This is a genomic window from Polaribacter sp. SA4-12 (assembly GCF_002163675.1).
GTDB lineage: Bacteria > Bacteroidota > Bacteroidia > Flavobacteriales > Flavobacteriaceae > Polaribacter.
Genome location: NZ_CP019334.1, coordinates 1740145 through 1797815, shown reverse-complemented (window position 1 = coordinate 1797815; position 57671 = coordinate 1740145). Strand labels below are relative to the sequence as shown.

Annotated in this window: 54 protein-coding genes and 2 tRNA genes (2 of these 56 only partly in view); 29 read left to right on the top strand and 27 right to left on the bottom strand. The window is 30.4% G+C overall.

Annotated elements, in window-relative coordinates; translation table 11 throughout:
- The 4 genes in view from BTO07_RS07760 to BTO07_RS07745 are tightly spaced (at most 24 nt apart) and all read right to left on the bottom strand, a layout consistent with a single transcriptional unit that may run on beyond the window.
- On the bottom strand, window positions 1-44 hold the beginning of the coding sequence (locus BTO07_RS07760) for an acyl-CoA dehydrogenase family protein (RefSeq protein WP_087520693.1). 1753 nt of this gene lie to the left of the window's left edge; the window shows 44 of its 1797 coding nt (coding positions 1-44); its start codon is at window positions 42-44; its stop codon lies off the left edge, out of view.
- 24 nt (window positions 45-68) lie between these two features.
- The gene (locus BTO07_RS07755; protein WP_087520692.1) at window positions 69-1262 is read right to left on the bottom strand and encodes an acetyl-CoA C-acyltransferase; all 1194 of its coding nucleotides are present in this window, start codon (window positions 1260-1262) and stop codon (window positions 69-71) included.
- Between the two features lie 4 nt (window positions 1263-1266).
- A complete protein-coding gene (locus BTO07_RS07750) occupies window positions 1267-3669 on the bottom strand; it encodes a 3-hydroxyacyl-CoA dehydrogenase/enoyl-CoA hydratase family protein (RefSeq protein ID WP_087520691.1) in 2403 nt (800 codons plus the stop codon).
- Between the two features lie 14 nt (window positions 3670-3683).
- The gene (locus BTO07_RS07745) at window positions 3684-4142 is read right to left on the bottom strand and encodes a MarR family winged helix-turn-helix transcriptional regulator (RefSeq protein WP_087520690.1); all 459 of its coding nucleotides are present in this window, start codon (window positions 4140-4142) and stop codon (window positions 3684-3686) included.
- A gap of 176 nt (window positions 4143-4318) precedes the next feature.
- Between BTO07_RS07745 and BTO07_RS07740 the strand changes: the two genes are divergently transcribed.
- From BTO07_RS07740 to BTO07_RS07710, 7 genes are all read left to right on the top strand, one after another.
- Window positions 4319-5248: an ABC transporter ATP-binding protein gene (locus BTO07_RS07740; protein ID WP_087520689.1), complete on the top strand. Its 930-nt coding sequence runs from the start codon at window positions 4319-4321 to the stop codon at window positions 5246-5248.
- 4 nt (window positions 5249-5252) lie between these two features.
- Window positions 5253-6578 (top strand): ABC transporter permease, encoded by a 1326-nt coding sequence (locus BTO07_RS07735; protein WP_087520688.1) that lies wholly within the window; start codon window positions 5253-5255, stop codon window positions 6576-6578.
- The gene (locus BTO07_RS07730; protein WP_087520687.1) at window positions 6579-7436 is read left to right on the top strand and encodes a mechanosensitive ion channel family protein; all 858 of its coding nucleotides are present in this window, start codon (window positions 6579-6581) and stop codon (window positions 7434-7436) included.
- A gap of 8 nt (window positions 7437-7444) precedes the next feature.
- Window positions 7445-8608, top strand: a complete 1164-nt coding sequence (locus BTO07_RS07725; RefSeq protein WP_087520686.1) for a sigma-54-dependent transcriptional regulator — start codon at window positions 7445-7447, stop codon at window positions 8606-8608.
- A gap of 152 nt (window positions 8609-8760) precedes the next feature.
- The gene (locus tag BTO07_RS07720) at window positions 8761-9402 is read left to right on the top strand and encodes a peroxiredoxin (RefSeq protein ID WP_087520685.1); all 642 of its coding nucleotides are present in this window, start codon (window positions 8761-8763) and stop codon (window positions 9400-9402) included.
- An 81-nt stretch (window positions 9403-9483) separates the two neighbouring features.
- Window positions 9484-9792, top strand: coding sequence for a thioredoxin family protein (locus BTO07_RS07715; RefSeq protein WP_087520684.1), 309 nt, complete (start codon window positions 9484-9486; stop codon window positions 9790-9792).
- 2 nt (window positions 9793-9794) lie between these two features.
- On the top strand, window positions 9795-10052 hold the full coding sequence (locus BTO07_RS07710; protein WP_087520683.1) for a DUF6952 family protein: 258 nt from the start codon (window positions 9795-9797) through the stop codon (window positions 10050-10052).
- A 50-nt stretch (window positions 10053-10102) separates the two neighbouring features.
- Here the strand turns inward: BTO07_RS07710 and BTO07_RS07705 are convergent, their stop codons facing one another.
- The 8 genes from BTO07_RS07705 to BTO07_RS07675 form a co-directional block, all read right to left on the bottom strand.
- A complete protein-coding gene (locus BTO07_RS07705) occupies window positions 10103-11164 on the bottom strand; it encodes a flavin monoamine oxidase family protein (protein ID WP_087520682.1) in 1062 nt (353 codons plus the stop codon).
- Between the two features lie 18 nt (window positions 11165-11182).
- Window positions 11183-11950 (bottom strand): SGNH/GDSL hydrolase family protein, encoded by a 768-nt coding sequence (locus BTO07_RS07700; RefSeq protein WP_087520681.1) that lies wholly within the window; start codon window positions 11948-11950, stop codon window positions 11183-11185.
- Window positions 11947-12111: a hypothetical protein gene (locus BTO07_RS17420; protein ID WP_198342524.1), complete on the bottom strand. Its 165-nt coding sequence runs from the start codon at window positions 12109-12111 to the stop codon at window positions 11947-11949. Before BTO07_RS17420 ends, BTO07_RS07700 begins: the two co-directional genes overlap by 4 nt.
- Window positions 12112-12132: 21 nt before the next feature.
- Entirely contained in the window at window positions 12133-12819 is a 687-nt protein-coding gene (locus BTO07_RS07695; protein ID WP_087520680.1) for a GNAT family N-acetyltransferase, read from the bottom strand.
- A 68-nt stretch (window positions 12820-12887) separates the two neighbouring features.
- Window positions 12888-14477 carry a pyruvate dehydrogenase complex dihydrolipoamide acetyltransferase gene (locus tag BTO07_RS07690; protein ID WP_087520679.1) on the bottom strand — a complete coding sequence of 530 codons (1590 nt, stop codon included), beginning with the start codon at window positions 14475-14477 and terminating at the stop codon, window positions 12888-12890.
- A gap of 3 nt (window positions 14478-14480) precedes the next feature.
- Window positions 14481-15470: a pyruvate dehydrogenase (acetyl-transferring) E1 component subunit alpha gene (gene pdhA, locus BTO07_RS07685; protein WP_087520678.1), complete on the bottom strand. Its 990-nt coding sequence runs from the start codon at window positions 15468-15470 to the stop codon at window positions 14481-14483.
- A gap of 130 nt (window positions 15471-15600) precedes the next feature.
- On the bottom strand, window positions 15601-16272 hold the full coding sequence (locus tag BTO07_RS07680; protein WP_157663308.1) for a hypothetical protein: 672 nt from the start codon (window positions 16270-16272) through the stop codon (window positions 15601-15603).
- A gap of 83 nt (window positions 16273-16355) precedes the next feature.
- Window positions 16356-17024 carry a M15 family metallopeptidase gene (locus BTO07_RS07675; protein ID WP_087520677.1) on the bottom strand — a complete coding sequence of 223 codons (669 nt, stop codon included), beginning with the start codon at window positions 17022-17024 and terminating at the stop codon, window positions 16356-16358.
- 123 nt (window positions 17025-17147) lie between these two features.
- Between BTO07_RS07675 and ctlX the strand changes: the two genes are divergently transcribed.
- Together ctlX and BTO07_RS07665 are read left to right on the top strand one after the other, a co-directional pair.
- Window positions 17148-18083, top strand: coding sequence for a citrulline utilization hydrolase CtlX (ctlX, locus tag BTO07_RS07670; protein WP_087520676.1), 936 nt, complete (start codon window positions 17148-17150; stop codon window positions 18081-18083).
- Between the two features lie 4 nt (window positions 18084-18087).
- Complete coding sequence (locus tag BTO07_RS07665) at window positions 18088-18762, top strand: PrsW family intramembrane metalloprotease (RefSeq protein WP_087520675.1); 675 nt, start codon at window positions 18088-18090, stop codon at window positions 18760-18762.
- On the opposite strand, the gene pafA is transcribed toward BTO07_RS07665, so the two are convergent.
- Entirely contained in the window at window positions 18763-20406 is a 1644-nt protein-coding gene (gene pafA / locus BTO07_RS07660) for an alkaline phosphatase PafA (protein ID WP_087520674.1), read from the bottom strand. It abuts the gene before it with no gap.
- Window positions 20407-20514: 108 nt separating this feature from the next.
- Here pafA and BTO07_RS07655 point away from each other — a divergent pair, with 108 nt between their 5' ends.
- The 5 genes from BTO07_RS07655 (at window position 20515) to BTO07_RS07635 (ending at window position 24046) form a co-directional block, all read left to right on the top strand.
- The gene (locus BTO07_RS07655; protein WP_087520673.1) at window positions 20515-21255 is read left to right on the top strand and encodes an MlaE family ABC transporter permease; all 741 of its coding nucleotides are present in this window, start codon (window positions 20515-20517) and stop codon (window positions 21253-21255) included.
- 3 nt (window positions 21256-21258) lie between these two features.
- Window positions 21259-22026 carry an ABC transporter ATP-binding protein gene (locus BTO07_RS07650; RefSeq protein WP_087520672.1) on the top strand — a complete coding sequence of 256 codons (768 nt, stop codon included), beginning with the start codon at window positions 21259-21261 and terminating at the stop codon, window positions 22024-22026.
- A gap of 59 nt (window positions 22027-22085) precedes the next feature.
- Window positions 22086-22158, top strand: a tRNA-Lys gene (locus tag BTO07_RS07645).
- Between the two features lie 217 nt (window positions 22159-22375).
- Window positions 22376-22448, top strand: a tRNA-Lys gene (locus tag BTO07_RS07640).
- 116 nt (window positions 22449-22564) lie between these two features.
- Entirely contained in the window at window positions 22565-24046 is a 1482-nt protein-coding gene (locus BTO07_RS07635; RefSeq protein ID WP_087520671.1) for a DUF389 domain-containing protein, read from the top strand.
- A gap of 42 nt (window positions 24047-24088) precedes the next feature.
- On the opposite strand, the gene BTO07_RS07630 is transcribed toward BTO07_RS07635, so the two are convergent.
- Together BTO07_RS07630 and BTO07_RS07625 are read right to left on the bottom strand one after the other, a co-directional pair.
- Window positions 24089-24682 carry a SprT-like domain-containing protein gene (locus BTO07_RS07630; protein WP_087520670.1) on the bottom strand — a complete coding sequence of 198 codons (594 nt, stop codon included), beginning with the start codon at window positions 24680-24682 and terminating at the stop codon, window positions 24089-24091.
- Between the two features lie 11 nt (window positions 24683-24693).
- Window positions 24694-25374, bottom strand: a complete 681-nt coding sequence (locus BTO07_RS07625) for an SDR family NAD(P)-dependent oxidoreductase (RefSeq protein WP_087520669.1) — start codon at window positions 25372-25374, stop codon at window positions 24694-24696.
- A gap of 64 nt (window positions 25375-25438) precedes the next feature.
- On the opposite strand from BTO07_RS07625, the gene BTO07_RS07620 reads away from it, so the two are divergent.
- The gene (locus BTO07_RS07620) at window positions 25439-26719 is read left to right on the top strand and encodes a metal-dependent hydrolase family protein (RefSeq protein ID WP_087520668.1); all 1281 of its coding nucleotides are present in this window, start codon (window positions 25439-25441) and stop codon (window positions 26717-26719) included.
- Between the two features lie 71 nt (window positions 26720-26790).
- On the opposite strand, the gene BTO07_RS07615 is transcribed toward BTO07_RS07620, so the two are convergent.
- Window positions 26791-28311: a hypothetical protein gene (locus BTO07_RS07615; RefSeq protein WP_087520667.1), complete on the bottom strand. Its 1521-nt coding sequence runs from the start codon at window positions 28309-28311 to the stop codon at window positions 26791-26793.
- Between the two features lie 114 nt (window positions 28312-28425).
- The gene (locus BTO07_RS07610) at window positions 28426-29469 is read right to left on the bottom strand and encodes a glutaminyl-peptide cyclotransferase (protein WP_087520666.1); all 1044 of its coding nucleotides are present in this window, start codon (window positions 29467-29469) and stop codon (window positions 28426-28428) included.
- A 262-nt stretch (window positions 29470-29731) separates the two neighbouring features.
- Here BTO07_RS07610 and BTO07_RS07605 point away from each other — a divergent pair, with 262 nt between their 5' ends.
- Both BTO07_RS07605 and BTO07_RS07600 read left to right on the top strand, forming a co-directional pair.
- Window positions 29732-29986 carry a type B 50S ribosomal protein L31 gene (locus BTO07_RS07605; RefSeq protein WP_087520665.1) on the top strand — a complete coding sequence of 85 codons (255 nt, stop codon included), beginning with the start codon at window positions 29732-29734 and terminating at the stop codon, window positions 29984-29986.
- Window positions 29987-30321: 335 nt separating this feature from the next.
- Window positions 30322-31827, top strand: coding sequence for an FMN-binding glutamate synthase family protein (locus tag BTO07_RS07600; RefSeq protein WP_087520664.1), 1506 nt, complete (start codon window positions 30322-30324; stop codon window positions 31825-31827).
- 142 nt (window positions 31828-31969) lie between these two features.
- Here BTO07_RS07600 and BTO07_RS07595 read toward each other — a convergent pair whose 3' ends face one another.
- The 5 genes from BTO07_RS07595 to gcvP all read right to left on the bottom strand — a co-directional run bounded on the left by BTO07_RS07595 (window position 31970) and on the right by gcvP (window position 38362).
- Window positions 31970-32479: a hypothetical protein gene (locus BTO07_RS07595; RefSeq protein ID WP_087520663.1), complete on the bottom strand. Its 510-nt coding sequence runs from the start codon at window positions 32477-32479 to the stop codon at window positions 31970-31972.
- Between the two features lie 245 nt (window positions 32480-32724).
- Window positions 32725-33525 (bottom strand): type 1 glutamine amidotransferase domain-containing protein, encoded by an 801-nt coding sequence (locus tag BTO07_RS07590; RefSeq protein ID WP_087520662.1) that lies wholly within the window; start codon window positions 33523-33525, stop codon window positions 32725-32727.
- Between the two features lie 288 nt (window positions 33526-33813).
- Window positions 33814-34383, bottom strand: coding sequence for an acetate uptake transporter (locus BTO07_RS07585; RefSeq protein ID WP_087520661.1), 570 nt, complete (start codon window positions 34381-34383; stop codon window positions 33814-33816).
- Between the two features lie 298 nt (window positions 34384-34681).
- Window positions 34682-35299, bottom strand: a complete 618-nt coding sequence (locus BTO07_RS07580) for an outer membrane beta-barrel protein (protein WP_087520660.1) — start codon at window positions 35297-35299, stop codon at window positions 34682-34684.
- Between the two features lie 177 nt (window positions 35300-35476).
- On the bottom strand, window positions 35477-38362 hold the full coding sequence (gene gcvP / locus BTO07_RS07575; protein ID WP_087520659.1) for an aminomethyl-transferring glycine dehydrogenase: 2886 nt from the start codon (window positions 38360-38362) through the stop codon (window positions 35477-35479).
- Between the two features lie 188 nt (window positions 38363-38550).
- Between gcvP and BTO07_RS07570 the strand changes: the two genes are divergently transcribed.
- The gene (locus BTO07_RS07570) at window positions 38551-39372 is read left to right on the top strand and encodes a hypothetical protein (protein WP_087520658.1); all 822 of its coding nucleotides are present in this window, start codon (window positions 38551-38553) and stop codon (window positions 39370-39372) included.
- 141 nt (window positions 39373-39513) lie between these two features.
- A complete protein-coding gene (gene serA, locus BTO07_RS07565; protein ID WP_087520657.1) occupies window positions 39514-41406 on the top strand; it encodes a phosphoglycerate dehydrogenase in 1893 nt (630 codons plus the stop codon).
- 321 nt (window positions 41407-41727) lie between these two features.
- Here serA and BTO07_RS07560 read toward each other — a convergent pair whose 3' ends face one another.
- Window positions 41728-42288, bottom strand: coding sequence for a hypothetical protein (locus BTO07_RS07560; protein WP_087520656.1), 561 nt, complete (start codon window positions 42286-42288; stop codon window positions 41728-41730).
- A 177-nt stretch (window positions 42289-42465) separates the two neighbouring features.
- Window positions 42466-43653 carry a C40 family peptidase gene (locus BTO07_RS07555; RefSeq protein WP_087520655.1) on the bottom strand — a complete coding sequence of 396 codons (1188 nt, stop codon included), beginning with the start codon at window positions 43651-43653 and terminating at the stop codon, window positions 42466-42468.
- 100 nt (window positions 43654-43753) lie between these two features.
- Between BTO07_RS07555 and kynU the strand changes: the two genes are divergently transcribed.
- From kynU to BTO07_RS07505, 10 genes are all read left to right on the top strand, one after another.
- Window positions 43754-45016, top strand: a complete 1263-nt coding sequence (gene kynU, locus BTO07_RS07550; RefSeq protein WP_087520654.1) for a kynureninase — start codon at window positions 43754-43756, stop codon at window positions 45014-45016.
- A 9-nt stretch (window positions 45017-45025) separates the two neighbouring features.
- Window positions 45026-45673, top strand: coding sequence for a hypothetical protein (locus BTO07_RS07545; RefSeq protein WP_157663307.1), 648 nt, complete (start codon window positions 45026-45028; stop codon window positions 45671-45673).
- Between the two features lie 7 nt (window positions 45674-45680).
- A complete protein-coding gene (locus BTO07_RS07540; protein ID WP_087520652.1) occupies window positions 45681-47090 on the top strand; it encodes an FAD-dependent oxidoreductase in 1410 nt (469 codons plus the stop codon).
- Between the two features lie 144 nt (window positions 47091-47234).
- Window positions 47235-47762 carry a DUF1697 domain-containing protein gene (locus BTO07_RS07535; RefSeq protein WP_087520651.1) on the top strand — a complete coding sequence of 176 codons (528 nt, stop codon included), beginning with the start codon at window positions 47235-47237 and terminating at the stop codon, window positions 47760-47762.
- Between the two features lie 137 nt (window positions 47763-47899).
- The gene (locus BTO07_RS07530; RefSeq protein WP_087520650.1) at window positions 47900-48292 is read left to right on the top strand and encodes a RidA family protein; all 393 of its coding nucleotides are present in this window, start codon (window positions 47900-47902) and stop codon (window positions 48290-48292) included.
- Between the two features lie 86 nt (window positions 48293-48378).
- Window positions 48379-49827: an aldehyde dehydrogenase gene (locus BTO07_RS07525; protein ID WP_087520649.1), complete on the top strand. Its 1449-nt coding sequence runs from the start codon at window positions 48379-48381 to the stop codon at window positions 49825-49827.
- Window positions 49828-49946: 119 nt separating this feature from the next.
- A complete protein-coding gene (locus tag BTO07_RS07520) occupies window positions 49947-50174 on the top strand; it encodes a DUF6500 family protein (protein ID WP_087520648.1) in 228 nt (75 codons plus the stop codon).
- Window positions 50175-50292: 118 nt separating this feature from the next.
- A complete protein-coding gene (locus BTO07_RS07515; RefSeq protein ID WP_087520647.1) occupies window positions 50293-51069 on the top strand; it encodes an SDR family oxidoreductase in 777 nt (258 codons plus the stop codon).
- A 181-nt stretch (window positions 51070-51250) separates the two neighbouring features.
- Window positions 51251-51781 (top strand): 3-hydroxyanthranilate 3,4-dioxygenase, encoded by a 531-nt coding sequence (locus BTO07_RS07510; protein WP_087520646.1) that lies wholly within the window; start codon window positions 51251-51253, stop codon window positions 51779-51781.
- Window positions 51782-51844: 63 nt separating this feature from the next.
- Window positions 51845-52975, top strand: coding sequence for an amidohydrolase family protein (locus BTO07_RS07505; RefSeq protein ID WP_087520645.1), 1131 nt, complete (start codon window positions 51845-51847; stop codon window positions 52973-52975).
- Window positions 52976-53163: 188 nt separating this feature from the next.
- Here BTO07_RS07505 and BTO07_RS07500 read toward each other — a convergent pair whose 3' ends face one another.
- The 3 genes in view from BTO07_RS07500 to BTO07_RS07490 are tightly spaced (at most 11 nt apart) and all read right to left on the bottom strand, a layout consistent with a single transcriptional unit that may run on beyond the window.
- Window positions 53164-54435 (bottom strand): YaiO family outer membrane beta-barrel protein, encoded by a 1272-nt coding sequence (locus tag BTO07_RS07500; RefSeq protein ID WP_087520644.1) that lies wholly within the window; start codon window positions 54433-54435, stop codon window positions 53164-53166.
- Window positions 54435-56864, bottom strand: coding sequence for an LTA synthase family protein (locus tag BTO07_RS07495; RefSeq protein ID WP_087520643.1), 2430 nt, complete (start codon window positions 56862-56864; stop codon window positions 54435-54437). The genes BTO07_RS07500 and BTO07_RS07495 overlap by 1 nt, the downstream gene beginning before the upstream one ends.
- 11 nt (window positions 56865-56875) lie before the next feature.
- Window positions 56876-57671, bottom strand: partial view of a glycosyltransferase family 2 protein gene (locus BTO07_RS07490; protein ID WP_087520642.1) — the 3' portion only. The gene runs 638 nt beyond the window's last position; only the last 796 of its 1434 coding nucleotides appear in the window; its start codon lies off the right edge, out of view; the stop codon is at window positions 56876-56878.

The window sequence follows — 57671 nt, the reverse complement described above, 5'->3', positions numbered from 1 at the left end:
GTTTCTTTTACAAGGAATTGTCCACCTCTTAATAAATCTGCCATTTTTTTGATTTTTTAATTTTGTTATTAACTTAAGAATTCGAAAACACCTGCAGCACCTTGTCCTGTACCTACACACATTGTTACCATTCCGTATTTGTTTTTCATGTCACGTTTACGCATTTCATCAAATAATTGTACAGATAATTTTGCTCCTGTACAACCTAAAGGATGTCCTAATGCAATGGCACCTCCATTTACATTTACAATTTCTTGATTTAAATCTAACTCACGCATTACTGCTAAAGATTGAGAAGCAAAAGCTTCATTCAATTCAATTAAATCGATATCACTTTGTTGTAATCCTGCTTGTTTTAAAACCTTTGGTATTGCAGCAACAGGACCAATTCCCATAATTCTTGGCTCTACACCAGCTGCAGCATAATTTACGACTCTTGCAATTGGCTCTAGATTTAATTCTTTCACCATCTCTTCGCTCATTACCATTACAAAAGCTGCTCCATCACTCATTTGAGATGAATTACCCGCAGTAACACTTCCTCCTGCAGCAAATACTGCACGTAATTTATTTAAAGCTTCAATTGAAGTTCCTTTTCTAGGACCTTCATCTTTAGTTACTGTATATTTTCTTGTTGCTTTCTTTCCATTTTCATCTAGATAAGTTTGTTCCACTTCAATAGGAACAATTTGATCTTGAAAACGATTTTCTGCTTGTGCTTTTAAAGCTTTCATATGAGAGTTAAAGGCAAATTCATCTTGGTCTTTTCTAGAAACGTTGAATTGATTAGCAACTGCTTCTGCAGTATTTCCCATTCCCCAATAATAATTTGCATGACCATCTTTAATTGTGTCATAATTCAATTCTGGTTTAAAACCAGTCATTGGTACAGAACTCATACTTTCTGCTCCACCTGCAATAATACAACTAGCCATTCCTGCTTGAATTTTAGCTGCTGCCATTGCAATTGTTTCTAAACCTGAAGAACAAAAACGATTTACGGTAACTCCTGGAACATCCACAGAATTTAATCCTATTAAAGAAATAAAACGTGCCATGTTTAATCCTTGAGAACCTTCTGGCATTGCGTTACCTACAATTACATCATCTATACGCTTTACGTCTAAATTTGGTAATTCTTTCATCATGTGTTGAATGGTTTCTGCACCCAACTCATCTGCACGTTTAAAACGAAAAACACCTTTTGGAGCTTTTGCAACTGCTGTTCTATATGCTTTTACTATATATGCTTGTTTGCTCATAATTTTAGTTTCTTAAAGGTTTACCAGTTTTTAACATGTGTTGAATTCTTTCTAACGTTTTATGTTCTGTACAAAGTGATAAAAACGCTTCTCTTTCTAAGTCTAATAGATATTGTTCTGTAACCATTGTTGGTTCAGATAAATCTCCACCAGCCATTACATAAGCTAATTTATTCGCGATTTTCATATCGTGTTCACTAATGTATTTAGAGTCTTTCATAGAATCTGTTCCTACTAAAAACATTCCTAAAGCTTGTTTACCTAAAACCTTAACATCGTTACGTTTTGCAGGTTGTGTATAACCACTTTCTGCCATTAATTTAGCGTGTGCTTTTGCAGTAGCTATTTGTCTGTCTTTATTGACAACAACAATATCTTTTCCTTTTTGAAGTAAGCCTAAATCGAATGCTTCATGTGCAGAAGTAGATACTTTTGCCATACCAATAGTTAAAAAGTTTTCTTGTAAAATGTTTAGCTCAACATCTCCTTTTCTAAAAGAATCTGATGCTCTTAAGGCCATTTCTTTAGAACCACCACCACCTGGAATTACACCAACTCCAAATTCTACTAATCCCATATAAGTTTCTGCTGCTGCAACAACTTTATCTGCGTGTAAAGAAATTTCACAACCACCACCTAAAGCCATTCCATGAGGAGCAGAAATTGTTGGTATTGATGAATAACGCATGCGCATCATTGTATCTTGGAAATATTTAATAGCATAATTTAATTCATCATATTCTTGCTCTACAGCCATCATAAAAATCATACCAATATTTGCTCCAACAGAAAAGTTTGCTGCTTGATTACCAATAACCAAACCTTGAAAATCTTTTTGAGCTAAATCAATTGCTTTGTTAACTCCTGATAAAACATCGCCACCAATTGTATTCATTTTAGATTGGAATTCTAAATTTAAAATTCCATCTCCAATATCTTCAATTACAACACCAGAGTTTTTCCAAACTTCGTTTGATTTTCTAATGTTATCTAAAATAATAAATGATTCTTGACCAGGTTTCTTCGTTTGAGATTTAGAAGGAATGTCATAAAAATGAGTTGCTCCTTCTTTTACTGAATAGAAAGAAGTTACACCAGAAGCTAACATTTCTGTTACCCAAGTTGCAGGTTCCTTACCTTCAGCTTTCATTAATTCGATTCCTTTTTCTATACCAACTGCATCCCAGATTTCGAAAGGACCATTTTCCCAACCAAAACCAGCTTTCATTGCATCATCTATCTTATAAAGCTCATCAGAAATTTCTGGAATTCTATTTTGAACATAAGCAAACATTGCTGCAAAGTTTTTTCTATAGAATTCACCTGCTTTATCTTTTCCGCCAACTAAAATTTTAAATCTGTCAATTGGCTTATCAATCGTTTTCGTAAGTTCTAAAGTTGCAAATTTGGCACGTTTTTTAGAACGATACTCTAAAGTTTCTAAATCTAATGTTAAGATTTCTTTTTTGCCATCAACAACAGTCTTTTTGTAAAAACCTTGTCCGGTTTTACTTCCTAACCATTTGTTTTCCATCATTGTGTTGATGAAACCTGGTAACTTGAAAAGTTCGTGAGCTTCATCATCAGGGCAGTTTTCATAAATACCATTAGCAACATGTACTAGAGTATCTAAACCAACAACATCTACAGTTCTAAAAGTTGCTGATTTTGGACGACCAATAACTGGTCCTGTTAATTTATCAACTTCTTCTACTGTTAAACCTAATTCTTTTACTTGATGAAATAAAGATTGAATTCCGAAAATTCCAATTCTATTTCCTATAAATGCAGGAGTATCTTTAGCTAAAACAGAAGTTTTACCTAAGAATTTTTCACCATACATCATTAAGAAGTCTGTAACTTCTTGTTTACAACCTGGACCAGGAACAACTTCAAAAAGTTTTAAATATCTTGGTGGATTAAAAAAGTGAGTTACTGCAAAATGCTTCTGAAAATCTTCACTTCTTCCTTCATTCATAAACTGAATAGGAATACCAGAAGTATTAGAAGAAATAATCGTTCCAGGAGTTCTGTATTTTTCTAGCTTTTCAAAAACGATTTTTTTAATATCTAATCGTTCTACAACAACTTCCATAATCCAATCTACATCAGCAACCTTTGCAATATCATCATCTAAATTACCAGTGGTAATTCTACTTGCAAATTTCTGATTATAAATAGGAGAAGGTTTGGATTTAAGAGAAGCTGATAATGCATCATTTACTAAACGATTTCTTACAACTTTGTCTTCGAGTGTTAATCCTTTCGCTTTTTCCTTGTCGTTTAATTCTCTTGGTACAATGTCCAATAATAGAACTTCAACTCCAATGTTTGCAAAATGACAAGCTATTCCGCTTCCCATAATTCCAGAGCCAACTATTGCTACTTTTTTAATTCTTCTAGTCATTAGTCTTATTTGTTTTATACTGCTTTATTGTTGACATTTTCATAAATATCTCTGTCGGCAATAAGTTTATTAATTGTTGCTGTTACTTTAAAGAAACCTTCTAAGTCTTTTTCAGAAACGTTTTTTCTTACTGTATCATTAAATTGTATTACATGACCTTTAGATACTTTGCGCATTTCTTTGCCATATTCAGTTAATTTTATGATTACACTTCTACCATCATCAGGATTTTTTTCTCTAGAAATAGCACCTTTATCTTCCATCGTTTTTAAAATTCTAGAAAGACTTGTTGGTTCCATTCCCATTAAAGGACCTAAAGCTGTAGAAGGAGTTCCTTTTTGCTTATCAATATTTAATAAAACAAAAGCGGTGGCCATTGTACTATCGTGCTTTGCAGCTCTTTCATTATAAACTTTTGCAACAGCTTGCCATGTTGCTCTAAGTTCATGATCTATTGATTTTAATTTTTCCATTCCGTCAAATATATAAAAATTTATTATGCACGCATAGTAAATTGCGAAAAAGTTATGCATGCATAGTAAATTTTAACATAAATTAAAGTGTAACGTTTTTACAAGTTTAGATACTAATACATAGAAAATATGTAGTTTTGTAAGCAATGCTATTTGAAAAAAATTAACTTTTATCAATGAAAAATTTACTAGAAATAAACAATATTGTAAAGAATTACGGCAATTTTACTGCTTTAAATGACGTATCCATTCATATTCCTAAAGGTTGTGTTTATGGTTTGTTAGGTCCAAATGGAGCTGGAAAAACATCTTTAATTAGAATAATCAATCAAATTACAATGCCAGATAGTGGTTCTATCATTTTAGATGGAGAACCTTTGTCTCCACATCATACAGCACAAATTGGATATTTACCAGAAGAACGTGGTTTGTATAAATCGATGAAAGTTGGTGAACAGGCTTTGTATTTGGCACAATTAAAAGGTTTGAGTAAAGCTGAAGCTAAAAAACGTTTAAAATATTGGTTCGAAAAATTTGATATTTCTGCTTGGTGGAATAAGAAGATTGAAGAACTTTCTAAAGGAATGGCGCAAAAAGTACAATTTATTGTTACTGTAATGCATAATCCTAAATTATTAATTTTTGATGAACCTTTTTCTGGGTTTGATCCAATTAATGCACAATTAATTGCAAAAGAAATTTTACAACTTAGAGACGAAGGAGCAACCATTATTTTCTCTACACATAGAATGGAATCTGTAGAAGAAATGTGTGATGAAATTGCTTTGATTGATAAATCTAACAAAATTTTAGACGGAAAGTTAGCTGATATTAAACGTGAGTTTAGAACACATACTTTTCAAGTAGGGTTAAATACTGATAATCCTAAAGAAGTAGAAAAGACATTAAAAGAAAGTTTTGAGGTTTTTCCATCGAACTTTAAATTACTGAATGATAGTTTAACATTAAATGTGAAATTAACAGAAGGAAATTCTTCAAATGATTTGTTATCTTTTTTAACAAGTAGGGGAGAAGTGCAACATTTTGTTGAATTAATACCAAGTGCAAACGATATCTTTATTCAGGCAGTAAATAAAAACAGTTAAGAAAATGAGCAAGTTAAAACTAATTATACAGAGAGAGTTTATTGCGAAGGTTCGTAATAAATCATTTATAATGATGACTTTTTTAAGTCCGTTATTAATGGTAGGAATGGGAGCTTTGGTTTATTTTCTGATGCAAAAAAATGACGAAAAAGTTAAAAAAATCGTTTATGTAGATAATTCAGGAATGTTTTCTAAAGAAGATTTTAAAGATTCTAAAACGATTCATTATACAGATTACACAGCTTTAGGAACAGAAGAAACAAAGAAAAAAGTTGAAGAAGGAAATTACTATGGAGCGTTAATTATACCTAAACAAGATAGTTTAGAGTTGTTAGCAAAATCAATAGAGTTTTATTCTAAAGATTCTCCAGGAATGTCTGTAATGAATTCTATGGAAAACAAAATAGAATCAAAAATTAGAAATCAAAAATTAAATAATTTTGGTATTGATTTAGAAAAAATTAAAGCTTCTAAAATTAATACAGACATTAAAATGTTTAACTTTTCTGGCGAAGAATCATCTAAATTAATAAATGGATTAAAAATTGGTATTGGTGCTTTTGCAGGTTATATGTTAATGATGTTTGTTATGATTTATGGAACTTCTGTAATGAGAAGTGTTATCGAAGAAAAAACAAGTAGAATTATAGAAATCATTGTTTCCTCTGTAAAACCTTTCCAACTAATGTTGGGTAAAATTTTAGGAAATGCATCTGCAGGTTTATTACAATTCTTTATTTGGGGAATTATACTTTTTATTATTTCGATAGTAGCTTCCTCTGTTTTTGGAGTAGATGTGGTAGAAATGCAAACGGCTAGAGTTCCTGCAGAACAAATGGAGGCTGTAAAAGCTGCCGCAGGAGGAGATAAAATGCAATTAGTTATTCAAGAAATTTTAAAATTACCTTTACTAAAAATGTTCGTTTTATTCATTTTTTACTTCTTAGGAGGCTTTATGTTATATAGTTCTTTATTTGCAGCAGTTGGTGCGGCAGTAGATAACGAAACAGACACACAACAATTTATGATGCCAATAATGTTACCTTTAATTTTAGGGGTTTATGTTGGTTTTGCAACGGTTATTAATGATCCTCATGGATCAATTGCTGTGCTATTTTCACACATTCCATTTACATCTCCAATTGTGATGTTGATGAGAGTTCCATTTGGTGTTTCTTGGTATGAATTAGCAATTTCTATAGCGTTATTATTGGTTACATTTGTATTTATGGTTTGGTTAGCAGCTAAAATTTACAGAGTAGGAATTTTAATGTATGGTAAAAAACCAACTTATAAAGATTTATATAAATGGTTAAAATATAAAGGATAAATGCAAGGCAAATTAGAGCAAGTTACAGACACTATTGTAGAGGAAGCTAATTCAATTTTAGATTATACATTTACATTTAGTAAAGAAATAAGTATTTCCCTTAAAGGGTTATTATTTGTTGCCGTTGCTCTAGTTGTTACAGCCTTTGTTTTAAAACTGTTAAGAAGGTTTATCACCAGAAAAATGCCGGAAAATGATAAAGTTAAATTCATAAGTGTTTTTAGCTACATAAGATGGGTGGTTTTTTTAGTGATATTTTTAATTGCTATGGATGCTTCTGGTGTAAACGTAACAGCAGTGTTTGCTGCATCTGCAGTACTTTTAATTGGTGTTGGTTTAGCTTTGCAAACTTTATTTCAAGATATTATATCTGGTATTTTTATTCTAGTAGATCAATCTGTTCATGTTGGTGATATTATTGAATTAGAAGGAAAAGTTGGCAGGGTTTTAGATATAAGACTAAGAACAACAAGAGCTGTAACTATAGATAATAAAGTTTTAGTAATACCTAATCATTTATATTTAACCAATATTTTATTTAACTGGACAGAAAATGGAACAGAAACAAGAGAGTCTGTAACTGTGGGTGTCGCTTATGGAAGTGATGTAGAGTTGGTAAAACAAGTTTTACTTGCTGCTACAAAAAAGAATGATAAAATTTTAAAAATTCCAGAACCAAAAGTATTATTTACAGATTTTGCAGATAGTTCATTAAACTTTAAACTTGTTTTTTCTTTAAATGATAGTTTTGAAACAAGGTTTGTACAAAGTGATTTACGATTTGAAATTGATAAAAAATTTAAAGAAAATAATATTACAATTCCATTTCCACAGAGAGATGTACACCTTATAAAATAAAAAAAAATATGCCAAAGATTTTAATAATAGAAGATGAAGCTGCCATTAGAAGGGTATTAACAAAAATCATTTCAGAAGAAAATGAATCTTATAATGTAGAAGAAGCAGAAGATGGTTTATTAGGAATCGAAATGATTAAGAATAATGATTACGATTTAGTTTTATGTGATATTAAAATGCCAAAAATGGATGGTGTTGAGGTATTAGAAAAAGCGAAGAAAATAAAACCAGAAATACCAATTGTAATGATTTCTGGTCATGGAGATTTAGATACAGCTGTTAATACAATGCGTTTAGGAGCTTTCGATTATATTTCTAAGCCACCAGATTTAAACAGACTTTTAAATACGGTAAGAAATGCTTTAGATACCAAAACCTTAATTGTAGAAAATAAAAGGTTAAAGAAAAAGGTAAGTAAAAGTTACCAAATGATAGGTGAAAGTGATGCTATTTCTCAAATAAAAGATATGATTGAGAAAGTAGCAGCAACAGATGCAAGAGTTTTAATTACTGGACCAAATGGAACAGGAAAAGAATTAGTTGCTCATTGGTTACACGAAAAATCAGACAGAGTTAAAGCCCCAATGATTGAGGTAAATTGTGCTGCAATTCCATCAGAATTAATAGAAAGCGAATTATTTGGACATGTAAAAGGTTCTTTTACAGGAGCAAATAAAGACAGAGCAGGTAAGTTTGAGGCTGCAAATGGAGGAACTATTTTCTTAGATGAAATTGGTGACATGAGTTTGTCTGCACAAGCTAAGGTGTTACGTGCTTTACAAGAAAATAAAATTCAAAGAGTAGGTTCTGATAGAGATATTAAAGTAGATGTTAGAATTGTCGCAGCAACTAACAAGGATTTAAAAAAAGAAATTGCTGAAGGTAGATTTAGAGAAGATCTGTATCATAGATTAGCAGTTATTTTAATTAACGTTCCTTCTTTAAATGATAGAAGAGATGATATTCCTTTATTAGTCGATTTTTTCACTGCAAAAATTTCAGAAGAACAAGGAACTCCTAAAAAAGGATTTTCTTCATCAGCAATTAAACTTTTACAAGAGTATGATTGGACAGGTAACATTCGTGAATTGCGTAATGTTGTAGAGCGTTTAATTATTCTTGGCGAAAAAGAAGTGTCTGCAAATGACATTAAGTTATTCGCAACGAAATAGGCTTAAGCTATTTAAAGACAAATTAACTATAAATAAAGTTGATGGAAATATAAAAAGTTCCCATCAACTTTTTTCATTTTAGGTTTGTTGTATTGCTATCTTTGTCCAAGAAATAAGAATAGAATATTAATTATATATAAAATTTAAAAAATATGGCAACAGCAGTTGGAAAAAAATTCCCAGATTTAAATGTAGACGCAATGAATGAAATGGGCGATACATTTAAAATAAATGTATTAGAAGAAGCAGTTAATAATAAAAAGAAAGTTTTATTATTCTGGTATCCAAAAGATTTTACATTTGTTTGTCCTACGGAATTACATGCTTTTCAAGCAGCTTTAGGTGAATTTGAAAAAAGAAATACAATTGTAATTGGTGCATCTTGTGATACTCCAGAGGTTCATTTTGCATGGTTAAGTCAAGCTAAAGATAATGGTGGAATTGAAGGTGTTACTTATCCAATTTTAGCTGACAGTAATAGAAACTTATCATCAATCTTAGGGATTTTAGATATCACTAATGAAACTTTTGATGAAGCTTCTCAAACAATTCAAGTTGAAGGAGATAATGTAACTTATAGAGCAACTTATATTATTGATGAAGATGGTGTTGTACAACACGAAAGTATCAATAACATGCCTTTAGGAAGAAATGTTGGTGAATATTTACGTTTGGTTGATGCTTTAACGCACGTACAAGAAAAAGGTGAAGTTTGTCCAGCAAACTGGGAAGAAGGTAAAGATGCAATGTCTCCTGATGCAAAAGGAACAGCTGCTTATTTAGCTTCTCACTAATTAAAAAATTAAAAAGGAAAAAGTTCGTGCAATATAATTGGGGGATTTGAGCACAAACTCCTTTTTTAAAATAATAAAATTATGGTACAAGAATTAAGTCAAGATAATTTAGCAGAAATAGTTTCTGATAACAAAACAGTCGTTGTACAATTTTCAGCAGGTTGGTGTGGAAACTGTAGAATTATGAAACCAAAATTCAAGAAACTTTCTACAGAAAAGGAAGAGATGGTTTTTGTAATTGTAGATTCAGAAAAATTTCCTGAAAGCAGAAAATTAGCAGATGTTAGTAATTTACCAACATTCGCAACTTTTGTAGATGGTAAATTTGTAAATCAAACGCAAACAAACAAGTTTGATGTATTGAAGGACTTGGTAAACGAAGTTATTTAATTATGAAACTACCTGTAATAAAACACTTAACTAATTTTATCGAAGAAAACGATCAAGATTACGTTTTAGAAACAATTGAAACATTAGAAGCTTTAACAGAAGTTCCATCTTTAAAAGATGAAGAATTAGATGTTATTGGCGAGTTGATATCCAACTTATATGGAGCGGTTGAAGTAGATAAAATGATTAAGGAAGGAACACCTAAAAAAGAAGCTTTAAACAGTTTTATGAAACGTGTTTTAGGCTCTATAGATAAATAGTTTTTATCTTAAAAAGTATATTTAAATCTCAAGTGAAAACTTGAGATTTTTTATTTACTGGAAATATTTTTTAATTGTTCTACAATTTGATTTCCTCTATATATAGCACCTTCCATATAACCACCATAGCTTGGTGAAGTTTCAGAACCTGCAATTATTAATTTACCATTTAAATATTTTTGTTGATAAATTTCATGTCCGTTATTAAAATGCGGACTTATAAAATGATCATTTTTAAAATTAACGAATTCATCTTCACTCCATACTTTTTCTTGATAAGAAAGATAGTTTTTACCATCTTCTCCGAAAAATTTATTGAGTTGTTCTTTGATCTTTTCTTCTCTAAATTCTTTAGTTTCATTAACTAAATGGCCATTTAAAAATCCCATTAAAGCAAAATGATTGTTTTCAAAGTCTGAATGATCGTAAATCTCTGTAAACGGACCAATATTACTAAAGCCAACTCCCGATAAACCATTTTCTTTCCAGAAAGGAGCTTTGTAAACGAGTGCAAATTTTATGGAATCTTTCATCCAAGTATGTGTGTTATTTGCAACTTGAATAAACTTTGAATCTAATTCTGAAGAAAATTCAACAGAGTTTACCAATAACTGAGGCGGAATTGTAGAAATAACAACATCAGCAATAAATTCTGAATCTTTAGTAATTACTTTTGTTGATGTGTTATCATCCTCAATTTTAATAACTTTTTGATTAAGTTGTAACTCATCATCAGAAAAATCTTGAGCTAATTTTTCTAAAATAGTTGCAGTTCCACCAACAATTCTATAACTAATCTCTTGATTTTTAGGAATGCTAAATCGTTGAGGTAAATTATCGTTTGTTGCTTCAAATAAAGCGTCACCATTCATGTTTTGTTCAAACAAAGAGATGTTTAGTTCTCTGCAAACATTTAATAATTCTTCATTATATCTCCAAAGCCAAGTTGCTCCTAATTCAATTTTTGTTTCACCAATTTTTTTAGTGAAGATTCTTCCTCCGATTATATTATTGGCTTCAAGTATTTTTATTGAAAAACCTGCGTTTTTCAATTTATAACCTAAATAGATTCCTGAAATTCCTCCTCCAAGAATGAGCATCTTCTTTTTCATTTAAAAGTATGAATTTTGTTATTTGATTCTCGTCTTAATAAAACCAGCCATTTCTTCTCCCCAAACGTGGTAGGTTAATTTAGAAGGATGAACACCATCGCTAAAATATATTTTAGAATTATTAGAAGGTAGAGAATGTCTTTTACTCCAATTCTTTAAAGTGATTATCTCATTATTATAATAAACATTTTCTTTGTTTATTATAGCATTGTTTAATTCTTGACCTAAGATTTCAACCAAATTACCAATTACAAATTTTATACTTTTTGTAAATGCCGGAAACTCTTTTATAGGAGGCATATTAGTGAAAAATATAGGTGTATTTGGATATTTATTTTGAAGTAAATCTATGAGATTGTAAATGTCAGAAGCCCATTTTTTTGGAGAATTTAATGTGAAAGCATCATTTCCACCCATTCCAACAACAATAATGTCTGTAGTGTTTTCTTCTATTTCAGGGATAATTTTTTTGTAAACCTGTTTTACAGTATATCCACTTTTAGCATAGACTCTCCAGTTTATATTGCTTTCTAATTCTTTTGAAAGTGTGTTTGCTAAAGCGCCTGTAAACCCATTTTTATGATAATCTACACCAACACCAGCAATTGTACTTTCTCCAATAGATAATATATTTAGAGTTTTATTAAAATTACCCGTTACAATACCTTTTGGTTCTTGTGCTTCAGGAAGTTTAGGTACTTTTTTTCTAATATTTTTTCCTTGAAAATATAATAAAGGTAAAAGAGGTAACGAAACAATACTGCCTAAAACATATCTTAAATTCATTGTTTTTCTTCAGATTTAGATTCGTTTACTTTCTTTATAAGAGCCTTTAAACGTTCTTTATTTAGTTGTTTTTCTAACTTTACTTTATTGATTTTTCGATTCATCAATTTAGTATGTTTAGCTTTATTAACGGTATTTTTTGCTTTTCCTTTTTTTGGCATTTTAATAAAAGTATTAAATAATTATTTTCTGCGGAATAACCACCAATTCATATCTCTAGTTAACCTGTATCCTAGTTTCTCATAAAGAGGAATTGCCGAATTACCTTTGTTTGTATGTAAAATGGGGAATTTATTTTCTTTGATGATTTCATTTGTTGTGTGGGCAACCAATTGTTTTGCAAAGCCTCTTCTTGTATACTTAGGATGAGTAACAACACCACTTACTTCAATAAAATCATTAGTTTGCATTCTTTGACCAGTTATAGCAACTAACTTATCATCTTTAAAGATTCCATAGTATTTACCCATGTTAAAACCTCCCTTTTGATAAAACCCAGGCATTACTAACCAAATTAAATCGTAAACTTCATCGATATGCTCTTCAGTTAATAAAACAATTTCTTCAGTTATTTCGGTGTCTATTTGTTTATCCAATATTAATTGGCAACCGTTAATTTTTTTTTCTAAAACAACATTGTTGTCATCAGTAATTGGTATTCCACCTTCTGATACTAAAAAGAATCTCTCAGCTATTTTAGAGTATTCATTTAAAGCTTTTGTTGTTTTTGTAGCATCATAAAAAGCCCCAAAAATGCAAATGTCTGGTTTGTAAAATTGAACTCCATCATATTCTATTAGAAACTTATTATGCGTTTCATTTAATGAATGCCAAACAGGATTTTTTAATTTTTCTTCTAAATCTTTCATCAAAAATAAATATATAAAAAAAGCTCGCAAATTTGCGAGCTTTTTTATGAAATATAGTTTTAAAAAACCTAAGCTAACATTGTAACAGGGTTTTCAATAAACGTTTTTAATGTTTGTAAGAATTGAGCACCAACAGCACCATCTACAGTTCTGTGATCGCAAGTTAATGTCAATTGCATCGTATTACCAACAACTATTTGTCCGTCTTTTACAACCGGTTTTTCTACAATTGCACCAACAGATAAAATTGCTGAGTTAGGTTGATTGATAATAGAGTTAAAGTTCTCGATACCAAACATACCTAAGTTAGAAACAGTAAAAGTACTTCCTTGCATATCTGTAGGAGCTATTTTCTTGTTTCTTGCTTTACCGGCTAAATCTCTAACACCTGCACCAATTTGAGTTAAACTTAATTGGTCTGTGTGCTTAATTACTGGTACTAATAAACCATCATCTACAGCAACAGCAACACCTACGTGAATATGGCTGTGATAAATAGTGTTTGCATCTGTCCAAGATGTGTTAACTTGAGGATGTTTTTTCAATGCCATTGCACATGCTTTAACAACCATATCATTAAATGATACTTTAACATCAGGAATTGCATTTATGGTTTTTCTAGAAGCCATTGCATTGTCCATGTTAACTTCAATATTTAAACTGAAATCTGGAGCAGAGAATTTAGAATTACCTAAAGACTTCGCAATTGCTTTACGCATTTGAGAGTTTTTAACTTCTTCTGAGTTTTCTACGCCAGCAGCTGGAGTAGAAGTAGCAACTTCAACTATTTGTAAAGCAGGAGTATAGTTCTCAACATCTTTTTTAATGATTCTTCCGTTTTCACCAGAACCTTTTACGTCTGCTAAATTAATTCCTTTATCAGAAGCAATTTTCTTTGCTAATGGAGAAACAAAAATACGTCCGTTAGATGTGTTATTTGTTGTTGCAACAGGTTTTGCTTCTTCAGTTTTTGCTGCAGGTTTCGTTGTTGTCTTTTCAGCAGTGGCAGCAGGCTCTTCTGTTGTAGTAACAGCACCACCATTAGCAACCAAAGCAGAAACATCTGTTCCAGCAGGGCCAATAATAGTTAACAAACTGTCTACAGGAGCAGTTTCTCCTTCTTGTACACCAATGTATAAAATTGTTCCTTCATAGAAACATTCAAACTCCATTGTTGCTTTATCTGTTTCAATTTCAGCAAGTATATCACCTTCAGAAACAACGTCTCCAACTTTCTTTAACCATGTTGCCACAGTTCCATCAGTCATCGTGTCACTTAAACGAGGCATTGCTATTATTTCAACTCCTTCAGGAATAGTAATAGTAGTACTTGCAGCAGGAGCTTCTTCCTTAACTTCTTCTGTAACTTCAACCTTTGCAGGTTCTGAACTTCCGTTTATAATTGCAGAAATATCTTCACCTTCTTCACCAATTACGGCTAATAAAACATCAACAGGAGAAGTTTCACCTTCTTTAAGACCAACATATAATAGAGTTCCTTCATAGAAAGACTCAAATTCCATAGTTGCTTTGTCTGTTTCAATTTCAGCTAAAATATCACCTTCTTCAATTTTATCTCCAACTTTCTTTAACCATTTTGCCACAACACCTTCTTCCATGGTGTCACTTAATCGGGGCATATTTATTATTGTAGCCATATCTTAACTTATAAAAGGATAATCTTTTTGTTCATAAACCATATCATACATTTGTTCAGGTTCTGGGTATGGAGAATCTTCTGCAAATTTCTCACATTCTTTTACTCTAGCCTTCACATCTTTATCTATAGCAGCTATTTCGTCTGCAGTAGCATATTCTTTTTCCTTAATTACATCTAAAATTTGTGTAATAGGGTCAACTTTCTTGTAATCTTCTACTTCGTCTTTTGTTCTGTAGTGTTGTGCATCAGACATTGAGTGACCTCTATATCTATATGTTTTCATTTCTAAGAAAGTTGGTCCATCACCACGTCTAGCTCTTTCTAGAGCTTCATCTACAGCTTCAGCAACCTTAATAGGGTTCATGGCATCTACAGGTCCACAAGGCATTTCGTAACCTAAACCAAGTTTCCAAATATCTGTGTGGTTTGCTGTTCTTTCTACAGAAGTACCCATTGCATAACCATTATTTTCACAAATAAAAATTACAGGTAGTTTCCATAACATAGCTAAATTAAAAGCTTCGTGTAAAGAACCTTGTCTTGCAGCACCATCTCCAAAACATGTTAATGTAACACCGCCAGTATTATTATATTTATCACCAAAAGCAAGACCAGCTCCTAAAGGGATCTGTCCACCAACAATACCGTGACCACCATAAAAACGGAATTCTTTAGAGAAAATATGCATAGAACCACCCATTCCTTTAGATGTTCCAGTAACTTTTCCATATAATTCAGCCATAACACGTTTAGGATCTTCTCCCATACCAATTGGTTGTACGTGATTTCTATAAGCAGTAATCATTTTGTCTTTAGTTAAGTCCATTGCATGCAATGCACCAGCTAAAATTGCTTCTTGTCCATTATATAAATGTAAGAAACCTCTAACTTTTTGTTGGATGTAAACAGAAGCTAACTTGTCTTCGAATTTACGCCAGAAAAGCATGTTTTTGTACCAGTCTAAATAGGTTTGTTTGGTGATTTTTTTCATTTTAGTGATATTGTTTGTTTAATCGTTTAAGCAGTTGTTATATTACATAATACGAACTGCAAAAATAACTGTTTTTGATAGAATAAAAAAACAAGATTAGTTTAAATTAAAAGAAAATTTTATGATGTAATTATTTGTCCTTTGCTATAACTATCGTGGCTTTAGCTCCAGTTGCTAAATTCCATTCATTTGAAGAAAGTAACATTCCTGCATCATTATACACTTTAAAAGCAGCAGTATTAGGTCCAGATGAACCTTGATTTAGAGCTTTAAAAGCAATTTTATTTATGCCTATTTCTAAAGGAATATTAAATTTTTGATAACTCTGTCTTAAAGTTATGTTCAAAATAACAGGTATATCGTTTATTAGAATTGTAACTCTATCTCCATCTGGATATTGGAAATCTCTACATATTATGTTTACACTTTTTGAGCTTGTTCTAAAGCTTCCTAAATCCTGATCAATTTTTGGGTAAACATATCGTCCGCTTATTTTTTTGAATGCTTTTAAAAATCGTTCTTCACTTAACTTGGCTTTTGTTAAGATGCCTTTGTTATTAATTTCGTTATCAGTTTGTTGCTTCTTTAATTTTTCATTCTCTTTCTTATAAGCATTTTTAAAACCATTATTATCTTTTAACTCTAAAGAACTTGGTTTTTCTACTTCCCTAGAACTGTTTAAAATGATTGCTTTAGTTTTTCCTTTTTCTTTTGTTCCAGAATTATTATCTAGTTGTGCACATAATTGATTAACTGATAAAAGAGAGATGGATAAGAAAAGAAGTTTAATTTTTGATTTCATATTGTATAATACTTTCGAGCAATAAGGATACAAATATAATGCCGATTTTTAATGAAATTGTTTCTATTATGTTAAAAACGCACTTATTCTATTGGAAAATTAAAGTAAGTAGTTGGAAAAGGTTCGTTTCTAAGTGTAAAATGCCACCATTCATTTTTATAAGGTCTAAAATTATTTTCTATCATAACTTTCCTTAAAAGGAATCTATTCTTTTTCTGTTCTATTCCTATTTTTTTAGAAAGAGGATGAGATTCTTTTCCGAAAAAATCAAAAGGACTTCCCATGTCCAATTCTTTACCTGTTTTTATATGTACGATTGTTAAATCGACTGTGCTACCTCTAGAATGCCCAGATTTTGAAGCAATATATCCTCGTTTAAATAATTCAGATTTTGGTACATCAGGATAGTATTCCTTTTTCATTAATGTATCATCCAAAACTTTTGCCCAACGTACAAAATGGTCAACAGATTGTTGAGGTCTGTAGGCGTCAAATATTTTTAGACTTAATCCTTTTTTTATCAGAATTTGTTGCACATTATGTAAAGCTTCAGCCGTTTTTTTAGATACAATAACACAGTTGTCATTATAACCTTCAATTTTTTTACCTATAAAATTATTGCCACTAAAATAACGTAGTTCAGATTGTATCGTTTTATCAATATCAGATAAATAAACAAATCCTTTAGGAAGATTTTGCCCAAAGGAGACTATAGAAATAACGAATGTGAAAAATAAAATAGTTTTTTTCATATAGTAAAAATAAGCAAAAGATAATAGGTGATTTTTATGAATGATTTATTAATAGAAAAATAAAGTTATAGAATTTCATGCTATTTAAAAAAAAGTCTAATTTTGCCACAAATAATGAACTAAATGAATCAAACTACAAATACAATTTTAATGATTCGTCCAATCAATTTTAGGATGAATGAACAAACTGCTATTAACAATTATTATCAACACGAAATTGATAATTTGCTTCCTTCAATAATTAATGCAAAAGCTCAGAATGAGTTTGATGTTTTTGTTGATAAATTACGTAGTTCTGGTATAAATGTAATTGTCGTTTCTGATTCTGATAAATTTGATACACCAGATTCTATTTTTCCTAATAATTGGATTTCTTTTCATAAAGATGGTACTGTTGCATTGTACCCAATGTTTGCTGAAAACAGACGTTTAGAAAGACGTGAAGACGTTTTAGAGCAGTTAGAAAAAGAAGGTTTTTTAATAGAAAATATTGTTGACTATACGTCTGCAGAATTTGATGATGTTTTTTTAGAAGGAACAGGAAGTATGATTTTAGATAGAGAGAACAATAAAGCATATTGTGCGCTTTCTCCTAGAGCAGATGAAGAATTGTTTATAGAATTTTGTGAAGATTTTGAATATACACCAATTGTTTTTACAGCGAATCAAACAGTAGGTGGTGAAAGAGAAGCTATTTATCATACCAATGTTATGATGTGTGTTGCAGAAACTTTTGCTATTGTTTGTTTGTCTTCTATTGATGATAAAAAGGAACGTAAAAATGTTTTAAAACATTTAAAAGAAGATGGAAAAAAGGTAATAGATATTACAGAAGAACAAGCATCTAACTTTGCAGGAAATATGTTGCAAGTTCATGGTAAAGATAATGAGCGTTTTTTAATAATGAGTCAAGCTGCTTTTGATAGTTTAACACATTCTCAAAAGGCACAAATAAATAATCATTGTAAAATTATTTCTAGTTCTTTAGAAACTATTGAAGCTTGTGGAGGTGGAAGCGCACGTTGTATGATGGCTGAAGTTTTCTTGCCGAAAAAATAGAAGAATGGATTTACTTCTTCTAGCAATAGCACCTGCAATTATTGTTATACTTTACATCTATTTTAAAGATAAGTTCGAAAAAGAACCAATACCTTTTCTGTTTAAAAATGTTCTTTTAGGTGCAACAGTAAGTATTCTAATAACTGTATTTCTTGGTGGGCTTGTTAGTATATTAATACCATTAATTGGTGGTACAAATGTTTTTCAACAGTTTTTAAATGCATTTTTAGCTGTTGCTCTTGTTGAAGAATTTTCTAAATATGTAATTGTAAGATATTATTCTCAAAGAAGTAATGAATATAATGAGCCTTTTGATGGAATCGTTTATGCTGTTATGGTGTCTATGGGTTTTGCTGCTTTAGAAAACGTTTTGTATGTTTTTCAACACGGAGTTTCAACGGGAGTTATAAGAGCTTTTACAGCAGTACCTGCTCATGCAACTTTTGCAATATTAATGGGCTATTTTATGGGAAAAGCAAAGTTTTCTAAAAATAGAATTGTTTTAAATTTAATGGGATTATTTTTTGCAACACTTTTTCATGGAGCTTATGACTTTTTTTTATTCATAAATTTTATTCCAGGAATGTGGGTTGGAGCAATTGTCTCTTTAATTATCGGGATTTTTCTTTCTAGAAAAGCGATAAATAAACATCAAAATAATTCTAATTTTAAAGTATAATTACTTTTTTAAAACTTCATAAATAACAACTCCATTTGTTCCGTTTGGCGCTTCAATATTTAAAAAGTTAGCAATTGTTGGCGCAATATCTGTAATGTTATATCTTTTTGAAGTTGAGCCTTGGTTTATTCCATTTCCATAGAAAATAACAGGTACATGTGTGTCATAAGAATAGCCAGAACCATGACTTGTTCCTGTTCTTCCTCTTATTAAAGTTGCAGGATTAGGAATCATTAAAACATCTCCAGATAATTTTTGATTGTATCCATTTTGAAGTGAATTTAAAATTCCTGTTGTAAAATGTGTAGTTTGTAATGTTCTTGCTGTAACTGCTTTGTAAATTTCATGATAATTAACAACTTCATCCGCCAATTTTTGAGCGACTGTATTTACATCTAAACCTAAAGACTCTACTTTTTCTTTATTTAAAAATATTTGATAATTAGAAACATTTTCAATCAAATCAACAGAGTTAAAATATTTTTTAGTTGTTTTTAAAACAAATTTACTGAACTCTTTAATATCTAAATAATGAGCAGGAATTTTTAAAGATTGTAAATAAGAAGGAGCGTGAACTGCTGCATGATCTGCAGTTAAAAACAAAGTGTAGTTACCTTTACCAACTTGTTTGTCTAAAAATTGAAAGAAATCTGCTAAGTCTTTATCTAAACGTAGATATGTATCTTCTGTTTCAATAGCAGAAACTCCATATTTATGGCCAATATAATCTGTTGAAGAAAAACTTAATGTTAAAAAATCTGTGTATTCACTTTTACCTAAGTTTTCACCTATAATTGCTGCTTTAGCAAAATCGGCAGTAAATGTATTACCCGCAGGAACCGTTTTTATTAAGTTATAATTTCCATTTTTTGATCGTAAAACTTTTAAGTTTTTTGGAAAAGTTGGCGCTTTTTGTCCTACTAATTTTCCTTCAAAAGCATTATTGTCATTTCTACTATTGGTATAGCTTTTAATATCATAAAGTGTTTCCCAAGGTTTATTTAGATATTCATCAGCTTTATTATCAGCATTAAAATCTTTTACCCATTTTGGTAATTCATTCATGTAATAAGTACTTGTAACCCATGTGTTATAATTATCACCATCATACCAATACGCTGCATTTGCAGTATGACCTGCAGGTAGAATTGCTGAACGATCTTTTATAGAAACCCCAATTGTTTTTCCACGCATATTTTGCGCTAAATGTAATTGATCTGTTATTGTTGATGTAAAAAGTCTTTTTGGAGATTTCTGACCATAAGTTCCATTGTTTCCTACAGTTTTATAAGTATCGTCATCAACACAATAAATAGATTTCTTTAAAAATTTATCATACCAATTATTAGAAATAATTCCATGTTCACTTGGTGTTGTTCCTGTAAAAATTGATGTATGCCCAACAGCTGTGTAAGTTGGTATATAGTTATAATGAGCATTTTCTAAAGAAAATCCATTCTTTAATATCCTATTAAATCCATCTTTTCCATATCTATCAGCATATCTTGTTAGATAATCATATCTCATTTGGTCAATAACAATACCGATAACTAATTTTGATTTTTTTGGTTGTTGCGCTGCTTGTTTAGAGCTTCCTAAAAATATAAATAAGCATACAAAACTGAAAAGAAATTTGAATTTCATGAATAGATAATTAAATTATGAATCAAAAGTAATTATTTTTTATTTTGATATGGTGAATTTAACTTTCTATTAATGATATTTTAATACTTTAGCATAAATTTTAAATGAATGAATTACCTAGAACATACTGGTAAATATTTTATGATGTTAGGGCGTGTTTTTAAAAAACCACAACGTACAAAGGTTTTTTATGAAGCTTTACTTAAAGAAATTGAAGATTTAGGCTTAAAATCTTTAGGGATTATTATGTTTATTTCTTTCTTTATAGGAGGCGTAATAGCACTACAAACAGCATTAAACTTAAATAATCCTTTTATACCGAAATCATTAATTGGTTTTGCAGCAAAGCGTTCTATAATTTTAGAGTTTGCGCCCACTTTTTGTTCAATTATTTTAGCAGGTAAAGTTGGATCTTATATAGCGTCTAGTATAGGTACAATGCGTGTTACAGAACAGATTGATGCTTTAGAAGTAATGGGTATAAATGCGCTAAATCATTTGGTGTTACCAAAAGTGTTAGCAACGGTTTTCTTTTATCCTTTTTTAATATCATTAGGTATGTTTTTGGGGATTTTAGGAGGATGGGTTACTGGAGTGTTATCCGGTCTTTTTTCTGGTACAGATTATATAGAAGGAATTCAGACAGATTTTGACCCGTTTTTGCTTTCTTATGCAATTATTAAAACTTTAATTTTTGCGTTTTTAATAGCTACTGTACCTTCTTATCATGGTTATTATGTCAAAGGAGGGTCAATTGCAGTTGGTAAAGCAAGTACACAAGCAGTTGTTTGGACTACGATTTTAATTGTAATTGCAAATTATTTTTTAACTCAAATGCTTTTAACCTAACAAATGATAGAAGTAAATAATTTACATAAAGGATTTGGAGAAGTAAAAGTGTTAAAAGGCATTTCAGCTACTTTTCTTGCAGGAGAAACAAGTTTAATAATTGGTGAAAGTGGTTCTGGTAAAACAGTGTTTTTAAAATCATTAATTGGTTTACATACTCCAGAAGAGGGAACCGTTTCTTTTGATGGAAGAATTAATACAAAATTTACCGAAAACGAAAAGCAACAATGGAGGCAAGAAATCGGAATGGTTTTTCAAGGAAGTGCATTATTTGATTCTCAAACAGTAGAAGATAATGTAATGTTTCCTTTAAAGATGTTTACAAAACAAACGCATGAAGAAATGTTAGCCCGTGTAAATGTTGTCTTAAAGAGAGTCAATCTTGAAAATTCAAATAAAAAACTACCAGCAGAATTATCTGGAGGAATGCAAAAAAGGGTTGCAATTGCAAGAGCAATTGTTATGAATCCTAAATACTTGTTTTGTGATGAACCTAATTCTGGTTTAGATCCTCGAACAGCTATTGTAATAGATAAACTAATTCAAGAAATTACAGAAGAATATAAGATTACAACCGTAATTAATACCCATGACATGAATTCTGTAATGGAAATTGGAGAAAAAATAGTTTTTTTAAGAGATGGTAGAAAAGCATGGGAAGGTAGTAGTGAAGATATATTTAAAACTGATAATGAGGCTGTTGTAGATTTTGTGTATTCTTCTAATTTATTTAAGAAAGTTAGAGAGGCATATTTAAATGAAAAAAAATAAAAATATTTTTTTTGTTCTGAAATAAAGTATATATTTGCAGCCGCTTAAAAGCAAATAATGACCTGGTAGCTCAGTTGGTAGAGCATCTCCCTTTTAAGGAGAGGGTCCTGGGTTCGAGCCCCAGCCCGGTCACTTAAAAAGCTTCACAATTTTGTGAAGCTTTTTTTATTCAAAAAAAATGAACGCTGTTTTAATGTCATTTTTAATTTTTTGTACCTTTTGTCTGATTATTTAAAAGGACTAAAATAATGTTATTTAAGGTTTTGTAAATAATTTTAAAGAAGAAGTGAAGTAAATTTGTTTGTTCTAAAATAAAGTATATATTTGCAGCCGCTTAAAAGCAAATAATGACCTGGTAGCTCAGTTGGTAGAGCATCTCCCTTTTAAGGAGAGGGTCCTGGGTTCGAGCCCCAGCCCGGTCACTTAAAAAGCTTCACAATTTTGTGAAGCTTTTTTTATTCAAAAAAATGAACGCTGTTTTACGGTCGTTTTTAATTTTTTGTATCTTTCCCCTGATTATTTTAAATTTTATACTTTGATGGAAGAAAATAATGTAAATGATGATTCTGTAAAACAATCTAAGCAAGAATTAAAAAACGATGCCAAAGGTTTGTTTACAAGTGTCAAAAAATATTTAAAAGAACTTTTAGATTTTAGAGATGATACAGATCATGAGGCTACAATAGAAGCTATTAAAGCAGATATTCCTTTTAAAGGAGCTACAGCATGGATTCTTATTTTTGCAGTCTTTGTGGCTTCTATAGGTTTAAATGCAAATTCAACAGCTGTTGTTATTGGTGCCATGTTAATTTCGCCTTTAATGGGGCCGATTTTAGGTATTGGAAGTGCTTTTGCAATTAATGATATTGAGGTTTTCAAAAAGTCTGCAATAAACCTTGCTACAATGATTGTTTTAAGTCTGTTAGCATCATTTGTGTTTTTCTATTTTTTTCCATTAAGTGAGGATACTTCAGAGCTATTAGGTAGAACGAAACCAGATATTAGAGATGTGTTAATTGCTTTTTTTGGTGGTTTAGCGTTAATGGTTGCCAGAACAAAAAAAGGAACAGTTGCGTCTGTGATTTTTGGAGTTGCAATTGCTACAGCTTTAATGCCTCCTTTATGTACTGCTGGTTATGGATTAGCAAAAGGTTTTTCTGGTGATTCCATTGGTTTTACATATGCACTAGGTGCGATGTATTTGTTTACTATTAATACCATATTTATTGCCTTAGCAACATTTTTAGTATTAAAACTGTTAAGTTTTCCAATGCATAAATACGCTAATGCTGCTAAGAGAAAACGATATGCTACAATAGCTACAGTAGTAGGTATTGCTGTGATGATTCCTGCTTTTTATACATTTATTACTGCTTTAGATGAAAGTAGAATGACTTCAGAATTAAAGAAGTTTGTAAATACAGAAATTAAAACAATTACACAGTTACAATTAATAGAACACGAACCTTCAATTTCGGATAAAACTCTTAAGCTTAACTTTTTTAATGAAGTTCCAGAAAGTACAGTGAATGCTTTGTATAATCAACTGAGAAATAATGATCAATATAAAAATATAAAGGATTTTAAATTAGATATAAAAGGAAGTGATACAAAGAGTTTCGATTTAATTACGACAGCGTATAACGAAAAAAGGCAAGAATTAACTGAGAGTAAGAATATTATTGCTGGTTTGCAAAAGCAAATCGAAGATTTACAAGGAACCATTTCTGAATTAAATACAAGAATTGAACAAGATGCAAATAATAGCAATCAAAAAGTAATTGCTTTTAGTAGAATTTCTAAGGATGCTAAAATTAGATATAATGAAATTGAAGAAATCGGATTTGCGAATGTATTATCTTCTAAAGATTTTATCAAAATAGATACAATTCCTCAAGTAATTATTAAATGGAACATTAGTTTACCAGATAGTATTATCAGCCCGAAAGAAAGAGAGTTACGAACTTGGCTTCAAACTGAAATGAATTTAGATACGCTTTTTATAAAGAGAAATAAATAATAAAAAAAGCATCCATTTGGATGCTTTTTTTATTTTAAATAATTATGATTTGTATTCTTTAATTTCTACATTTTGATTGAATAAATATACTTTATTATTATTCATATTTAAACATTCAAATCTTGTTCTTCTTTTATTTCCTCTTTTATAGATAGTGCTTTTAAATTCGAAAAAACCACCAAAAGGAATATCAAAAATAAAGCTTTTTCCTTCTTCGGCTACATTTCCTCTTAAAACTAAAGATAAATTAACATCAGCATCTGTACTTGCTTTTGGGTTCTTAAAATAATTTGCTAAATGAGGAAGCATTTCCATTGGATAAATTTCAGGACGTAAAAAAGGCAGCATTAAATGTTGAAAAACTGTTTTCCATTCTTTTCCGTGTGGTTGTACTCTTCCAAATTTTTGATGCGTAACATGATGTGCAATTTCATGTACTAATGTCAATAAAAATTGATATTGGTTAAGGTTATTATTTACCGTAATTTGAAATCGCCCATTTGGTAAACTTCTAAAATCGCCATGTTTTGTTTGTCTTTGGTTTACAATTTTTAAATCAAACGAATGTTTGTCAATTAAAAATTGAACAAAAGGAATTGCTTTTGGTGGAATGAAGTTTTGGTAATCTGAATTCAATTTCTAGTTTTTTACGGAGTTGTAGAAGAAACTTGTAATACTTTTCCGTTATAAAATTTATTTCCTGTTAAAGAAAAATCAAAGATATAATTAGCCATTTCTGACGCAGAAAGTGGTGCTTTGTAATCAGGGAAAGCTTCTGCTAACATTTCTGTTTGTACAGCACCTAAAGCTAAAACATTAAAAGCAATTTGTTGCTCTTTGTATTCTTCTGCTAATAATTCTGATAATGTAATTACTGCTCCTTTTGCAGATGAATAAGCTGCTAAACCAGGAAATTTCATACTTCCTTGAATTCCTCCCATAGAACTTACGGTAACAACATGACTTCCTTTTTTCATAAACGGAATCATTAATTTAGTCAATTCTGCAACTGCAAAAACATTTACTTTGTAGACTTCTAAAAAATCATCCGAAGATAAATCTGTAAAAGGCTTGTTGATTAATTTCCCCGCATTATTGATTAAAATATCAACGTGTTTCCAGTCGTTTTTAATGAAGTCTGTTACTTTCTGTAAATCAGAATTAACAGATAAATCAACAGAAATTACAGTAATGTTTTTATGATTAAAGTCTTGTAAAGGTTTTGTGTTTCTAGACAAAGCTAAAACCTGATGTCCTTTTTCTGCAAACTGTTTAGCAAGTTCAAAACCAATTCCTCTGCTAGTTCCTGTTATAACTACGTTTTTCATTCCTAAAATTTTAAAGAAGCAATCTACTCAATTTTTCATACATTTAAAGACTAAATTTTATCAAATGAAAAAATCATTACTTCTTTTATTAGTCATTCTTTTCGCGCAAAGTTCAATTGCTCAATCATCGTATATTTTATGTGGAAAATTAATTGATACCAAATCAGGAAAAATTCATTCTAAAAAAACAATTTTGGTTCAAGGAGATAAAATTGTTGAGGTTTTTGACGGATATATTATGCCAAAAAGCAGAACCGCAAAAACGATTGATTTAAAAGACAAGGTTGTAATGCCTGGTTTAATTGATTTCCATGTGCATATTGAGAAAGAGTTTGGTAAAAACACCAGATTAAATAATTATATTTTAAATGAATCTGATGTTGCTTTTAATTCGGTAGGTTTTGCAAAATCTACTTTATTAAATGGTTTTACAACCGTTAGAGATTTAGGTGGAACGGGAGTAAATATTTCAATTAGGAATGCAATTAATGCAGGTAAAATTCCTGGTCCAAGAGTTTTTACTGCGGGTAAATCTTTGGCAACAACTGGTGGTCATGCAGATCCTACAAATGGTAGTAGTAGAAAGTTAATTGGGAATCCTGGTCCAAAAGAAGGTATTGTAAATTCTGTTGAAGATGCAAAGAAAGCAGTTCGTCAGCGTTATAAAAACGGAGCAGATTGTATTAAAATAACAGCAACAGGTGGAGTTTTAAGTGTTGCGAAATCTGGAGATAATCCACAATTTACAATTGAAGAAATAAAAGCAATTTGCGATACTGCAAAAGATTACGGAATGCATGTTGCTGCACATGCTCATGGAGATGAAGGAATGCGAAGAGCAATTGTTGGTGGAGTAAAAACAATTGAACACGGAACATATATGAGTGATAAAACTATGGAACTCATGAAAAAGCACAATGCTTATTTAGTGCCAACAATTACAGCAGGAAAAGAAGTGGAGGAGAAAGCGAAAATTAAAGGTTTTTACCCAGATATTGTAGTTCCTAAAGCGTTGGCAGTTGGTCCACAAATACAAGGGACTTTTGCAAGAGCGTATAAAAAAGGAGTTGGAATTGCTTTTGGAACGGATGCAGGCGTTTTTAAACACGGAAATAATGGTAAAGAGTTTGGTTTTATGGTAGAAGCTGGAATGCCTGCAATGGAAACCATTCAATCTGCTACTATTACAAATGCGATGTTGCTAAAAATGGAGACCGAAATCGGACAAATACAAAAAGGTTTTTTTGCAGATATTATTGCAGTAGATGATGACCCGACAAAAAATATTTCTACAATGGAAAACGTTGTTTTTGTAATGAAAAACGGAGTTGTTTATAAAAAGTAATTATTGCTGATTTTTGCAATTTTGATATTCCTGTGAAAAACAGGAATCTATATTTTAAGAACAGAAGTTTATTACTTTTCTACTTCAAAAGTAATATGTTGATACGCTCCAATATCAGGAGTTGCACTTCTATCAACTTCTAAAATATCTGTAGAAAATATCGTTGCTTTTGCTTTGTTTATCGCGTCAGATTCTTCGCCAATAATAAAATCATTCATTTGAGTATCTCTAAAATGAGATTTACCGTTTAAAATGACATTCTGATAAAAAGAAGAAGTGAAATCCATCTCAGTATTATCTTTATAAGAATCATTTGTGTCAGTAAATTGAATCATCGAATTACTAACGTTGTAGTTAAAAAGTCCACCGGCATCAACTTTATCCAACACAAATTCGATATTGTTGTTTCCATCAAAAATACAATTGGTAAAGTTTGCTGCTTGTAAATTTCTAGTTTCAATAATTTCTTGTCCTGTATCATCTGTATAAGAGAAAAAGTTATTGACTAAAACCGCAGGTAATTGGCGTAAACTACTATTCCAAAAGTTTGCAAAAGTACTATGCGTAAAGTTGTAAGTTCCTCCAATGGTTGCTGCTAAAGAAGCCTGACCAGCATTACCAATAACTACATTATGAGCTTCAATATTTGTTTCTCTACCTAAAATACCATAACTAGAGTGATTGTAAATCTCAGTATTTTTAAGTTTTAAAGTTGGAGTAGAAGGGGTTCCAATACTATCAACTAAAACTCCAATTATTCCATTTTTAATAATGGTATGATTCATTTCGTTGTCTAAACTTCCAGCACGCATCCAAATAGTTCCCCATTGTCCGGCAGTTTCACTAAAAGAATGTTCTAAACGATCTCCTTCAAAAATCACTTTTTCAGTTAAGGTTCCGTTTACTTTTAAAGAAGCTTTATTGTCTACAATTAAACCAGAATTATTATGAAAATGAACTCTAGATCCAGCTTCAATTGTTAGTGTTTTATTTGCAGGTACAGCAGCAAAACCATAAATAACTGTTGGCTTCGCGTTAGTAAAAGTTAATTCGGTATCCGTTAAAAAACGACCTTTTAAAGTTGTTGGTTGTCCATCTAAAGTAAGACTATCAACTTTCATTGTAATAGCATTTTTACCAGGAAAAATAAAATTAGCATCTTGTACTAGAGTTACTAAATCTACATTTTGTTGAGTATCTCCAGTATCAAATAAAATTTTGTCTGTATATAAAGGATCTATAATGTTACCTGCGTTAATGGTTGTTTCAATAAAAATAAAAATACTGTCTTTCTCTAAAATATCAATATTTGTAAATTCTTTACCAGGAATTCCATCAACATTTAATCTGTAGTTAGAATTCGTTCCGTTTTCTAATTTAATATTAGGAATTGTAATAGCATTACTTCCACGGTTATACACTTTTAAATTATAAGTTGCAGAACCAATATTTGTGAACACAGTATCTAAATAAACGGTGTCTTTAGAAAACTGTAATTTTCCAGAACTAAGTACCGTATTAAAGTCTTTTCTATTACAAGAACTTATAGAAATAAAGGCAATACAAATGATGAATGAAATAAAGTAACGCATAGTTTTAATTTCTGTCTCCTCGAGCGCAGTCGAGAGGTTGTATTTAGGTCTCGACTGCGCTCGACCTGACATTTTTATTTAATGATATAAAAATAGAACTTTTTATTAAGTCAATTATTGTTTTTTAACCAATTCAATTTCAAATAATTTACCCCAATGTTTTCCTGTAACAAACAATCTGTTGTTTTCAGCATCAAAAGCAATTCCATTTAAAACTTCATCTTGAGGAACTAACTTTTGTGTTTTTTCCATTTCTTTTTTCAAAGATTTTAAATTAGCAATTCCTTCAACAATTCCAGTTGCAGGATCTATAATAACAATAGCATTTTGCTGATATTTATTGGCATAGATTTTTCCATTAATCAATTCTAACTCATTTAAATCTTTAACAGCATATTTGTTAGTATACACTTGTATCGATTTTTTTTCCTTTTGAGTTTCTGCATCTAAAAACCAAATTTTATGAGTACCATCAGATTTAATTAAGTCTGTATCGTTATGCGTAAAACCCCAACCTTCTACACTCTTATTGTAAGCAAATTCTTTTTCTTGTTTAAAAGTATCTAGATTATAGACAAAACCCTTTTTACCTTGCCATGTTAACCAATAAATTTTATTGTTAAAAATGGTCATTCCTTCACCAAAATACTTTTTGTCTAACGAAACTTGTTGTAAAACTTTACCTGTTTTAATTTCAACCTTTCTAAGTGTAGATTGTCCATGACGACCTGTAGTTTCATATAAAAAACCATTGTAGTATTCTAAACCCTGTGTGTAAGCTTTTGTGTCATGAGGATATTCATTAATAATATTGTAGCCATAAACAACAGGTGCTTTGTTTGCTAAAACTTCAAAAAAGCTATTTTCTTTTTTCGTCTTTTCAGGATAAAAAACCAATGCAGAAATTTGATGTTTTCCAACACCATAATCAGACGTTTTTAAATCAACAGAAACTCCTTCAGAAGAAATTTCTTTTCCGTTTACAAAAAACTGGACGCTATTTATAGCTTTATCTTTCTTCTCTTTTAAAGTAACATTAATTGTTGAGTTTAAAGTAGTTTGTTTTTTATGTTCTAAGCTAAATTTATAGACATCAGAACAAGAAGTAATTAGCATAAAACACGCTAAAAGAGAAACAAGTACAGCACTATTTTTCATTTTTCAATTTTTTATATTTATTTTCTGTCTTTTTTTTTATTCAAAAAAGCAGTTAAAAACCACTATTCATCAACAAAAGCAGGTGTAAAAGTAACTAATGTATTTATTAGGTCAAATAAAAGTCAAATAATTATTTGTTAATTAAAAAATATAGTTAAATTTGCATCCTCAAAATAGTAAATAACAACTATTTAGAGAACAGAGTAAGCTTTACCAACTTTACTCATGCAAACATAACATTAAAGTATTAAAATATAATAAAATGAGAAAAGGAATTCATCCAGAGAATTACAGAATGGTAGCGTTTAAAGACATGTCTAACGAAGATGTATTTTTAACACGTTCTACAGTAGACACTAAAGAAACATTAGAAGTTGATGGTGTTGAGTATCCTTTAGTAAAATTAGAGATTTCTAGAACTTCTCACCCATTTTACACAGGTAAATCTAAACTTATTGATGCTGCAGGACGTATCGATAAATTTAAAACGAAATACGCAAAATTCAAAAAAGAGTAACTCTTTTAGAATTTTCAACATATTTAAAACTCCAACATTTATTTGTTGGAGTTTTTTTTTATGCTGAACTTGTTTCAGTATCTCTCAATTTAGATCTTCATTACAAATTCCCAATTCATAGAAACATAGCTCTATGTAATCTATGTTTCTATGTGGTTTTATAAATAAGTATTTGGGCGTTCCCTTTCAGGTCGGGCTTTCCACTATATCTTTTTGCAGAAAAAGCAAAAAGGATGCCGTTTCAATCCCTAACGCAAACTATTTGTAAGGGCTATTGATAAATTTCGTACTAAAAGACTATTTTTAACTTCTTTAAAACGAAATAAAACATCAAAATGAGAAACACCATTCTTTCAGTTTTTATTATAATCACAATTTTGTGCGGAGTTTTAGTCTATTTCATTCCACAAACAGGAACTATAATTTTAGTATCTATTTCAGGGTTATTAACTATAATAGCAGTTCATGATAGTTTACAAACCAAACACTCTTTATTAAGAGCATTTCCATTAATTGCACGTTTGCGTTGGTTTTTCGAAGAAGAAAGAGGTAAGATTCAACAATATTTTATAGAAGACAATTTAAACGGAACACCAATAAATAGAGAAAAGAGAAGTCTTGTTTATCAACGTTCTAAATTAGAAAAAGAAACAGTTCCTTTTGGTACGCAACACAATGTCTATGCAAAAGGTTATGAGTTTGTAAAGCATTCTTTGTTTCCAAAAGATCATCATCATATTGCAGGAGAAAGAATTGTTTTTGGGTCAGATAAATGTGCCCAGAAATATGAAAGTTCTATTATCAATATCTCGGCAATGTCTTTTGGTTCTTTAAGTAAAAATGCAATTATGGCATTAAACCAAGGAGCTAAAATGGATAATTTTGCTCATAATACTGGCGAAGGAGGAATATCACCTTATCATTTACAAGGAGGAGATTTAATTTTTCAAGTAGGAACAGGATATTTTGGCGCAGGAAAATCTGTAAACGGAAAACGTGTTTTTGATGCTGCTATTTTTAAAGAAAATGCAATCAGACCAGAAGTAAAAATGGTCGAAATTAAGTTTTCTCAAGGAGCAAAACCTGGTCATGGAGGAATTCTTCCTGCAAAGAAAAATACAGAAGAAATTGCAAAAATTCGTGCAGTTGAACCAGGTACACAAGTAGATTCGCCACCAAGTCATTCCGCTTTTTCAAACTTCGAAGAAATGATTGTTTTCATTCAAAAAGTAAGAGAATTATCCGAAGGAAAACCAGTCGGAATCAAATTTTGTGTTGGTAATAATGAAGAAATTGAAACCATGTTTCAAGCTTTTGCAGACGCAAATAATTATCCTGATTTTATTTCTGTAGATGGAGGAGAAGGAGGTACAGGTTCTGCGCCAATGGAATTTACCAATTATATAGGTACGCCATTAATTGAAGGTTTGGTTTTTGTAAATAAGCTTTTACAGAAACACAAATTAAAAGACCAAATTAAAATTATTGCAAGCGGAAAAGCTATTGATGCTTTCGATATTGTAAAGTACTTGGCTTTAGGAGCAGATGCAATTGGTATGGCAAGAAGTTTTATGCTGAGTTTAGGCTGTATACAAGCTAGAGAATGTAATTTAGATACGTGTCCTGTAGGAGTTGCCACACAAGATGACGATTTGGTAAAAGCATTAGTAGTAGAAAAGAAAAATGTACGTGTAAAAAACTATCATACTAAAACTATTATTGCAGTTAAAGAAATGACAGGAGCAATGGGATTAGAGTCAATTGCTGATATAAAAGCAAACCAAGTTTTTAGACGACAAAAAGACGATGAAGTTTTGAGTTTAGAAGAAGTTTATTATTAAGATTCACTAACGGGATTTTATATGATTTGTGCGACTGGAAAATCGGAGATTTTTCGGACGTAGCAAATCGTTAGTTGAATGTTTGTCGTTTGTGTTAGTTCAAATGTAAGCATAAATTATATGAGGTGTTGTAAGCCGTTTTTTATGGTTTTAATCCATTTATCTTTAATGTCAAATCATTCCAAAAATCAATATGAACTTTTTGAAACATAGAATTAATATGTAATTTGATATGATTAATTTTGAAGTAATCATTGTCATCTGTGCATTTTAATCCAATTTGAGGTGAATTTTTCTTATAATTTGGATTTTCTTTTGGTAAATTAAACTCAAAATAACAGATAGATTGAATTCCATTTCGATCATAGTTATACTCTTCAATAAAATAACATAGGATTTCTCGGAACAGTTTCAATTCAATTCTTGAGTTGTAAGTAAATTCTATATAACTTGTGGTATCGTGTAATTCACTTTTGGATAGTTTTTGTTTTGAATATAATGTTTGAATATACTCATTAGAGTTTATTTTTATAAGAATCTTTTTTAATTCTTCACTGTCAATTTTCCACGTAGGATTTTCAATGTTAAGTAAATTATTAAAGTCGACAAGATACCACTCTTTACGTTTTTTTGTCAAATATTGATTTCTCATTTTCTTTTTTCGGTTATGGCTTACAACTTAAGACGATTATGATGTCGTTTTAATGACTTATAATCGGCGTTAGCGAAGTTAGGCTTTTTAGCGTTGAAAATCAATAAGTAATAACACCTGTTTTAAATAAAAACAACTCGTAAAGAGTCGTTTTAATATCAATTTTCTAAAACTTGAAAACAAAAAAAAACAGCAATTTGAATTAAATTCCAAATTACTGTTTCTCCATATATTTTTAAAAAATACTACTTTAATCTCTCTAATAAAATTTCTGCAACTAATTCTGAAGACGCAGGATTTTGACCTGTAATTAATAAACCATCTTCAACAGCATAAGGATTCCAATCTGCTTTTTTAGAGTAAATTCCACCATTGTTTTTCAACATATCTTCTACTAAAAAAGGAACAATTTTGGTTAATTGTACAGCTTCTTCTTCTCCGTTTGTAAAACCAGTTACTTTTTTACCATTTACTAAAGGTGTTCCGTCTGTGTTTTTTGTGTGCTTAAATATTGCAGGAGCATGACAAACTGCGGCAACAGGTTTGTTGTTGTTATAAAAGCTTTCAATTAAAGCAATTGAGTTTTTATCTTCAGCTAAATCCCAAAGTGGTCCATGACCTCCAGGGTAAAATACAGCATCATAATCTGCATGGTTTACGTTCTCTAATTTTAATGTTTTAGATAATACTTCTTGAGTTTCTTTATCTTCATTAAACCTTACGGTTGCAGGAGTCTGAAAATCTGGCAAACTACTTTTTGGGTCAATTGGTGGCTGACCTCCTTTTGGTGAAGCTAACGTAATTTGAATTCCTTTATCTTTTAATAAGTAATAAGGTGTTGCGAATTCTTCAATCCAAAATCCAGTTTTTTCTCCTGTATTTCCTAAATCTTCATGACTTGTTAATACAAATAATACTTTTTTCATTGTTGTATTTTTTTTAGTGTTCGTATTTATTTCTTGTTCAATAACATTGTTTTTCTTCGTGTTTTTAGCACAAGAAGAAAATAAAGCGATTGCAATGACCATTATTGTTACTTTTTTCATTTGAAATGATTTTTGTTTGTGATGACAAAAATAGAACGAATAGAAGTACTAAAAATTGATGTATGGTAATAAATTTACTTTTAAGCTAATTCTTTTTTAATTAGACTCAAACTTTCTGTAGTAAATTCTAGGTAAGAAGTTTTATGTTTTGTTTCTGACTTATAAATGACACTAGTTTTTTTATTTATAGAGCAAAAAAAAGCTTAAACAGAAGTTTAAGCTTGAGAGTATTTTTGTTACCTATAATTATTTCTTAGTAAAGCTAAATAGCTTAGTAATAAAGAGGTTTTATCCTTTTTTCATATAAGACTTCCCCATTTTTAATATTTCTCTACCAGCAACATCATTAAGTACAATACCTGCTAACATATACCAAGCACTCATAGCACAAACAATTAAAATGATTGCAGCTAAAGTTTTTAATTCTGGAAAACCAAAATGAACTAAGTCTAATAATATAAAACCAACAGACAATGTAGCAAAAGTAATTGTCATTGCTTTGTGAATAAATAGAGTTGCTGCAAGAAAAATAAGAGTTAAAAGCGTAAAAGCTATTAAGTAAAAACCTACATCTGTTGTAGATGAAGTATAGACATTAAAGTAATTTAATATCCAAATAACACCTAAACCAATCCAAAAAGCACCGTACGTTGTAAATGCTGCAAAACCAAAATTATTTCCTGTTTTTTGTTCTAAAAAACCAGCAATTAATTGTGTGAGTCCTCCAAATATAAATCCCATAGCTACAACAGGGCCTAAACCACACCAGCCTAAATTATGAAATTGTAAAAGTAAAGTTGTTAATCCAAATCCTGCTAAACCTACTACTGCAGGGTTTCCTAATTTTATTGTGCTCATAATCTTTTTAACTTGGTAAAATACTTGTTTAATTGTTATTTATTATATCCTGTTTATAGGTCTTTGTTATAATAGAATTTGGACTGTTTTTTGATAATTATTTTTTACGAAAGGCAAAATTAGGTCTTTTATGATGTCCGTTTTATGACATATGTCACAAGTTATTTAAGTTCTGTTTTTGAGGTAAAAAGTAAAGTGATGAGATGATTTATTCAAAAACAAAAAACCACCTCAAAAAGAGATGGTTTTATATTATTTAAAACTACATTTAGTTTGCTAAATGTAGTTTTTATAATCCTTATAAATAATAAGACAAACCAAAGATTAAGTTTGAAGAGTTTAAATTAAAACTAAAAGAATTGCTTTTACTTTCAGTTATGTTGTCACTTTTATATTTATTAGTACTATATCCTAAAGCACCAATATTTGCATTTAAAGCGATGTTTTTAGTAACAAAGTAGACGAAACCAGGTCTTAGTCCAATAAAAACTGTGTTTCCATCTATATTTGTGTCGTCAGAGTTGTCGTAGTCTTGTTTTCTGTTATAATTAGAAAATGCAACTTCACCTTGTAGAAAGAAACTAAATGTATCATTTATAGGTAGATATTTTTTTACATATGGAGAAATCGTATAAGAATTATATTTATTTTCATAATGAGAACTAGAACTAGAATAAGAATTTTCATTTTTACTTCTACTATATCCTAAACCCAATCCTAATTCTAAATTGTTTTTTATAAAAACATAACCCGTTTTTGCTGTAATTCCAAAAGCATTATAATCTGATGTTGAATCTATATAGTCATTTTCACCATTAGAAAAGTTTAATTCACCTCCAAAAACCCAAGTTCCTTTTTCCTGAGCACTTGTAACTCCGTAAAACAAAATTGCAATAATAACTAGTAACTTTTTCATAGTATAGATTTAAGATTAAGCTTTTTTAGAATCAAAGACTGTTCCTAAACGGATAATTGAATGTTAAGATTTCATATTATTCTAAGTTAATTTTTAGAAGCAAAAAAAAACCGTTTCATAATACTAAAGTTGGCTTAGTATCATAAAACGGTTTTAAATTGTTAAATAAATTTATGTTTACATATAATCTTCAATTGGGCTACAAGAACAAATTAAGTTTCTGTCTCCAAAAGCATCATCTACTCTACGTACAGAAGGCCAAAATTTGTTATCAGCAATATATTCTAAAGGAAATGCAGCTTGTTTTCTTGTGTATGGTAAAGTCCATTCATCTGCAGTTAACATTTCTTGTGTGTGAGGTGCATTTTTTAAAGGATTATTAGCTTCTTCTTTTGTTGTATTTTTAATTTCTTCACGAATAGAAATCATCGCATCACAAAAACGATCTAATTCAGCAATACTTTCAGATTCAGTAGGTTCAATCATCATTGTTCCTGCAACTGGAAAAGAAACTGTTGGTGCGTGAAAACCATAATCCATTAAACGTTTTGCAATATCAACAACTTCAATTCCGTTTTGCTTAAAATCACGACAATCAATAATCATTTCGTGAGCAGCTCTGTTCATTTCACCTGTATATAAAGTGTTGTAATGTCCGTGCAAACGTTCTTTAATGTAGTTGGCATTTAAGATAGCATTTTTGGTAGAATCTGTTAAACCTTTTGCGCCTAACATTGTAATGTATCCATAAGAAATTAAACAAACTAAAGCAGAACCCCAAGGAGCAGATGAAATTGCAGTAATTGCATTTTCTCCTCCAGTAGCAACTACAGGATTTGTTGGTAAGAAAGGTACTAATTGTGGAGCAACACAAATTGGGCCAACTCCAGGACCTCCACCACCATGTGGAATTGCAAATGTTTTATGTAAGTTTAAGTGACAAACATCTGCACCAATTGTTGCAGGATTTGTTAAACCAACTTGCGCATTCATATTTGCGCCATCCATATAAACTTGTCCGCCATTATCATGGATAATTTGCGTAATTTCCCTAATTGCTTTTTCGTAAACTCCATGTGTTGAAGGATACGTAACCATTAAAGCAGATAAATTATCTTTATGCTCAATTGCTTTTGCACGTAAATCTTCTACATCAATATTTCCACTTTCATCCGTTTTAGTAACTACGACTTTCATACCCGCCATAACAGCAGAAGCAGGGTTTGTACCGTGTGCAGAAGCAGGAATCAAACAAATATTTCGATGTGAACCTCCATTTGATTGATGATAGGCTCTAATTGTCATTAAACCAGCAAACTCTCCTTGTGCACCAGAATTTGGCTGTAAAGAAGTACCAGCAAAACCAGTAATTATATTTAATTGATGTTCTAATCTTTTTAAAACTTCTTGATATCCTTCTGCTTGATTTAACGGTACAAATGGGTGAATATTTCCCCATTGAGGATTGCTTAAAGGCAACATTTCTGAAGCAGCATTCAATTTCATTGTACAAGATCCTAAAGAAATCATAGAATGATTTAAAGCTAAATCTTTACGTTCTAATTTTTTAATATAACGCATCATATCTGTTTCAGATTGATACGTGTTAAATACTTCGTTTTCTAAAAAAGGTGTGTTTCTTAAAACACTTTCTGGAATTACATAAAAATCAGCATTAAAAGATGTTTGTGTTAAAATTTGATGAAATTCATCAACACTTTCTGCTTCAGAAGCAACTGGTTTCTTTTTTAATTGACCAAAAATGGTGAACAATTTCATTAAATCTTTCTGTGTAGTCGCTTCGTTTATAGAGATAGAAATATGTTTATCATCTACATAATTAAAGTTTACTTTAAAAGATTCTGCAACAGACTTTAATTTAATACAATCTATTTCAACCAATAAAGTGTCAAAATAAGAAGAATTTAGCTGGTTAAAACCTGCTTTATCTAAATAGTCTGCTACTAATTTTGTTTTATTATGTACAGAATCTGCAATAAACTGTAAACCACTTTTACCATGATAAACGGCATACATACCAGCCATAACAGCGAGTAAAACTTGTGCAGTACAAATGTTAGAAGTCGCTTTTTCACGTTTAATATGTTGCTCACGTGTTTGCAATGCCATACGCAAAGCACGTACTCCATTTATGTCTTTGGTAACACCAATAATACGACCTGGAATACTTCTTTTATATTTCTCTTTAGTAGCAAAGTAAGCTGCATGAGGACCTCCGTAACCTAAAGGAATTCCAAAACGCTGTGTAGTCCCTACAACAACATCAACACCAAATTCTGCGGGTGCTTTTAATTTTACTAGTGATAAAATATCAGCAGCAACTGCCACTTTTATATTTTTTTCATTTGCTTTTGCAACAAAATCTGCATAATCAAATACTTGTCCATGTTTTCCTGGATACTGTAAAATAGCTCCGAAAAAATCATCAGAAAAATTGAATTCTTCATGGTTTCCAATCACTAATTCAATTCCAATAGGAATAGAACGTGTTTGTAAAACAGATAAAGTTTGTGGTAATATTTCTTCAGAAACAAAAAATTTATTTACGTTTGCTTTCTTCTGTGCTCTTTCTCTAACATCATACAATAATGCCATTGCTTCAGCAGCAGCAGTACTTTCATCTAACAAAGAAGCATTAGCTAACTCCATTCCTGTTAAATCACAAAGCATTGTTTGAAAATTTAACAAAGCCTCTAAACGACCTTGAGCAATTTCTGCTTGATAAGGAGTATAAGCAGTATACCAACCTGGGTTTTCTAAAATATTACGCTGAATTACACTTGGCACAATTGCTTCGTGATATCCTAAACCAATGTAACTTTTAAAAACTTTATTCTTTTCAGATAATTCTTTAATATGCGCTAAATACTCATATTCGCTCTTAGCAGGCGCTAAGTCTAATTCGTTTTCTAAACGAATATCATCAGGAACAGTTTCGAATATTAACTGATCTAAACTATCGGCTTTTATAGTTGATAACATTTTTTCTTGCTCCTCTTTATTAGGACCAATGTGTCGGTTTTGAAACAAATTTGTATTCATTAACTAAAGTTTTATTTATACATATTTCAATCGTTGTAGGTATTTGTTAGAAATACATAAAAAAGATTGATTTTTTCTGCCACAAAAATAAGAATTTTACAAGGTTATAAGTTTACATAAATTTGATAAAAGTCTGTTAATTATCAACCAAATTTAAATGTTATTAACATAAAAGCTATTTTTGCAAAATGAGATTCTTAAAATTAGTGTTTAACTTTTATTTAAATGCGAGTATTCATGTCGCTTTTTCGGTATTCGCATTTTTAAGAATTACAGAAATTTATTTTGAACTTCCTTATAATGAAAACCTAAACTGGTTTGTTTTTTTCGGAACAATTACGGGCTATAATTTCGTAAAATATGTTGGTGTTGCAAAAATGCATCACAGAAGTTTAACAAAAGGATTAAGGATTATTCAAGTTTTTTCTTTTTTCTGTTTTTTAGCTTTGGGATATTTTATGTATCAGGTTCCTTTAAAAACGCTCTATTTTACAATACCGTTTATTATACTAACCATTTTATATGCAATTCCTTTTTTAAGCGGATTTGATAAAAATCTAAGAGAAGTCAGTAATTTAAAAATTTTGGTTGTCGCTTTTGTTTGGGCAGGATTTACAGTGTTCATTCCGTTAATAGATGTAGACATAGAAATATCCTCAGATATTGTTTTCTTAATACTTCAGCGATTTTTAATTGTAATCGTTCTAATTTTACCTTTTGATATTAGAGATGTAAACTATGATGCTATTTCCCTACAAACAATTCCAAAGAAGATTGGTGTAGAGAAAACAAAGAAACTAGGTTTGTCGTTACTCGTTTTTTCATTGGTTTTAGAGTATTTAGCATCTCCATCAGATATGCTAAAAACACCCTTTATGATTTTCTTTTTCTTGTTGATTATTTTCTTAATGAGAGCCAAAACAGACCAATCTAAATACTATAGTTCTTTTTGGGTAGAAGCATTGCCAATAGTTTGGTGGCTACTTCTTTTGGGATTCCATAATTTTTAAGGATTAAAAATAGGTATCTTATAAATAATTTAGAATTATTATAATAAATAAGACAGATATCATAAAACTACAAAATAGCTTCATATTTCCCTACTATATTTGTAGATTTACTCACTTAAATTCAACCAAGATTCTTAAGTAATGAGTACCACAAAAAGAAGTTATGTTTTCGATTTCGACAGCACCTTAACAAAGGTAGAAGCATTAGATGTTTTAGCTGAAATTACGCTTGAAGATAATCCTAAGAAAGATCAAATTATTCAAGAAATAATTGATATTACCAATTTAGGTATTGATGGAGAAATATCCTTCACAGAATCATTAGAAAAAAGAATTAAACTATTAAAAGCAAACAAAGCAGATTTGTCTGGTTTAGTAGCAGCTTTAAAAAAGCAAGTATCAAAATCCATAGAAAGCAACAAAGAGTTTTTCGAAAACTTTGCAGATGATATTTATGTGATTTCCTGCGGATTTAAAGAATTTATAGATCCTATTGTAAAAGAATACAATATACCTTCAGAAAGAGTGTATGCAAATACTTTTGAGTTTGCAAACGATGGTGAAATTGTTGGTTTTGATGCTAACAATCCACTTTCTCAACACAACGGAAAAATAAAGTGTTTAAAAGACATGAATCTTGAAGGAGAAATACAAGTTATTGGTGATGGGTACAGCGATTATGTAACTAGAGAAGCAGGTGTGGCAGATAGATTTTTTGCATACACAGAAAATGTTTCTAGAGTTAAAACAACAGAAAACGCAGACCATATTGCCCCAAGTTTAGATGAATTTTTATACGTTAACGATTTGCCAAGAAATATATCATACCCAAAGAATAGAATTAAAATTTTATTATTAGAAAACGTACATTCAGATGCTTTTACAAAGTTATCTGCAGATGGGTTTTCAGTAGAAACAGTTTCTAAAAGTTTGTCTGAAGACGAATTGATAGAAAAAATAAAAGACGTTCACGTTTTAGGAATTCGTTCTAAAACAAACGTTACACAAAGAGTCGTAGATGCTGCAGATAAATTAATGGTAGTTAGTGCATTTTGTATTGGTACCAAACAAATTGATTTAGAAGCGTGTAAAGAAAAAGGAATCGTTGTTTTTAACGCTCCTTATAGTAATACACGTTCTGTTGTTGAGTTGGCAATCGGAGAAATCATTATGTTAATGCGTAGTGTTTTTCAAAGAAGTACAGAAATTCACAATGGTCAATGGAATAAAACAGCAGAAGGTTCTAAAGAAGTTCGTGGTAAAAAACTAGGAATTGTAGGTTATGGTAATATTGGTAAGCAATTATCAGTGTTGGCAGAAGCTTTAGGAATGGATGTTTATTATTATGATGTTGAAGATAAGTTGTCATTAGGAAATGCAACTAAAATGAGTACTTTAAAAGACTTATTAGCTATTTCTGACGTAGTAACTTTACATGTTGATGATAATGCTGCTAATAAAAACTTCTTTGGTAAAGAAGAGATTGCTCAAATGAAAGATGGCGCACATTTAGTGAACCTTTCTCGTGGGTTTGTTGTTGATGTTGTAGCCTTAGCAGATGCTTTAAAAAGTGGAAAGTTAGCAGGAGCTGCGGTAGATGTTTATCCTTCAGAACCTAGAAAAAACGGTGAGTTCTATACAGAATTAAAAGGATTGTCAAACGTAATTTTAACACCACACGTTGGTGGTAGTACAGAAGAAGCACAGAGAGATATTGCAGACTTTGTACCAAGTAAAATTATGGCATATATGAATTCAGGAAATACAGTAGATGCTGTAAACTTCCCAAATATTCGTTTACCAAGACAAACAAACGCACACAGATTTTTACATATTCACAAGAATGTTTCAGGTGTAATGGCAGAAATCAATAAGATTTTAGCTAAGTACGATTTAAACATTACAGGTCAGTATTTATCTACCGATCCAAAAGTTGGTTATGTAATTACCGATTTAGATAAAAAATATAATACAGAAGTAATTGAAGAATTAAGAAACGTAGAAGGAACAATTAAGTTTAGAGTTCTTTATTAATTTCAGCTATGTCGTTACGAGGAATTTTTCCGAAGTAATCTCTTCATTTAACTAATATAATTTAAGCCTTTCAATGTTTCGTTGAAAGGCTTTTTTGTTTTTTTACACTTTGTAATTCCTGAGTAAACAGGAATCTATTTTTTTTTGAAGCTATTTCCTGCTTTCACTACTCGCTTTTTTTGAGAAAAACAAAAAAGAGCTCAAACAAACCGTTCAATCAGGGCTAGACTTGTTTGCTTACATTTTATCATTGCGAGAAACGAAGTAATCTGTTTCTAAAAGTACAATTCCTGTGATTATTCTTAACAGATTAGATTATTTTTAGCGAATACTATCTAAATATATGTACCCTATTTTAGGGTTAGTCACATTGTATTTAACTAAATATTTCTTAGTCAAATCATCTGTTAATCCAAGTTTTACTTTTTGATATCTTTCATATTCTATATTATCTACAATATATTTGAAATAGATGTCTTTTTTATTTAATGCAATTTTTTCAACAAGAATACTTTCAGTATTAGAATATACTCCTTTTAAAATAAACTCTGTGTAATCTACAAAAATTTCTTCTTTGTCTTTAGTGTTATAGTAAATTGTGTAATACTCATAATTTTCTAACTTAATAGATGAGCTTTTAGTTTTCTTTCTTCGATAGTTTTTTCCATCAATAGAATAAACCCAACGAACCAATTGCCGTTGTTTATAAGCTAGGGGGCTAGAATCTTTTACTATACTATAACCTGTTGTTTTAATTCCATTTTTTTTTAAATCATCATCTATTTTTAGTTGATTTTTATATAAAAAAAATAAACCTAAAACACATATCAATAATATAAAATACCAAGTTAAATTATTTTTATTTATTTTAATATCTACCATTTTATTCTTTAACTCCGTTAACTTTGTTGCGGTTTATTTAGTTGCTGTAAGTACTGTTCCTACAACTATATCCTCAGTTTTTTCAGCTGCTTTTTTCTTAGCTGAGCCTGTTATAGTGTTTTTGCATATCTATTTTACGCGCTGTCATTCCTGTGCAGACAGGAATCCAAAAAACAACTATAATTTTATCTCCTCTTTCAAGTCAATAATCATTTTGTCTTCAACACCTAAATAACGTTTACTTCCCAAATACCTGTTTTTATTAAATTCATCATAGTTAGGTTGCTTTGAATCCATTGAACTTAAATGAACGTTTCCAGAAGCGTGAATAAATTCCATTTTGTTATTTCCTAACCAAATACCAACATGAGTAACACGTTGTTTTTTATCTGTTGTGGCTTTTCTTCCGAAGAAAATTAAATCACCTTTTTCTAAACTTTCAAAAGTTAAATTTGAATCAACAGTTTTACCAGCATTTATTTGCTGAGAAGCATCTCTAGGAATGATAAAACCATTCATTAAATACACCATTTTTGTAAAACCACTACAATCAATTCCTTTAGAAGAAGTTCCACCCCATAAATAAGGAAAACCATTCATTTTCTTAGCAATACTTTCAATATTCTCTTTTGGTGAGTCTAAGTTCTGTAACCAAGAATTATAAATTACTGCTTCCTCTTTTTTGATAAAACCAATTCTATTATCAGGATATTTTACTTCGTAAAATAGATTGTCTTCAGATATATATTGTAAGATTCCACCTAAAGTAATATCAGAAACTATTTCAGAATTGATGCTTTTATCAGCATATACATAACCAAAAACTTTAGTGTAAATTATTTTACTAGCTTGATTCCAAGCATCAAATTCATTTTTAGTCACTCTTGTAATTCCTCCTTTATCAACCCAAGAAATATAATTATCAGGAGTTTGAATTCTATAGAAATCACCTTTTTTATCCAGCACTTTTAAAGACATTCCTAACAAACCTTGAGTGCCTAATTCAGCAGAATGTTTTGGTTGAGAACGAATGTTTATTACCGAGTTTCTTGCGACTGCAAATTGTTGGTCCCCTACAGCTGAATCAGGTAAAATACGAACGCTGTTTGTAAATGCTAATTTTCTGTTTTTTAAACTATCTAAAAGTATAGAAAAAGCTTTTTTACTAGTTGTTTCTCCTTCTAAAACAAGTTGATTATCTACGAATTCAAAATTAACATCAAACAGCTCAACTCTTTTATCCGGAGCAAAAGTTGTTTTTAAATTAGAATGAATATTTTGAAGTTCGCTAATTGTTTTTGAGTCATTTTTACAAGACATCAAAAGAATCAAAATTAGTAGCGTAAAAGGTTTTACAATTCTCATTAATAAAATATTTTTAGCTAAAGTACAAAAAATCAAAACTCAAAAAATTGAATTCTCAATAGGATTGTTTTATATTTGGAGACAATCATTTTTTTAATTGATGAAATACCAAAACACATTAGAATACGCGCAACAGCAAGATAAAGAAGATAAACTTTCATCTTTACGAGATCGATTTCATATTCCAAAAGACAAAAACGGAAAAGATTGGTTGTACTTTACAGGGAATTCATTGGGTTTACAACCAAAATCGACTAAAGAATATATCAATCAAGAATTAGAAGATTGGGCAAATTTAGGAGTAGAAGGTCATTTTGAAGCGAAAAATCCGTGGTTGAATTACCATGAATTGTTAACGGAGAAAATGGCAAAAGTAGTTGGCGCAAAACCAATTGAAGTTGTTGTCATGAATACATTAACAACAAACCTACATTTGTTAATGGTGTCTTTTTATAGACCGACAAAAACCAAATATAAAATTGTAATAGAATCGGATGCTTTTCCATCCGATAGATATGCAGTGCAATCTCAATTGAAATTTCATGGTTTTGATGAAGAAACAGATTTAATAGAATGGAAACCCAGAGAAGGAGAAACGTTACTAAATATTGAAGATTTAGAAGCGATTTTAAAGTTTGAAGGAGATGAAATTGCCTTACTACTAATTGGAGGCGTAAATTATTACACAGGCCAGTTTTTAGATTTAAAAAGAATCGCAGAAATAGGACATTCAAAAGATTGTGTTGTAGGAATTGATTTAGCGCATGGAGCAGGAAATATTCAACCTAATTTACACGATTCAGGAGTCGATTTTGCAGCTTGGTGTACTTATAAATATTTAAATTCTGGACCAGGAAGTTTGGCAGGATTATTCGTCCACGAAAAACATTCAAAAAATAAAGAGTTACCACGTTTTGCAGGTTGGTGGAATCATAACAAAGAAACCCGTTTTAACATGCGACAGCCATTCGATGTTATGGAAGGAGCAGAAGGTTGGCAATTAAGTAATCCGCCAATATTATCTATGGCAGCAATAAAAGCTTCTTTAGATTTATTTGATGAGGTTGGAATGGAAGCATTAAGAGAGAAATCAGAAAAATTAACAGGTTATTTTGAGTTTCTAATCAATGAAATTGGTTCGGATGATATTAAAATTATCACGCCAAGTAATCCAAAAGAAAGAGGTTGTCAATTATCCATTCAAGTAATAAATGCGGATCAAAGTTTACATAAAAAACTAACAGAAAATCATATTATTACAGATTGGCGAGAACCAGATGTAATTCGTTGCGCACCAACACCAATGTATAATTCATTTGAAGATGTATATAGGATGGTGACTATTTTAAAAGAATTGCTATAGAAATTAAATATGAAAAAAATATTTTACTTAATAATATGTTTAACACTTTTTATGTGTTCTAATAAAGTAGAAAAGAAAGCATCAAAATCTTCTATTGTTTTTTCAGAATGTTTATCTGAAGAAACTATTAATAACCTAGATGATGGAGTATTGGTTTTCGAGAATCATTTAAAAGAAGTTTATGGAAGTAGAGCTAAAACTAATTTAGAATTATATAAACTTTTCTTAAATGATTTTTCAAAAATGTCATTAAGAAGAGATTTTTTTCAAACTAAAAAAGCAAAAAAGTTTTTAGTTGATTTTAAAAAATCAGAATCATTTAAAGTATTATATAAGTTATATGAAGAGCCTAAGTATGAAGATGATTTTGATATCGTTATAACAGAAAGAAAAGGTGCAGAAAATATAAAAAAAGAGGTTCCAGTTTTTTATGTTTTAAACGAAAACGAAAAATTTTGTTCTTGTTTAAGAATGGCGATTAAAAATAATGATTTGAAAGATTATTATGCAATGACAAAGTTAACAGATGATATTTCTCCGATGTTAAAATCAAGTGCAATGCTTTTAATGATTGATGATTTAGGAGAAGATATTAATAGCTTAAAATTATCAATATTTTTTGATTTGTATTATGGTTCGTTTTTAATGTTTAATTAGATTTTATATGAAAAAACAAGACAAAATATTAATAGTCGGAGCAGGTTTATGTGGTTCTTTACTCGCATTAAGACTCGCACAAAGAGGTTTTAAAGTTGAGGTATATGAAAGCAGGCCAGATTTAAGAACTGTAGATATTTCTGCAGGAAGATCTATCAATTTAGCTTTGTCAGACAGAGGATTTAAAGCACTTCGTTTGTGTGGAGTAGAAGAGAAGGCAAGAGAAATTTGTATTCCGATGTATGGACGATTAATTCACGATACAAAAGGAAACCTTTTTGCTTCTAATTATTCAGGAAGAGAAAACGAATATATCAACTCAATTTCTAGAGGAGATTTAAACGGAATTCTTTTAACAGAAGCAGAAAAGCACGAAAATGTAAATATTCATTTTAATAAAAAGTGTAAAAATGTTGATATTGAAAACTCAATTGCACATTTTAAAGATTATAAAACCAAAGAGGAATTTTCTTTAAAAGCTGATGTTATTTTTGGAACGGATGGAGCTGGTTCTTCACTAAGGAAAAGCTATTATTTAGAACGTAAATTCTTGTTTAGCTATTCTCAAAATTATTTAAATCACGGATATAAAGAGCTGGAGATTCCTGCAGATAAATCAGGAAATCATCAAATAAGTAAGGGACATTTACATATTTGGCCTCGTGGCGATTTTATGTTAATTGCACTTCCAAACTTAGACGGAAGTTTTACAGTAACTTTATTTTTAAGTTACGATGAAGGCGAATTTAATTTCGAAAACTTAACATCCGAAGAAAAAATAACTGAATTTTTCGAGAAAGAATTTCCAGATGCTTTGGCGCTAATTCCGAATATAAAAGACGAGTTTCTAAACAATCCAACTGGCGCTTTAGGAACCGTAAAATGTTCACCTTGGTCGTATCAAAATAAAACCATTTTAATGGGAGATTCTGCACACGCAATTGTCCCTTTTTACGGACAAGGAATGAATGCTTCTTTTGAAGATGTTGTCGTTTTTGATGAAATTCTAGATCAAGATTTAGGCGATTGGAAATCTGTTTTCAAAACTTATGAAAAGACACGAAAAAAAGACACAGATGCTATTGCAGATTTAGCGATTGATAATTTTCATGAGATGAGAGATCATGTCGCGAATCCATTATTCAAAAAGAAGAGAAAGATAGAAATGGATTTAGAAAAGACATTTCCAAAACAGTATTTCTCTAAATATTCATTGGTTACTTTTAATGAAAACATCAGTTATAACGAAGCAATGAAAAAAGGTCGTGCACAAGACAAAGCCTTACTGAATTTAATTGCTGATGATAAAGTTGATACACATTTAAATATGACAAAAGCCGAATTAAAAGTCATTTTAGAGAAGGTGAAAATTGAAACAAATACTATTTTAGAGAAAGATAAAATTGCAGGATTGTAATCTTTTTTGAAGCTATTTCCTGCTTTCACTACTCGCTTTTTTTGAGAAAAACAAAAAAGAGCTCAAACAGACCGTTCAATCAGGGCTAAGCATTTTTATAAAAGTTATTGATTAATTTTAAGTAAAAGAAACTTTAAACACCAAATGAAAAAATATATTGTTTTATTAAGAGGAATTAATGTGTCAGGAAGAAATAAACTTCCAATGGCAGATTTACGTGATTTATTAAACGATTTAGGTTTTAAAAATGTGCAAACATATATTCAAAGTGGAAATATTATTTTAGAAGCAGGTGAGGGTAAATCGGTAATTTGTAATAAAATTAAAGAAGGAATTCAAACCAAATTCGGTTATGATGTTCCTGTCATTGCAAGAACAATTCCCGAATGGAAAAAAGCAATAGTTAAGTATCCTTTTTCAACAGAAAATGAAAAAATAGTTGCATTTGTTTTCTTAAACAAAAAAGTATATGAAACAAAAATAGAAGTAAAAGGTATCAATAACGATCAATATTTAATCGATAACGATATGGTTTACATTTATTGTGAAACAGGTTTTGGGAAGACCAAACTTTCTAATAATTTATTTGAAAGAAAATTGAATGTGACAGCAACAAGTAGAAATTATAATACAACATTAAAATTATTAGAGTTGGCAGAAAGCCCATCCTAACCTTCCCAAAGGGAAGGAATGAGTTTGTGAGCGAAGAAAAAGATATTTTATTCATTAATAAATAAAAAAGAATAACAAGAAAACTCAAATACCCGTTTAGAGTTTCTCCCTTTATGGGAGATTAAGAGGGAATTAATATGATAACACCAAGAGGCGCATATCCACATGTAAAAGTTGTGGGTGATTTTATTTTTGTTTCAGGAACAAGTTCAAGAAGAGCAGATAATTCAATTGCAGGAGTTGATATTATTGATGAAATGGGAACGAAACATCTAAATATAGAAACGCAAACTAGAGAAGTTTTAAAAAATATAGACACTAATTTACAGGCAGTTGGAGCAAGTATAAAAGATGTAGTAGATGTTTCTACCTTTCTAGTAAATATGAATGATTTTGCAGGTTATAATAAAACCTATGCAGAGTTTTTTGATAAAGAAACAGGACCAACAAGAACAACAGTTGCAGTGCATCAATTACCACATCCGGATTTGGTGGTGGAGATTAAAGTTACTGCTTATAAAAAGAAATAAATATTAAGAATCAAGAATAGAGAGTCAAGAATAAAGATAGGAGTGGTCTTTTTTCTCTCTTCTTTTTTCTTTAATCGGTGAATGAAATGAAAATCCAAAACTACATAAACGGACAATTTGTAAATCCTACTTTAGGGAATTATATAGATAATTACAATCCATCAAATGGAGAAGTGTATGGTCATATTCCTAATTCAACAAAAGAAGATGTAGAAAAAGCTTATGAAGCTGCAGAAAAAGCATTTCCGAGTTGGTCTAACACAACATTAGCAACGAGAAGTAAAATCTTGTCTAAAATAGCTGAATTGATAAAAGGAAAATTACACTTTTTAGGCGAAGCAGAATCTATAGATAATGGAAAACCAATTAGTTTAGCAAAAGCAATAGATATTCCAAGAGCAGCAGCAAATTTTCAGTTCTATGCAAATGCAATTACACAGTTTTCATCAGAAGCTCATGAAAGTGTTGGATTAAATGCAATGAATTTTACATTACGTCAACCAATAGGTGTTGTAGGTTGTATTTCTCCTTGGAATTTACCTTTGTATTTATTTTCGTGGAAAATTGCACCAGCAATTGCAGCAGGTAACTGTGTGGTTGCAAAACCGAGTGAAATTACACCAATGACAGCTTATTTATTAGGAGAAATTTGTACAGAAGCTGGCCTTCCACAAGGAGTTTTAAATATTGTTCACGGTTTAGGAACTATAACAGGTCAAGCAATTGTTGAGCATCCAAATATTAAAGCAATTTCATTTACTGGAGGAACAAAAACAGGAGCACATATTGCCAGAATTGCAGCGCCAATGTTTAAGAAATTATCTTTAGAATTGGGAGGAAAGAACCCAAATATCATTTTTGCAGATTGCGATTATGAGAAGATGTTAGAAACGACAGTTCAATCTTCTTTTTCAAATCAAGGTCAGATTTGTTTATGCGGAAGTAGAATTTTTGTGGAAGAAAAAATCTATGAGAAATTTAAGAAAGATTTTATTAAAAATGTTAAACAATTAAAAGTTGGGCATCCATCAAAAAGGAATATAGATGTTGGCGCATTAGTTTCTAAAGAACATTTAGAGAAGATAGAATCGTATGTTGAAATTGCAGAAAATGAAGGTGGAAAAATTTTATGTGGAGGTTTAGAAGTTACAATTCCTGGATATGAAAATGGCTATTATTTTCAGCCTACAGTAATTGAAGTAACAGATAATTCTTGTCGCGTAAATCAAGAAGAAATATTTGGACCAATAGTAACTATTATGTCCTTTAGAACTGATGAAGAAGCGTTGCAATTGGCAAACGACACAAAATACGGATTATCATCAACGTTGTGGACCAATAATTTAAACAGAACCATGCAGTTCTCTAAACAATTACATACAGGAATTGTTTGGGTAAATACGTGGATGTTGCGAGATTTAAGAACACCTTTTGGTGGCCAAAAAGCAAGTGGAATAGGAAGAGAAGGTGGTTTTGAAGCGTTACGTTTCTTTACAGAGGCAAAGAATATATGTATTCAATATAGCCCATCTTAATCTTCCCAAAGGGAAGAAACACTGTTGTGTTTTAAAAAATGTTAATAATAAGATAATAAAAAAAGAAAGACTAACACGTGTTGGTTTCCTTCCCTTTGGGAAGGGTTAGGGATGGGCTTATGAACAAGGAGTTAAGAGAAAAAATTATACAAGTTTGTAATGAGAAAATTGAGAAAAAAGGAAAGAATGTTGGTTTGTCTTTTTATGCGTTTTTTAAAAATAAAAATGACACCCCAATTTTATTAATGGAAGTTGCAACTTGGTGGATTGAAACGAACAAGTTAGATCATTTTGAAAAAGCCGTGAAGATTAAACATATGATTATAGAAAATAAAAGCCCATCTTAATCTTCCCAAAGGGAAGAAACTGTTGTGGGTAAAAAGTAAAAAAAATGTTTTATATTAAAATTAAATTACTAACACGTATTAAATCTCCTTCCCTTTGGGAAGGGTTAGGGATGGACTTATGGATTTACAATTAAAAAACAAAAATGCTTTAGTTTGTGGTAGCACACAAGGAATAGGAAAAGCAACAGCATTAGCATTAGCAGAAGAAGGAGTAAATATTACTTTAATTGCTAGAAATGAAGAAAAACTAAAAGCAGTTTTGGCAGAATTACCAAATAAGAATCAATGTCATAGTTATTTGGTGGCAGATTTTTCTAAACCAGAAGAGTTAGAAGGTATTTTAAAAAATACGGATGCTAATTTTCATATTTTGGTAAATAATACTGGTGGACCAAAAGGAGGAGAGCTTTTAATTGCAACAACATCAGAATTATTAAATGCATTTCAAATGCATATTATTTGTAATCAAATCTTAGTGCAAGCAGTTGTTCCTTTTATGAAATTAGAAAAATATGGTAGAATTATTAATGTAATTTCTACTTCTGTAAAAGAACCAATTCCAGGTTTAGGAGTTTCTAATACGATCAGAAATGCCGTTGGAAATTGGTCAAAAACTCTGGCGTCAGAATTGGGGCAATTCCAAATTACGGTAAATAATGTGTTACCAGGTTTTACAGATACAGCACGTTTAGATCAGATAATTAAGATAAAAGCACAAAAAGCAAACACAAGTGAAGCAGAAATGGAACAAATTTTAAAAAGTTATGTTCCTGCAGGTCGTTTTGCTAAACCAGAAGAAACAGCCGCCGCAGTAACGTTTTTAGCAAGTAAACAAGCAAGTTATATTAACGGAATTAACATTCCTGTTGATGGTGGAAGAACGAAAAGTTTGTAAAATTATTAGAAGCTATTTCCTGCTTTCCACTATATCTTTTTTCTGAAATAGAAAAAAGGATGTCGTTTCAATCAGGGCTAAACTTGTTTGCCTAATTCAGTAATAAAAAGTAATAGAAAGATACTTTTTAAAGACATAAAAATTCACTAATTTTAAAGTCTTTAATATAAAAATCTATAAAATGAATTTAGTACAACCGTTAAATTTTAAAAAGTGGATTGATGAACATCGTCATTTATTAAAACCGCCAGTTGGAAACAAATGTGTTTGGGATAATGGTGAATATATTGTGATGGTTGTTGGTGGACCAAATAATAGAAAAGATTATCATTATAATGAAACACCAGAATTTTTCTACCAGGTTGAGGGAGATATGATTTTAAAAATCATAGATGATAAAGGCAAAATGATTGATGTAGAAATTAATGAAGGTGATATTTATTTATTGCCAGCAAAAGTACCCCATTCTCCACAGAGAAAGGAAAAAACGGTTGGTTTGGTGATTGAATATCCACGAAAGAAGAAGATGAAAGATGCTTTAGAATGGTATTGTGAAAACTGTGGAAATCAATTATATAGAAAGAAATTTAAGTTAGATAATATTGAAACGGATATGCCAATAATTTTTGATAAATATTATTCTGACACTAAAAAATGTACTTGCAAAAAATGTGGAACAGTGATGCAGCCACCAAATAATACCCAATCCTAACCTTCCCAAAGAGAAGGAACACATAGCGAAAGCAACAACCATAAATTAAAAAATCAAAAAGTAATGTCAAATTCATTAGAAAACAAAAGTGTTCTCCCTTTTGGGGAAAAGGGGCATCGAAAACTTCGCATAAACGGACATTCGCATTTATTACCTTATCCAGAAGAAATTCCTCAGTTTATGAAGGATAAAGAAATCTTTTGGGTAGATGATGAACGTAAACATATGTTGCAAAAAGGATGGAAACGTCCTGTAACAGATTCTAGTTTTTTCTTAGATGAGAAATTATTGTGGATGGAAAAAAACAAGATTGATCACGCTGTTGTTTTGAATCTTTCTCAGTTATATGGAAACGGTTTGCGTTTAGAAGAAATGAAAAAAGCATTGCGTTTTCAAAATGATTTTAACGCAAAAGTACAGAGAGAACATCCGTCTAAATTTACGTGTGGCTTTGTTGTGCATCCTGGTTTTATTTATGGAGCATTAGATGAAATGAAGCGTTGTGTAGAAGAATTAGATTTAAAAGTTTTGTGTTTACCAACACATTTTATGGATTCTATTGGTCAATGGCGTAGTGTTTTTGATGAAGAAAATGATCGGATTTTTGAATTGGCAGACAAATACAAATTAGCAATTGAAATTCATCCTTATGATGGCGATAAAATGATAAAATTAGAAAATACCAATTGGCGTTTTCACTTAATTTGGATGTTGGCCCAATGTGGAGATGCATATCATTTTTATACATTAAACGGAATGCAAGAACGTTTTAAAAACATTAGAACTTGTTTTGCACACGGAGGTCAATTGGCACAAATGAATTTGGGAAGAAGAATTCAAGGTTTTGATGGAAGACCAGATTTATTTGAAGGAAAAACGCATCCTAGAAAAGCAGTTGGTCATAAAAATATCTTTTTTGATACGTTGGTTCATGATACAGATTCTTTAGGATTAATGTTTAAAAGACAAGGAACAAGTCAGGTTTTAATGGGGTTAGATGATCCTTATCCTTTAGGAGAAATGGAAAGTGATAGACAATCTTCATATCCTGGAAAAATATTGGATTTAGCCATGGAAGAAAACATTATTTCTGAAAAAGAAAAAGGAGAAATCTGGGAAGACAATGTGTTGCAATGGTTGTTTGGTGATGATGAAAAAGCGAAACAAGAATTGATTGATAAAATTTTAGGATAGTATGCATTTGGAAGTTTTCAGTACGTTGTAAGATGCAAGCTAAAAATTACAAATTATATAGGATCCTATATAATTTAAAGGAATAATGAAGGAAATATGTGTATAGCTCAAATGAACTATTTGTGCTTTTAAAATTTGTTGAATAAACGCATTATATCTATAGCAAAAATATTTTTATTAAGAAGGAATTATTTAAATCTCAAATCATATGAAATGCCTAAGTTGTAGAATAAATAATACTCTCCTTTAGATAAACTTTTCTCTTCTCTAAAGATACCCAAAGAAATACTCCAAGCATTCTTTTTGTTATTTGATGTAAATGAATAACCTCCAGTTACCTTTTGTGATTGTAAATCGAAAACAACTGCTTGGTTTGTATTTACAGGAAAGCGTTCTACTTCCGGAGAAAAACCAGCACCAATAGACAAGCTAAAGTAATTGTCTGCATCGCTATAATATTTTCTATAGGTTAACGTACCTGATGTACTTGTCCCATCATCTCCAGGGGTAATATATGTTCTAAATGCCCAGTAACTATTACCTGTATACCAACCCACAGATCCTGTATAAATTATTGTTGTAGTTGAAAATTGCAATCCTCTAAAACCTAAAGAGGCTTCAAAACTACGAGGTAAAGATTTGTATAATTCTGCTCCATATCTAACTTTTGGAAAGAGATTTGAGTTCGATAACCCAGCACTAACATACGCATAGAGACCATTTGCAATTCTAGGATATAAATCTACTTCATATTGATAACTATCTGTATCAAACCTTCTTGAATAATTAATTTTTCCTGTAATGCTACCGTATTTAGTCTGTCTGGTGTAGTTTAACGTACTGTAGTGAGATTGACTTCTTTCGTTTTTGTTATAAAAAATAGTAGAATAATTAACCCCAATAGCATTAAAACGCAATGAATTAAATAAGCTCTTTTTATAGGAAAGAGCATTTTGATTATCTTTATCTAAACGAATAATTTCATTTAAAGTGCGCAGTGCTTCTTCTGGCTTATTTAATTTTTCTTCAGACCTTGCTTTTTGATATAGTATGTCAGTATCCGCAGGGAAATGAAATAATGCTTTTTTTATCAATTCTTTTGCTCGAAAAGGAAGTTCTGCGTAAAATTCACTTTTTATAGCTGCAATCCAATCTAGTTTTCTTTTAGCATCTTTTTTTAATACAAAATCAAACCCTTCTCTAGCCATTTTATAATTACCATCCCAAGAATAGGTGTTTGCTAAAAACGACCTTAAATCTAAGTAATTAGGGTATTTGGCTATAATAAGTTTCAATAATTCTTGTGCTTCTTTTCTTTGATTATTGAAGGCCATTTCCCTTGCTTGTTCAAAACCCGTATCCGGATTTCCAGTAAATTCTTTTTGTTGCGAAAAAATCGGAGAAATTAACAAGAATAACATAGCAACAATACAGCTCTTTTTAAAATATCTTACTTCCATTATTTTAATGTTTTTTTGAATTTGATATACTCTTTGTTTTTAGGGTAAATCTTTAAAAGACTATCCATTACTTTTACAGAATATGAGGTCTGTTTTAATCTTTTATAAGCTTTTGCTAATTTAAAACTTAGCAAAGGGTTTCTTATCTTGTTTTTTAAAGCTTTTTTAGCAATAATAACGCCTTTTTCATCTTGATTAGACCACCAGTATAAATCTAGTAAAGCAACATATGGATCGTCATAAAAAGGTTCTCTTTTTAGTGTGTTCAGAAACTCTTTTTCTGCTAATTCATAGTCCCCATCCCAAGACAATGTTCGTCCTTTTAACATCCTAGTATCTGCATGATTTGGTAATGCTTTTAAAATATGATCACACAATATTCTAGCCATTTTTCTTTTTCCAGCAAAAGCTTGTTGTCTTGCAATAAGAAAAACTTCGTCATACGATTTTCCTTTTATCAATTCTTTCTTGTTTTTTTCTTCTTCTGCTGTTAATTGAATCTTGTTTGTTTGAGCTTTGTTTTTTATTGGAGGATAAATTTTATCTTGAGATGTAACGTAATTATTTACCTTTTTATACTCGTTAAACGAGTCAATCATTTTAGCTAAGACTTTATCAATTTTTACTTTTTTGATATTGAAGGATGGTGCTATTTTATACAAATCTCCACTAGAATATAAATAGTCTTTAACTATAAAGTCTTTTAATCCGCCTTTATAACGCATCAATCCAATTTGATGAATATTTCTAAAATTCTTTGCTGTATCTAACCCTTTTCCTAACCAAGCTGTTTGCTTAATTGGTGAGATAAATTTATTGTTAGACAAAAAAGAGACTAAACTTGGAGCAACATCTAAATGAGAAGAAACCGATTTAAACCTTTGTGGTTTTTTCAACATTGGACTATAAATAATTAGAGGAACGTGAAATCTACAGAGTTTGTCTTTTTGCTCAATAGGAATTAAGCGATGGTCTCCTGTAAAAATAAATATTGTATTTTTATAATCATCTTTTTTCTGATATGCTTTCATAAAATCTTCTATAGATTTATCAGTATATAATAATGCTGCAAAAATATTTTTGCTTGCTTCAATATCTTTTCTTGTAATTTTTAAGTTTTGAGTATTGTTAAAAAGACTATCTACTTTTGCTTTGTAAACATTGTTACTAGGAATCAAGAAGGGCTCGTGAGTACTTAATGTTAATGCAACATCAAACCTAGGAACTTGCTTAACATTGTATGTATTTAACATTTTTTTAAAAAGCTCGCTATCTGGATATCCCCAAGAAAATCCATTAGAGTCACCATCTGTTTTTTTGTAAGAATCTTCAAATTTATTTTCATCTACGATGTTTTCTACTTTATTGTATTCTAAAAAGTTAATAATTTTATCAAAATTTGATTGAGTGCCCGAAAAGTAAGAAGTTGTGTAGTCATTTTCTTTTAAAATACTAAACAATGATATATGCGAAGGAGTTTCTGGTATTTCTAAAAACCCACTATCACCAAAAGGCAATGAGCCTAATAATGATGGCATTACACCAAAGGTTCTTCCTGTTGTACTAAGAAAGTTTTCCCAATACAAAGATTTTGAAATTAGGCTATCTAAATAGGGTGTAAATCCGCTATAATGATTTCCATCTAAAAATTCACTTCCAAATCCTTCTAAAATTACGATAACTATGTTAGGTTTTTTTTGCGGAATATTAAAAAATGGACTTAAAACATCTTTGGTTTTTATTGCTGAATTGAGTAAAGGGTATTCATTTGTACTTGACAAAGCATACGTGTTATTATTTAGCTTACTAATTTTATAATCTATAATATCATTAGCTAAAAAATATACTTTATTTTGATACTTGTCCTCTTTAACATTTGAAACTAAAAAGTTAAATGGAAGAATGATGGCAAACAGTATTAAAATTATTTTAAGTAAGTAATCATCAAACACTTTTTTCTTGAAAAAGGCGTGTATTAACAAAAATAATATTGGAAAAATTAAAAATGGAGAGAAGCTAGCTAGCGAAGCAGAAGACTCTTGTGAGGAGACTGTTTTAAAAATATCTTCAACAGAATAGCCTAAAATATCTGCACCCAAATTTATTAATGTTGTTAGGCTGTATCTTACTAATGTAAGGTTACCAAGAACAAGGAGTGTAGCTATAATTACAAATACAATTTGTCCGTATTTTTTTCTTCCTATATTGAGTAATAGAAATATGGGTAAGTAAATAATTCCAATCAGAAGAACAGTCCAAATATCATTTAAAAACTTAAATGTGATTAATTTCATTGTAAATAAAAGTGTTTTATCACTTTTAACCTGTAAAAACACTTCTCCAAAACTGATCAGCCAAAATATTACTATTAATGCTAAAATTACCTTCAGGTAATTGATAGGTATTTTTTTTAATAAATATTTAATCATGCTATAGGTTTTTATTTAGTACTCAATCCTTTTCTAGTCATTACACCCCATCTTTTCTTTTTATTAAAATAATAATCATAATTTCCTTTTATAGCAGCATATAGAGTTAATGGGTGTAATAAGAAAGGTTCTAAAAAGGCTGTAAATATCAATTTATTACCAATTCCTTTTTTCTTGTATTGATTGTAAGTAAGTTCTTCTGAAAACAGCGTATACAGTGTAAAAATAATTGAAGAAAGGTATGCTGCCAAAAAGAATACTAATGTATATGGCCATTTAATGTCTCTTATTGTAAGCAAAACTAAAAAATAGATAATTCCGAGTACTTCTATAAGTGGTGCTAAGCGCTCAAAAATGAGCCAATATGGGTAACTTAACATTCCTAGAATACCATATTTATAATTAAACCCAATAACTCGATGTTTTTTTAATGTTTCTATGGTTCCTCGTGTCCATCTATTACGTTGAGATATAAGTATTTTATAACTATCTGGGGCTTCTGTCCAACAAAGTGGGTCTGGTATATATACTACTTTGTATTTAATTCTTTGTTCTTCCATATATCTTCTCATACGAACAACGATCTCCATATCTTCTCCAACGGTATTCTTATCGTATCCTCCAACTTTAATAGCCAAATCTTTATCAAACATTCCAAAAGCTCCAGAAATCACCAGGAGTCCATTTAATCTACTCCACGCCATTCTTCCCAATAAAAAAGCTCTTAAATATTCTATTATTTGCATTCGTACTAACATGCTTTTCGAAAAATTAATATCTATCAGTTTTCCGTCCTTAATTTTACAT

Bases quoted from the DNA above. Each gene is read 5' to 3' on its own strand.
- BTO07_RS07755 (WP_087520692.1), bottom strand. From the start codon at position 1,262: ATGAGCAAACAAGCATATATAGTAAAAGCATATAGAACAGCAGTTGCA.
- BTO07_RS07750 (WP_087520691.1), bottom strand. From the start codon at position 3,669: ATGACTAGAAGAATTAAAAAAGTAGCAATAGTTGGCTCTGGAATTATG.
- BTO07_RS07745 (WP_087520690.1), bottom strand. From the start codon at position 4,142: ATGGAAAAATTAAAATCAATAGATCATGAACTTAGAGCAACATGGCAA.
- BTO07_RS07740 (WP_087520689.1), top strand. From the start codon at position 4,319: ATGAAAAATTTACTAGAAATAAACAATATTGTAAAGAATTACGGCAAT.
- BTO07_RS07735 (WP_087520688.1), top strand. From the start codon at position 5,253: ATGAGCAAGTTAAAACTAATTATACAGAGAGAGTTTATTGCGAAGGTT.
- BTO07_RS07730 (WP_087520687.1), top strand. From the start codon at position 6,579: ATGCAAGGCAAATTAGAGCAAGTTACAGACACTATTGTAGAGGAAGCT.
- BTO07_RS07725 (WP_087520686.1), top strand. From the start codon at position 7,445: ATGCCAAAGATTTTAATAATAGAAGATGAAGCTGCCATTAGAAGGGTA.
- BTO07_RS07720 (WP_087520685.1), top strand. From the start codon at position 8,761: ATGGCAACAGCAGTTGGAAAAAAATTCCCAGATTTAAATGTAGACGCA.
- BTO07_RS07715 (WP_087520684.1), top strand. From the start codon at position 9,484: ATGGTACAAGAATTAAGTCAAGATAATTTAGCAGAAATAGTTTCTGAT.
- BTO07_RS07710 (WP_087520683.1), top strand. From the start codon at position 9,795: ATGAAACTACCTGTAATAAAACACTTAACTAATTTTATCGAAGAAAAC.
- BTO07_RS07705 (WP_087520682.1), bottom strand. From the start codon at position 11,164: ATGAAAAAGAAGATGCTCATTCTTGGAGGAGGAATTTCAGGAATCTAT.
- BTO07_RS07700 (WP_087520681.1), bottom strand. From the start codon at position 11,950: ATGAATTTAAGATATGTTTTAGGCAGTATTGTTTCGTTACCTCTTTTA.
- BTO07_RS17420 (WP_198342524.1), bottom strand. From the start codon at position 12,111: ATGCCAAAAAAAGGAAAAGCAAAAAATACCGTTAATAAAGCTAAACAT.
- BTO07_RS07695 (WP_087520680.1), bottom strand. From the start codon at position 12,819: ATGAAAGATTTAGAAGAAAAATTAAAAAATCCTGTTTGGCATTCATTA.
- BTO07_RS07690 (WP_087520679.1), bottom strand. From the start codon at position 14,477: ATGGCTACAATAATAAATATGCCCCGATTAAGTGACACCATGGAAGAA.
- pdhA (WP_087520678.1), bottom strand. From the start codon at position 15,470: ATGAAAAAAATCACCAAACAAACCTATTTAGACTGGTACAAAAACATG.
- BTO07_RS07680 (WP_157663308.1), bottom strand. From the start codon at position 16,272: ATGAAATCAAAAATTAAACTTCTTTTCTTATCCATCTCTCTTTTATCA.
- BTO07_RS07675 (WP_087520677.1), bottom strand. From the start codon at position 17,024: ATGAAAAAAACTATTTTATTTTTCACATTCGTTATTTCTATAGTCTCC.
- ctlX (WP_087520676.1), top strand. From the start codon at position 17,148: ATGAATCAAACTACAAATACAATTTTAATGATTCGTCCAATCAATTTT.
- BTO07_RS07665 (WP_087520675.1), top strand. From the start codon at position 18,088: ATGGATTTACTTCTTCTAGCAATAGCACCTGCAATTATTGTTATACTT.
- pafA (WP_087520674.1), bottom strand. From the start codon at position 20,406: ATGAAATTCAAATTTCTTTTCAGTTTTGTATGCTTATTTATATTTTTA.
- BTO07_RS07655 (WP_087520673.1), top strand. From the start codon at position 20,515: ATGAATTACCTAGAACATACTGGTAAATATTTTATGATGTTAGGGCGT.
- BTO07_RS07650 (WP_087520672.1), top strand. From the start codon at position 21,259: ATGATAGAAGTAAATAATTTACATAAAGGATTTGGAGAAGTAAAAGTG.
- BTO07_RS07635 (WP_087520671.1), top strand. From the start codon at position 22,565: ATGGAAGAAAATAATGTAAATGATGATTCTGTAAAACAATCTAAGCAA.
- BTO07_RS07625 (WP_087520669.1), bottom strand. From the start codon at position 25,374: ATGAAAAACGTAGTTATAACAGGAACTAGCAGAGGAATTGGTTTTGAA.
- BTO07_RS07620 (WP_087520668.1), top strand. From the start codon at position 25,439: ATGAAAAAATCATTACTTCTTTTATTAGTCATTCTTTTCGCGCAAAGT.
- BTO07_RS07615 (WP_087520667.1), bottom strand. From the start codon at position 28,311: ATGCGTTACTTTATTTCATTCATCATTTGTATTGCCTTTATTTCTATA.
- BTO07_RS07610 (WP_087520666.1), bottom strand. From the start codon at position 29,469: ATGAAAAATAGTGCTGTACTTGTTTCTCTTTTAGCGTGTTTTATGCTA.
- BTO07_RS07605 (WP_087520665.1), top strand. From the start codon at position 29,732: ATGAGAAAAGGAATTCATCCAGAGAATTACAGAATGGTAGCGTTTAAA.
- BTO07_RS07600 (WP_087520664.1), top strand. From the start codon at position 30,322: ATGAGAAACACCATTCTTTCAGTTTTTATTATAATCACAATTTTGTGC.
- BTO07_RS07595 (WP_087520663.1), bottom strand. From the start codon at position 32,479: ATGAGAAATCAATATTTGACAAAAAAACGTAAAGAGTGGTATCTTGTC.
- BTO07_RS07590 (WP_087520662.1), bottom strand. From the start codon at position 33,525: ATGAAAAAAGTAACAATAATGGTCATTGCAATCGCTTTATTTTCTTCT.
- BTO07_RS07585 (WP_087520661.1), bottom strand. From the start codon at position 34,383: ATGAGCACAATAAAATTAGGAAACCCTGCAGTAGTAGGTTTAGCAGGA.
- BTO07_RS07580 (WP_087520660.1), bottom strand. From the start codon at position 35,299: ATGAAAAAGTTACTAGTTATTATTGCAATTTTGTTTTACGGAGTTACA.
- gcvP (WP_087520659.1), bottom strand. From the start codon at position 38,362: ATGAATACAAATTTGTTTCAAAACCGACACATTGGTCCTAATAAAGAG.
- BTO07_RS07570 (WP_087520658.1), top strand. From the start codon at position 38,551: ATGAGATTCTTAAAATTAGTGTTTAACTTTTATTTAAATGCGAGTATT.
- serA (WP_087520657.1), top strand. From the start codon at position 39,514: ATGAGTACCACAAAAAGAAGTTATGTTTTCGATTTCGACAGCACCTTA.
- BTO07_RS07560 (WP_087520656.1), bottom strand. From the start codon at position 42,288: ATGGTAGATATTAAAATAAATAAAAATAATTTAACTTGGTATTTTATA.
- BTO07_RS07555 (WP_087520655.1), bottom strand. From the start codon at position 43,653: ATGAGAATTGTAAAACCTTTTACGCTACTAATTTTGATTCTTTTGATG.
- kynU (WP_087520654.1), top strand. From the start codon at position 43,754: ATGAAATACCAAAACACATTAGAATACGCGCAACAGCAAGATAAAGAA.
- BTO07_RS07545 (WP_157663307.1), top strand. From the start codon at position 45,026: ATGAAAAAAATATTTTACTTAATAATATGTTTAACACTTTTTATGTGT.
- BTO07_RS07540 (WP_087520652.1), top strand. From the start codon at position 45,681: ATGAAAAAACAAGACAAAATATTAATAGTCGGAGCAGGTTTATGTGGT.
- BTO07_RS07535 (WP_087520651.1), top strand. From the start codon at position 47,235: ATGAAAAAATATATTGTTTTATTAAGAGGAATTAATGTGTCAGGAAGA.
- BTO07_RS07530 (WP_087520650.1), top strand. From the start codon at position 47,900: ATGATAACACCAAGAGGCGCATATCCACATGTAAAAGTTGTGGGTGAT.
- BTO07_RS07525 (WP_087520649.1), top strand. From the start codon at position 48,379: ATGAAAATCCAAAACTACATAAACGGACAATTTGTAAATCCTACTTTA.
- BTO07_RS07520 (WP_087520648.1), top strand. From the start codon at position 49,947: ATGAACAAGGAGTTAAGAGAAAAAATTATACAAGTTTGTAATGAGAAA.
- BTO07_RS07515 (WP_087520647.1), top strand. From the start codon at position 50,293: ATGGATTTACAATTAAAAAACAAAAATGCTTTAGTTTGTGGTAGCACA.
- BTO07_RS07510 (WP_087520646.1), top strand. From the start codon at position 51,251: ATGAATTTAGTACAACCGTTAAATTTTAAAAAGTGGATTGATGAACAT.
- BTO07_RS07505 (WP_087520645.1), top strand. From the start codon at position 51,845: ATGTCAAATTCATTAGAAAACAAAAGTGTTCTCCCTTTTGGGGAAAAG.
- BTO07_RS07500 (WP_087520644.1), bottom strand. From the start codon at position 54,435: ATGGAAGTAAGATATTTTAAAAAGAGCTGTATTGTTGCTATGTTATTC.
- BTO07_RS07495 (WP_087520643.1), bottom strand. From the start codon at position 56,864: ATGATTAAATATTTATTAAAAAAAATACCTATCAATTACCTGAAGGTA.